The organism is Proteus sp. HMSC14B05 (assembly GCF_001808035.1).
Classification (GTDB): Bacteria; Pseudomonadota; Gammaproteobacteria; order Enterobacterales; family Enterobacteriaceae; genus Proteus; species Proteus mirabilis.
In genome coordinates this window covers 44727-102397 of sequence record NZ_KV791979.1, presented here as the reverse complement: position 1 = coordinate 102397, position 57671 = coordinate 44727, and the positions used below count along the sequence as shown (strand labels likewise).

Here is a 57671-nt window from a genome sequence, read left to right as displayed (position 1 = left end):
AAAGAAATAATGGGCATTAAAAAAGCAAAAAGCCCGCATAAAGCGGGCTTTTCTAAATTTGGCTCCTCCAACTGGACTCGAACCAGTGACATACGGATTAACAGTCCGCCGTTCTACCGACTGAACTATGGAGGAAGCGTGTTCTCGTGAGAACGAGGCGAATAATAGCTATCCTCTTTTCCCTTGTAAAGCAAAAAAACAAAAAAAATGTTTGTTTGCTCAAGAGTGCACCGTTTTGTTGTTTTTTTGATAAAAAAGTATAAAAAATAAATAGTTATATATAGATATCGCTGATGAGCATGAAAGGCTAGTAGGGACTAGTTTATTTAGAAAAGCAAAAAGCCCGCATAAAGCGGGCTCTTTTAAATTTGGCTCCTCCAACTGGACTCGAACCAGTGACATACGGATTAACAGTCCGCCGTTCTACCGACTGAACTATGGAGGAATTGTGTTCTCTTGAGAACGAGGCGCATAATAGCGATGATATATCAGGGTGTCAACGTTAAAAAATAGATTAATTAACTGTTTGATTGGTTTATGGACAATATGGCTAAAAAATGGTTAAGGTTCTCCGTGTTGTGTGCAATAACACGGAGAATTTCTCATAGTATTAGACTTGGGGTGATAATTTTTCTGACGAAATCGGTTTGGTGATGGGATCGAATGCGATTAAATACACGTCATAAAAGTGTATCTCTTGTTTTGTGCGTATAATGTCATTGATGTCTTCTTTTATTTGCGCTGGGATAGCCGGGTGCTGGCGTATCTCATTAATCGCTTCATCAGATAATTTTTCAAAAGTATACCATTCACCGTTATAGCAAACTCTAAGGTCAAGAACGCCGATATCATCAAACTTATAAATAGGTTTGATATCAAATAGCAGTATTCCTGCCATCACAATAAACATCAAAGTGAAAAGAGTCAGCGAAATGACCCCAAAGTAAGGAGAGTAAATAAGCAAAGCGGCCAGTAATAAATATGACAACACCATACTGACGCAAAGCCAAATATGATTTTTTAAAAATTGGCTATTAAAGTGTGGTTTGCCATCACGCTTTTCTGCGGCATTAATACGTGCTAAATCACGCTCTAAAATGTCTTTTAATACATTCATTGTAAATACCTTAAAAGATGAATGTTGCAAATTTGTTTCTTAAGAATAGATTATCATGGAGACAGGATCAGCAGATAGAACAGTTTTTTTAAATTCGACGCTTAACTGTTATTGTTAGTCTCTTAAGACTATTCCTACTTGCTGTTAATAATTGCTATAAAATATCAAATAAATTTTATACACAGTGACAAAAATAGAGGCGAATTTGTATTTTTTATGTGCAATTTGCATTTTTTTAATCTTTCAATGCATAAAACTATTGCTATTAACCCTGTCTCATGCGTTAATGAGTAAGGCCTAAATACAGACCTGATTTATGATTGACATTCTAAGTTAATGAGTTTTAAACAGCATCGCTTTTTGACCGTTTTCTTCATGTGTGCCCATAAGTTATAGGTAGTTCAGGCCAGTAGATGCCGAGAAGGCAACGTTTTATTGATATATAGGAAAGTCACATGTCTGACAAAATGAAAGGTCAAGTTAAGTGGTTCAACGAGTCTAAAGGCTTTGGTTTTATTACTCCAGCAGACGGAAGCAAAGACGTATTCGTTCACTTTTCTGCCATTCAAGGTAACGGTTTCAAAACTCTGGCTGAAGGTCAGAACGTAGAATTCACAATTGAAAACGGTGCAAAAGGTCCAGCAGCTGCTAACGTAACAGCTCTGTAATAAAAGCCTTTTAAAAATTTTCTTCAAGCCTGTCACCTTCTGGTGGCAGGCTTTTTCTTTATGGGTAAAATAAAAAGAAGATAATGAGAATTTTTATCAGGAGTAAAAATGAACGTTAATGATCATGTTGTAGTAAAAACGGATGGCTGTGAAGATCGTCAAGGAACCATTTTACTGATTGAAGAATTTAATGAAGGCATTATGTACTTGGTTTCACTGCCTGAATATCCGAATGGTATTTGGTTTTTTAATGAAAAAGAAGGTGGTGAAGGCACTTTTGTTCGACCAGTACAACAAAAATGATTGGTTTAGGAAGCGTTCATTTACATTGTGCAATGGCCTATTTATACTACCAGCCAAATTTTGACGAAGAGAAAACAGATGGATACGCAAAGTAGTAAATTAATGCAAAAAATAAATTGGTAAGCCGTTTTCTCCGCTAAAACTGCTTACCTACCGGTGGGCAGTGCACTTCTTGAACCTCGTTTTACATAGAATCGCACTAACCTTGAGATGCTCTTATTACTAAGAGGTGATTTTATGTGCTATGTTTTTTTCTCCTTGTTTCCTCCTCCTAGATTGCTGTAGCCAAAGATCCGTTGTTGTATTACTTCATTAGCCGTATAACGGCGTGTTTTTTTAGCCATTGTTTATGGAGGAAATTAAAATGGCTATGACTCCTTATATCTTAAATTTGGTTGTTGCAATGTGTCTTGGTGCTTTGATTGGTGCCGAAAGACAATGGCGTCAAAGAATGGCAGGACTTCGCACCAATGCTTTAGTGGCGACCGGTGCTGCGGTATTTATCTTAAGCTCCATTGAAACTTCACCCGATAGCCCAGGACGGATTGCTGCACAAGTGGTTTCTGGTATTGGTTTTTTAGGCGCAGGGGTGATTATGCGCGAAGGAATGAATATTCGAGGTCTTAATACCGCGGCGACACTTTGGTGCTCTGCGGGCATTGGTGTGTTATGTGGACTTGGACTCTATCCACTTGCTACCGTAGCGACATTGCTTATTCTTTGTGCCAATATTCTATTACGGGAAGCGGCTCAACGAATAAATGCCCAACCGCAATATCAAGCGACAGATATTGAACAACGCTATTCTATTCGTATTGTTTGTGATACCCACGATGAAGTTTTGGTAAGAACACTTATTTTGCAAGCCATAAACGGTTTACACGTGAGATTGCAATCATTAAGTAGCGCAGATACACCAATGCCTAGTCAATTAGAAGTTTGTGCTGAAGTGTTGGCTACCCCAGCTGAGCAAAAAGAGATAGAAGCCATTGTTTGCAGGATAAGTTTAGAAAAAAGTGTCAGTGCAATTAATTGGAAAATTGCTTCTGAGCATCCTGCTTAATACTTTATGGATATAAAATATAATACTTTGTGAGTATAAATAGAGGTTATCCCCACAGCAATAGAGCTTGTTAATGTGTTTTATAAGAATAGTGGGGATAATATCAACAAAAGTAGAATATAAAACAATAACTGAAAACGAGGGAATTTAGCTTATTTTAAACGCTATTTAATACAGTTTAGCATTATAAATAATAGAAAATTAACTAAGTATTAATACTGGTGGTTAAAGGTAACCTATTTCATATGTGTAATTATTCATTGTGAAACTATGTTTATAGCTGAATAAGATCGATAACATGTATCATCAATCTTTGTTTAGATGAAAGAATAAAGTTATCTATAATAAAAAACCATTTATCAATGGAAACTTATTTTAAATCAAAAAACGCATTTTAAAATTATGTTAAGCCGAGTAGGCGGGTAGGCTTTCCTACTAAAAACCCATTTGATGAGTCTATTAATTGTCCTAGCACACAAAATCGTTACTAAAGGGCTTAAGACAAGATGCATTTACTTACATGCCTCTATTGAAAACTTTGGTGTCGTACATATCACTCGATGATATTCTCAAACAATTTCAATATATTCGATGAATTATTTATCATTATTCTTTATTTGACGATCGTTAACCTACTGCTTTTTGAGAAATATTTTTGATAAAAGTGCACTTAAAGCAAGTCAGGGGAGGAGAAAAGTTGTGTAGATGACACAGCAGGGGGCTACAGTAAAGCTGATGAATGGGGGGAAGTGTTGATTGTTGATACATATCATTAGGATATAAATTCTTTTTTGTAAACAAGCTGTAGGGGAAATGCTACCAATAAGTAATCTTATTATACTGGTTGAAAAAACATACTAATCTATTTATTGTATAAAATATCTATTTCAATATTACATTATTTATATCTTTATCAAGAAGATGAGTCTGACTTATAGAAGAAAAAAATCATCGAATAACGAAATAAATGCACCATTGTAATTTCTATTAGAAATAATTAGAGGCTTATTTTTCGTATTATATCATGATACAAAAATGATTAAAAAGATTAAGTAAAAGTACGGGGAAAAGAAAATACTAAAGGTTAGCGAGAATCAAAAAGAACATGGTCGATAAAAGGCTAATCGACTTCTAAACTATTGCTCATGTTATTGGGCGTTGTTACGTAAATAATTATAGTTGATGGTGACAGAAAGATGGCTAACAATATTTTTATCTTATTTGTTACATAAAAATGAGATCGTTGAGTAATGAGTTGCGTAACTGAGGTTATTTGTTTTTATGATAAAAAATAGTGATAAATAACTATTTTGAATAAATTTGTTATATCAATCTACTTATTGTGTGTTGTCTGTCAAAAAGTTATTTCCTACCAATTCTACTCTTTATTTGAGTAATGTTGATGATAATCAATATCACAATAAATAAAAATGATAAAAATAAGTTTGCTTTTTTGTTTAAAAAAGCAGTCTTTTTATCAATACCTTTCTTAGAAGAACCCATCTTCTCTTTTGTTAAGCATTGATATTAGCTGATTAGCGCTAAGAAATGGCTAAGGCTACTCTTCTCAAACCATCGGAAAACATGCTTAAAAAAAAGACAAATAAAAATAAAAAACGTATTATTTTTGGTCGTAAATTAAGCTATCTTATCTGTCATATATAAAAAAAGTAACATTTGCTATTTTACAGTTTATTAATGATGATGATTGAGTAGGCAATAAGAGGTTATTTTGATCAAAAATAGTTGTTAATATTGACATTGGATAAATGATTTATACAAATGTTAATATTTAGGTGGTGAGCGTTAAAGCAGGATAGGGATTGATCAAATTGCAAATGAGTAAGTTGGAATTTCCATTCTAAATTTTCTATGTCTCAATCATTTTGAAAGAAGAGATCGGTAAAACTTTTTTGCTGAAAATGAAATAGTTATTTCATTTGTAGCCTATTTTTATCAGAATAACGGATAAGAAATAAAAAAATCACACTGATTATTTATAATAAATTAATTATTTATTATTTTAATAAAATCAATCTGTTTTTTTTACTTATTGATACTATGTTATTTAAATAATAGCCTGTTTTTTTTATTTATATGTGTTTTTATTTTTTTATATAAATGTAATGGCTGAAATATAAAAAATAAATTATTTTTGTTTATATTAAGTATAAGTCAAATATTATATATTTTTTTTATCGAATTTAATTGGGTAAATAAAGTTATTATTATTACTTTATATTTTTAAATGAGGTTTTTTCTCCTATGGATTTATATTTGTTTTTCTAAAAAAACTTGGTAAGTAATTTGACTGTTACGTAAAAACCATAAATAAATCTTACCTGTATTGTCATGTTTTTTTATATTGATTAATCTTTGTTCAGTGAAACACGTATGAAGAGTTATATAGCTTTATTATTTTACACTTTTAGTTATTGATTAGTAATTTTTAATTATTTATTAATAAAACTTTTATGTGATAGAAATAAATATTCAATAATTTATAAGGTAAGATGCATAACTAGGAATTTAATTTTGTATAACTTATCCTGCTAATGTAAGAGTGTTATGTTTTATCTTTATGAATTTTAAGTGTAATTTTTTTTATTTAATTAATTTATAAAATTAGATAACTCAAATTAATTATGATTGGTTGTTTTTTATGCCAATTGTAAATAAAAAGTGATCATTTATGGTGTTTTCGGTAAATGACTAAAAAAACTATATCTATAGAAATATTTATTAAACACAAGTGCTTTGTTCAGACAAAGATGAGGAGGAGCTATGGCAATATATGTTACTGTGATCGAAAAAAACTTCAATTTTAGATTTGTCAATTTTTTATGCTGTATTTTTAGGTTTATAAGTTTAATAGATCGTATAAAATAAAAAATTATCATTAATATTTTAATTTGGGTAGATTCGCTTATTAATTCTCAGCAAGTTTTATTACTAATATTACTTGAATAGTTAATGAACTAATTCCATAATAATGATTATCTTTTTGTGATGTAACTCACATAGTATTTAAATTAGACTACTTTATCCGTTGAATAACTTAATCATTAAGGAGTAAAGTTATCTCGTTAGGATTATTCTTAACGTGATATATTGGCGAGCATTTAAAATCCTTTTTAATTTAAATGTTTTTCTCGCTACTTTTTGAAATGATCGTAATCAAGTAATACAAGGTAGTGTTACTACGAGTCATATTCATAAAATGGGGCCTGGAAATTCAATATACATTTATATTAATTTCCTCGGGATCTTACTTTAAACAAGATCCTCTTTGTTCAATATAATCGGACGGGATGTAAAGAGATGAGTACGGTTGAATTGCTTAAGCATATTTATGACATAAATTTATCGTATTTGCTTTTGGCGCAGAGGTTAATTAACCAAGAAAAGGCTTCCGCAATGTTTAGACTGGGTATCAGCGATTCTATGGCTGATGCACTAAAAGAGCTAACATTGCCTCAATTGGTTAAGTTGGCTGAAACAAACCAACTAATCTGTAATTTCCGGTTTGAAGACAGCGAAACAATAGAACAACTCACTAAAGAATCCAGAGTGGATGATTTGCAACAAATTCATACTGGTATCCTTCTTTCTTCTAACTTGTTCCGTCAACTATCGGAACATGATACCTCTGCTACAAAGAAACGGGCATAACAATGAGTGAGAAAAGTATCGTCCGAGAGGCGAAAGATATTCGTCTAGCAATGGAATTAATCACCTTAGGTGCTCGCTTACAAATGCTTGAAAGCGAAACGCAATTAAGTCGAGGGCGTTTAATTAAATTATACAAAGAATTAAGAGGAAGCCCTCCTCCTAAAGGTATGCTACCTTTTTCAACAGATTGGTTTATGACATGGGAACAAAATATCCATTCTTCAATGTTTTATAATGCTTACCGCTTTTTATTAAAAAGCGGGGGGAGTGTAGGTGTTGAAGCTGTTGTAAAAGCCTATCGTTTATATTTAGAACAATGTCCACCTGTTAAAGATCAAGAACCTATTTTAGCACTAACACGAGCATGGACATTAGTTCGTTTTGTTGAAAGTGGTATGTTACAACTTTCTGTATGTACCAAATGTAATGGTTCATTTATTACACACGCACATCAGCCTGCAAGTAATTATGTTTGTAGTCTTTGTCAGCCTCCATCTCGGGCAATAAAAAAACGTAAACTTTCCGCCAATCCTGCCGATATTAACTTACAACTGTTGGATGGTCTTGAACAGTTTGCAATGTGATTCGAGATTGAAAGTTAAATATCAGGTTATAGATTAAAGACTCTATAACCTGAGTTGTTTCCTCTTCCCCTCCTATCTCCTTGCGGTTATGTTCGCCATTCTCTCTATAACGAAATTAGCTAAAGGGATATCGCGTGTTAGTACTCTTAGGATATATCGTGGTGATTTGTGCTGTCCTCGGAGGGTTTACCCTCGTAGGTGGACATCTAGGCGCATTATATCAACCCGCTGAATTTTTAATTATTTTTGGTGCCGGTATCGGTGCTTTTGTTGTAGGTAATAATGGTCGTGCGATCGTATCAACGGTAAAAATCCTACCGAAATTACTTCGTAACACTAACTACAATAAAGCGATGTATATGGATCTAATGGCATTAATGTTTCGTTTGCTGTCTAAAGCGCGCCAAAACGGCATGTTGGCATTAGAGAGAGATATTGAAAATCCACAACAAAGTGACATTTTTTCCCAATACCCTCGCATTATGAAAGACGTTTATATGCTCAGTTTTATTACTGATTATATGCGTTTGATGGTGACGGGGAATATGAATCCTTATGAAATTGAAGCACTAATGGACGAAGAAATTGCCACTTTTGAAGAAGAAAGTGAAGTACCTGCGGCGGGGCTCTCTACGATGGGCGATTCATTACCCGCATTTGGTATTGTGGCCGCGGTTATGGGGGTGGTTAATGCGCTAGGTGCTGCCGATAGACCTGCTGGGGAAATGGGGGCACTTATTGGTCACGCAATGGTAGGTACTTTCTTAGGTATTTTATTAGCTTATGGCTTTGTTTCACCATTAGCCTCTCGTATCAGACAACGCTCTAGTCAACAAATGAAAATGATGGAGTGCATCAAGACCACCCTGTTATCTAGCATGAATGGATATGCACCACAGATAGCGGTTGAGTTTGGTCGTAAGACCCTCTTTCTGGCAGACAGACCTTCATTTATTGAATTGGAAGAACATGTACGTCAGGTACGGACACCGATGCAGGCAAATCCTGATGCAATGAAAGAAGAGTAATTATGAAAAGTAATTCACAGATAATCAGAGTTAAAAAGCGAGGGAAAAAACAGCACAACGCACAACATGGTGCGTGGAAGATAGCTTACGCTGACTTTATGACTGCCATGATGGCTTTCTTTCTGGTGATGTGGTTACTTTCTATCGCTAGTCCTCAAGAGTTAACTCGTGTTGCTGAATATTTTCGCACACCTCTAAAAGTTGCCATTGAAAAAGGCCGCGTTAGTGGAGACGTGACAAACCCGATACCAGGGGGAGGACGTGATCCTGTGTATAACGAAGGTGATGTACTGCCAAAAGGTGTCGAAGATAAACAGCTCAATGAAAAACAGCAATTCCGTAAACTGAAAGAGAATTTAGAGCAAGTTATTTTACAAGATCCTCGCTTAAAAGATTTAAAACCTCATTTATTAATTGACATGATGGACGAAGGCTTACGTATCCAAATTATAGATAAAGAAAGCCGGCCAATGTTTAAAGTTGGCAGTGCCACTGTTGAACCTTATATGAAAGATATTTTAACTGCGATAGCGCCAATACTAAATGACTCGCCTTATAAAATCAGTTTATCAGGTCATACCGATGATATTCCTTATGCGAGTGGTGCACTCAAATACAGTAACTGGGAGTTATCAACGGATCGAGCCAATGCATCTCGTCGAGAACTTATTGGTGCAGGGCTTGCAGAATGGAAAGTACTACGGGTTGTAGGTATGGCATCAACTGTTCACTTAGTAAAAGAGGATGGTTTTGCTCCGGCGAATAGAAGGATCAGTATATTAGTTTTAACTAAGCAGGAAGAAAAGAAAATCGTACATGAAAATGAGCGGGTTGCACCAGCAATAAAAGAGGCATCAGAAATTAAACCTCTGCTTTCAGGGCAAGAAACCCCACAAGAAAACGGAGAAAATACACAGACGAATTCGTCTGTGTCTTCTTCTACATCTAAGCTTCCCGAATCAAAAAAGGAAAATGTTGAAACAGGAGTTTCTGGGGAAAGTTTGCCATCACAATCGACAAATATTACGACAAAACAGGAAACAACTCCTTAGTTTGTATGTAATCGCGTAAAGGTGAATGAGTAACGATGGATATTACCGAGTTTTATCAAACATTTTTTGATGAAGCAGATGAGTTGTTAGCTGATATGGAACAGCATTTACTGTTACTTGATCCGCAAAATCCAGATCAAGAGCAGTTAAATGCTATTTTTCGTAGTGCGCACTCCATAAAAGGAGGAGCCGCAACATTTGGCTTCGTTAAACTTCAGCAGACCACTCATGTGCTGGAAAACTTGCTCGATAGTGCAAGACGCCATGAAATGGTACTTACCGATGACATTATTAACCTGTTTCTGGAAGCGAAAGATATTATGCAACAGCAATTGGATGCACATAAAAACTCACAAGAGCCAGACGAGGAAACATTTAACTATATTTGTGAGAAGTTGCGTCAGTTAGCTCTAGAAGTCAAAGAGGAACAATCAACTCAATTAGGTGAGGGGAATGACTCAGTATCTTTAGCTGAAAGTAATGCCCCAACGGAGAACATCACTCCTGTTTCTGCAGTACATCATACTGACGATGAGCTTAGTAAAGAAAATCAACCACTAGCAACGGCTAATACACCAAATACTGACGGTCTTTATCAGCATCATATTATTTTATCTGATTTAAAAGAAACCGATATTGATTTAATGCTAGATGAATTAAAGCATCTGGGTGAAGTCAGTCAGGTTGAAAAACAGCACCATGGGTTGGAAGCGGTATTAAAAACCACAGCAACTCAAGAAGATATCAGTGCGGTATTATGTTTTGTGATTGAACCAGAACAGATTTCCTTTGCTAACGTTGCTGCTACTGAGGAAAAGGTAAAGTCTACAGATAAAACGCAAGAGCAAGCCGAACACTCACCCTCATCTGTGACAGAAAGTATCCAGCCTGCTGCTCAAACAGAGCAGCCAGCTACGATAGAAAAAAACGTTGCTGAGTTGAATAAAAATAGTCAAGCAGATGAAGTGACTAAAGTTGCCACAACCTTGCCACCAACTGCGACACCAGCGCCTGCGCGAAAACCTGTTGTTGCTCAGGCCAAAACGGAATCAACCAGTATTCGCGTTGCGGTTGAAAAGGTGGACCAACTGATTAACTTGGTCGGGGAATTGGTGATCACTCAGTCTATGTTAGCGCAACATAGTGACACGCTTGAGCCATCTATTCATAGTGATCTACTCAGTTGTATTGCACAGCTACAGCGTAACTCTCGTGATCTGCAAGAGTCAGTGATGTCTATCCGTATGATGCCGATGGAATATGTTTTTAGTCGTTTTCCGCGGGTCGTTCGTGATTTAGCTGGCAAAATGCATAAAAAAGTTGAGTTAAATATGATTGGTAGTTCAACTGAACTTGATAAAAGTTTAATTGAGAAAATCATCGATCCTTTAACTCACTTAGTCCGTAATAGTCTTGATCATGGTATTGAAATGCCTGCCGATCGCATTGCCGCGGGCAAACCAGAGGCGGGTCAATTAACGCTTTCAGCAGAGCATCAAGGTGGCAATATTTGTATTGAAGTGACAGATGATGGTGCTGGATTAAATCGTGAGCGTATTTTGAAAAAGGCGATATCATCGGGCTTAGCTGTTTCTGAAAATATGAGCAATGAAGAAGTTGCGATGTTGATATTTGCGCCAGGTTTCTCTACCGCTGAGGTTGTCACCGATGTTTCTGGACGTGGTGTGGGTATGGATGTTGTAAAACGAAATATCCAAGAAATGGGTGGGCAAATTCAAATTAGTTTTGAAGTTGGAAAAGGCACACGCATTCGCATCTTGCTGCCACTCACATTGGCCATTTTAGATGGCATGTCAGTAAAAGTGAATGATGAAGTATTTATTTTACCATTAGGAACAGTGGTTAGCTCATTACAACCTGAAGAGGAAGATATTTATCCTTTAGCAGGAGATGAAAAATTATTGCAAGTAAGAGGTGAATATTTACCGCTTATTGAATTACACCGTACTTTTAATATTGAAGGTGCGCAAACCGATATTACTCAAGCGATTGCGGTTATCGTACAAAGTGCAGGGCGCCGTTATGCTTTATTGGTCGATAAGTTAGTTGGTCAACATCAAGTGGTTGTTAAAAATATAGAAAGCAATTACCGAAAAGTACCGGGTATTTCTGCTGCCACAATCATGGGCGATGGTAGTGTTGCTTTAATTCTTGATGTTCCAGAATTACAACGTTTAAGTCATTCTCAAATGACAGAAAAGAAAAAGAATACAACTGCGCATACAGTTATTTAATAGTGAGGATAAAATAAGATTATGGCTGCGGAACATTTCGAGAAATTATCCGGTGAAACTGTTGGACAAGGATTTCTAATTTTTACGTTGGGCAACGAAGAATATGGCATTGATATTCTAAAAGTACAAGAAATTCGGGGCTATGACCAAGTCACTCGTATTGCGAATGCACCTAGTTTTATTAAAGGTGTGACCAATTTACGGGGGGTTATTGTACCTATCGTTGATCTACGAATTAAGTTTTCACAAGAAAATGTTACCTATAATGACAACACAGTGGTGATCGTGGTTAATTTACTCAACCGTATTGTCGGCATTGTTGTTGATGGTGTTTCTGATGTATTAACCTTAAAACCTGAACAAATCTGTCCTGCTCCTGAATTTGCGGTAACAATGTCAACAGAATATTTAACAGGATTGGGTACTTTAGATGAAAGAATGTTAATTCTGGTTGATATTGAAAAATTACTCAATAGCGAAGAAATGGAATTAGTTGATAGCGCAACAATTATGGCTAAATAAAGTTTAGCCTATTAATCTTATTCTTTAATACTGTTCCGGCTATCTTGCCGGAATAGTTTTTTCAATTATTTGTTATTTCTTGGGGCTTTAATATTAATTAAGTGAAATTAAATCAGAAAGAGTACTTTTAATTTTAGTTAAGTTATTTTTTTTAAATGTATTAACTAAAAAATGAATGTGCATTATGCCTAGCAGGTTTTTAAAATGAGAATTTAAAATATAACTTATTGATATTTAATTTATTTATTGTAAATAGAAAATAGTATCTATATAGGATAAAACCTATAAAGTTTCTCTTAAGTCTGCCGATAACTTGGTCATACCATCTATTATAAAAAGGGAAACTCATGTTTAGCCGAATGAAAATAGTGACTGGGTTGTTATCCATTCTTCTGTTGTTTGGTGTTTTGCAGTTTATCTCCGGGGGTGTTTTTTACTCAAATCTCAGTGAAACAAGACAAGATCTGGATAAAACTCTCACAATACAAAAACAGCGTGAACGTTTAGATGAAAGCTGGGCAAACTTATTGCAAGCGCGTAACAATATCAATCGTGCAGCTATAAGCTATCTGTTACAGGATAAAGATCTGAATGTTGATAGCTCGTTGTCTGTAGAATATTTAACTGGTCTGGCACGTAAAAATATGTCTCGGGCCGATGATAAATTTAAAGAGTTTGAACAGCATATAAATGCTTATCAAATTCATTCAGAAGAAGAAATACGCAATTTAAAAGGGCGTTTTATTGAGTATTTTTCTGCATTAAATCAGTTAGAAATTTTACTGCAAGATAAAAACTTAAAAGATTTTTTCGAACAACCAACGACTTCTTATCAAGATGGTTTTTATAAAGAGTATCTTGCTTATGTTATGCGTAATGAGAAGTTTAATAATCAATTAAATAGTGCATTAGAAGCTTCTCATCAGCGTTCTATTATCACGATGGTGATATTAGCCATTATTGTTGTTACAGCACTCATCATTTGTTGGTTTGCACTACGCAATGCATTAATTCGACCACTTAATTCATTGTTATTAAATATTAAAGCATTTTCTGAAGGGGATCTACGTCCCGATATCGAGGTGCATGGACGTAATGAAATGAGCTTATTAGCAAGTGGCTTAAAGCACATGCAACAAGAGCTTATACATACTGTTCGTGGTGTTTATCAAAGTACTGAGAATATCTATAACAGCACCAGTGAAATTGCCGCAGGTAATAATGATTTATCCTCACGTACTGAGGAGCAAGTTGCTTCATTAGAAGAGACTGCTGCGAGTATGGAGCAGTTAACGGCGACAGTAAAACAAAATGCTGATAACGCACGCCAAGCAAGTAACCTTGCCAATGATGCCTCAGATATTGCCCGCCAAGGTGGAAAAGTTGTGGCTAATGTGGTGCAAACGATGCACGACATAGCCGGAAGTTCTCAAAAAATCACCGATATTACAGCAGTGATTGATGGTATCGCATTTCAAACCAATATTTTGGCGTTGAATGCGGCTGTTGAAGCTGCGAGAGCCGGTGAGCATGGTCGCGGATTTGCGGTAGTTGCCGGCGAAGTCCGTAATCTTGCACAGAGAAGTGCAGAAGCTGCTAAAGAAATAAAAACGTTGATTGAAGACTCTGTTAGTCGCACTGAAACCGGATCGGTATTAGTTGAAAGTGCAGGGGAAACCATGACTCGTATTGTCGAATCTGTGACACGTGTTACCGATATTATGGGGGAAATTGCCTCGGCATCGGATGAACAAAGTCGAGGAATTTCACAAGTGGGTCTTGCGGTTTCTGAAATGGATCGTGTTACTCAGCAAAATGCCTCTTTAGTAGAACAATCTGCCGCCGCTGCTGCGGGTCTTGAAGATCAAGCAGTTGCATTAACCCGCTTAGTTTCCATCTTCAAATTACCGGGTCAGGAAGAAAAAGCATTAGAGAAAAAGGAATTGGATGCACCCCCTGTAGTACAAGCCGCTGCTCCACTTATAAAACCAGGAACCTCAGAAAAGAAAAAGAGCAGCAGTGTTGAAGATCCCGCTAACTGGGAAACTTTCTAACAACAACAAGTGGCTGACAAGCGGTAGTGATTTGCTACCGCTTATAACGAGGTGAAGGCATGTTTAGGTTTCGTAAATTAAAGATATCCACCAGTCTCTATTTATTACTGATGATGTTTTGTGTGATGCAAGTTATTTCCAGTGGGATCTCTCTGGGAATTATTCATTTAAACAACAATCAGATCACTCGAATTGATTTAGATACTGCTAAGCGAGATGAATTAGGATTAAGTTGGGTATCTTTAGTACAAGCACGTAATGCAATAAACCGCGTTGCGATAGGAATGAAAACTGAACAGTCAACAGATTATATCCAATCTATTGAATCAATCGCATTATCACGTTTGGAAACAGCAAATACTCATTTTCAAAATTTCCTTACAGATATTAATCAAGAGGTTATTCCACAAGAAGAAAAAGAGATTTTTAATACCGTAAAAAATGATTATCACGTTCTTTATAGTGCACTAATTGAATTACATGGCATGTTAAAAAAAGGCGATTTTCAAGGGTTTTTAGATCAACCAACGGAACGCTATCAAACTGCAATGGAAAATTCATTTAATACCTATATGAATTACGTTCAACACGAAGTGGCTGATTCGATTGAACAAGGACATCATTTTTATACCATCGCTATTTTAATGTTTATTGGCGCAATCACCATGGTAATTGTGGTGTCAATCGCCTCTCATCGCTGGTTAAGTTTTAATATTATTAAACCTTTCGCAAGTTTAAGCCGTTACTTTAATGATGTCGCAACAGGCAAATTAAATCGTGAAATTCTGGTTTTTACTGATGACGAAATAGGTGACATTTTTAGACGGTTACGTGAGATGCGTGGCGAGTTGGCGCGCTCTATTCGTATTGTTCGTGATAACAGTCAGGCGATGTATTCGGGTATTCAAGAAATTTCCAAAGGTAATACCGATTTATCCTCGCGCACAGAACAACAAGCTGCTTCTTTGGAAGAGACGGCTGCGAGTATGGAGCAATTAACGGCGACAGTTAAACAAAATGCGGATAACGCGTTACAAGCGAGTAAGTTGGCGGAATCTGCATCTGAAACTGCACTACGAGGCGGTGAAATTACTCACAGTGTGGTCGAAATGATGGATGCTATTACTCAAAGTTCTCAAAAGATAGGCGCTATTATTAGTGTCATTGATGGTATTGCCTTTCAAACCAATATCTTAGCGCTTAATGCTGCGGTAGAAGCGGCGCGAGCGGGTGAACAAGGACGCGGTTTCTCAGTTGTTGCAGGAGAGGTGCGTAATCTTGCTCAGCGTAGTGCTGAAGCGGCTAAAGAAATTAAAACACTTATTGACGAGTCTGTGTCTCGAGTCTCTCAGGGATCTCGATTAGTAAATGATGCGGGGCAAACGATGGAGGAGCTTGTCACATCTGTAAATAAAGTCACTGAGTTAATGGCCGAAATTGCCTCGGCTTCAGACGAACAAAGTAGAGGTATTCACCAAGTTGCTGATGCTGTTAGTCAGATGGATCAGGTGACACAACAAAACGCTGCTTTGGTGGAGCAATCAGCATCTGCTGCCACAGCATTAGAAGATCAGGCTAACAACCTGGTTAATGCTGTATCGGCATTCGAATTGCCTGACACGGATGAAGACGGATCTTCTCACTCCTTAGAAGGTAATGGGTTGAAGAAAGCAGATAAAAAATCATTTTTTAAAAAGACCCATTAAAAAATAATGAAACGTAATGTTACTGAAGAATTGCCAGATATCGCTGCTCAACCGTTAGATTTTTTTTCTGAACGGTTTATGTTGTCCGATGATCAGTTTCAATCAATCTGCCAATTAATTTATCAAAAAGCAGGTATTGTGCTGACTAACAACAAACGGGAAATGGTTTATAACCGTCTCACGAGGAGGTTACGTGAATTACGGATGAATAACTTTGGTGACTATCTTGCGTTTCTAAAAAGTGATGTATGCAACCCTGAATGGCAAGAGTTTATTAATGCGTTAACCACAAACTTAACTGCATTTTTTAGGGAAGCACATCACTTTCCTATTTTGGCTAAACACGCCAAAAACAGGGCAGGAGGAGTTTACCGAGTATGGTGTGCTGCCGCATCTACTGGAGAAGAGCCTTATTCAATAGCGATGACTTTGCGCGATGTTTTTGGGGATAACCCCTATAAAACAAAAATTATTGCCAGCGATATCGACACTAATGTGTTGGAAAAAGCCCGTAAAGGTGTTTATCGACTGGAAGAGTTAAAAACGTTAAACGAAGAATATTTGAAAAAATATTTTCTCAAAGGTGTTGGTGATTTTGCCGGATACGTGAAAATTAGACCACAAGTAAGTGAAATGGTCACTTTTCAGTATTTGAATTTACTCGACAAGCAGTGGAAATTAGAAGGGCCATTTGATGCGATTTTTTGTCGTAATGTCATGATTTATTTTGATAAAACGACACAGCAAAGCTTACTTCATCGATTTATACCATTGCTTAAACCCGATGGAATGTTGTTTGTAGGGCATTCTGAAAATGTGAGCCAACTAAGCAAGGATTTTTACTTGCAGGGGCATACGGTTTACGGGCTGACACCAGCAAGGAGAGGTTATGAATAAAATAACGGTACTCTGTGTTGATGATTCGGCGTTAATGCGCCAGATCATGCGAGAAATAATTAATAGTCACCATGATATGGAGGTCGTTGATTGTGCGCCAGATCCGATAGTCGCTCGTGACTTAATAAAAAAGTTTAATCCACAGGTATTGACGTTAGATGTTGAAATGCCACGCATGGATGGTATTGATTTTTTGGAAAAATTAATGCGCTTACGCCCTATGCCAGTGGTGATGGTTTCATCACTCACAGCCAAAGGTTCAGAAGTGACATTAAAAGCATTAGAACTGGGGGCGGTTGATTTTGTCACTAAACCTCAGTTAGGTCTACGTGAAGGAATGTTGGCCTACAGTGAACTTATTGCAGAAAAAATCCGAGCAGCGGCTCAGGCAAGAATTAGTCGTCATGAAACGAAAACATTACCGTCTAAGTCGTTATCATTTACTCCCATGATTTCGAGTGAAAAGTTAATCGCTGTTGGTGCTTCAACAGGGGGCACGGAGGCCATTCGTCATTTTTTAGAGCCATTACCTATTACCAGCCCTGCAGTATTAATAACCCAACATATGCCGGCGGGGTTTACTCATTCATTTGCAGAGCGGTTAAACCGTTTATGCCAAATCAGTGTGAAAGAAGCTGAAGATGGAGAACGGGTTTTACCTGGACACGCCTACATCGCACCGGGTGATTATCATATGGAGCTTCGTCGTAATGGTGCTAATTACCAGATCCATATAAATAAAGATCCTGCGGTAAATCGGCATCGACCTTCTGTTGATGTGCTATTTAATTCGGTTGCTAAATATGCGGGACGTAATGCTATTGGTGTCATTTTAACAGGGATGGGCAGTGATGGTGCTACAGGTTTATTAGCAATGCGTCGTGCAGGTAGCTACACATTTGCACAAGATGAAGCAAGTTGCGTCGTCTTTGGGATGCCTCGTTCCGCGGTCGAATTGGGAGCCGTAGATGAGGTAAAAAGTATAAGCTCAATGAGTAAAGCCGTGCTGATGAAAATCAGCACAACACAATCATTGCGTATCTGATTAAGTTCAGTTTAAACAGCAACACAGTAATTTGCCAATATATTTTGAAGGAGTTTTCAATGGCAAGTAAGGATCTGAGATTTTTAGTGGTTGATGATTTTTCAACAATGCGCCGCATCGTTCGTAATTTACTAAAGGAGTTAGGATTTATGAACGTAGAAGAAGCAGAAGATGGTGCTGACGCGTTAGCCAAGTTACAGAGTTCGGCATATGATTTTGTTATCACCGATTGGAATATGCCCAATATGGATGGGTTAGAGTTGCTGAAGAATATTCGTAGTGACGCAGGGCTTGCAACGCTTCCCGTTCTGATGGTGACCGCCGAAGCGAAAAAAGAAAATATTATTGCTGCTGCGCAATCAGGAGCAAGTGGATATGTTGTTAAACCTTTTACTGCAGCCATTCTTGAAGAAAAACTCAATAAAATTTTTGAAAAACTGGGCATCTAAGGAGTCGCAATGAGTGGGGATCCAATTATGCCGAAAGATAATGTCGAAATAACGTCAGATATTATCAGTCGGATCGGACAATTGACGCGTATGTTACGCGACAGTTTGCGAGAATTAGGATTGGATAAAGCAATAGCAGAAGCAGCAGAAGCCATTCCTGATGCAAGGGAAAGATTGGACTATGTTGCTCAAATGACCGCTCAGGCAGCTGAGCGTACATTAAATTGTGTGGAAGCTGCGCAACCAAAACAGGATGAGTTAAGTAGTCATGCAACTAAGTTAACTGAACGCTGGGATCAATGGTTTGAGCATCCAGAAGATCTCAAAGATGTACGCTCTCTTGTAACGGATACCCGCAATTATTTGCGGGATATCCCTGAAAGTGCGGCTTTTACAAATAGCCAATTACTTGAAATTATGATGGCGCAAGATTTCCAAGATTTAACAGGCCAAGTGATTAAACGTATGATGAGTGTGGTTCAAGAAATTGAAAAACAACTTGTTATGGTATTAATGGAAAATCTGCCACCAGAGCAACTTGAAAAATCCAATGCGAAAAAAGAGAGTGATTCATTATTAAATGGCCCACAAGTCAATAAAAACAATGCTGGTGTGATTAAGAATCAAGATCAGGTTGATGATTTACTGGAAAGTTTAGGTTTCTAATCTATTGGTGAGTTTAGGGCGATAAGGACATAACTGGCTTGCAGGAGGCATTCGCTCTATCTCTGCTCTTTGAGGATGTTCTATTTTATGGATAAAAAACAACCAAAAAACAGGTTAATAGCGCAGGCTATTGAAGAAAATGTAAGCCGCTTTATCTAAGCGGCTTTTGTTTGATGGTGAGAAATACACGCTTTTACCTTATATTCGCCACAGAATTATTCTTGCGATAAACCCTCCATATTTGCACCAAATAAATATGTTGTTTCAAAGGTGATGTGTAAGTAGCACACTTTTTTGCTGTTTATACCTTCATAGCCCAAAAAGCCCCGTAAATTTGCGATTGTTCAACCCATCAATTTCTTCTGAATTTGTCATGCTAAGAGACATTTCATTCAGGCTTTAATCTAATTATCTAAATCGGACAGACTGTGGCTGAAGATAGCGATCTCGAAAAGACAGAAGAACCCACACCCCATAAACGGGAAAAAGCGAAAAAGGATGGGCAAATTGTTCGTTCCAAAGAGCTTTCGTCCGTATTAATGATTTTAGGGGGCGTCAGTCTACTGTGGATGAGTGGGCGTTTTATCACTCGTGAGCTTTATGCCATGCTAACGGAAGGTTTTACTTTTAATCACCACATAATCGGCAACGAGAATTTATTGATCCCCCGTTTTGCCAGTTTAATGAAACAGGCTGTATTTGCGTTATCGCCAGTGTTTCTAGGCCTGGTCTTAGTGGCAATTGGTGGTTCAGCCGTATTGGGGGGGATTAATTTTAGTAGCAAATCTATCAAGTTTGATCCGAAAAAATGGAACCCTATTTCTGGCTTAAAACGTATTTTTTCAATGAATGCGTTAGCTGAATTATTTAAAGCGATTTTAAAATCACTCTTTGTCGGCTTAGCCGCAACGGTTTTCTTATGGCACAACTGGAACGATATTCTTCATTTGATCACGCTTCCTCCTTTAAGTGCTTTAGCTAATGCGATGCAACTGCTTATTTTTGCGGTCTATATTGCGGTTTTTATGCTTATCCCGATGGTGGCATTCGATATTATTTTTCAAATTCGTAGCCATTTGAAAAAGTTACGCATGACACGCCAAGAAATTAAAGATGAATTTAAACAACAAGAGGGTGATCCGCAATTAAAGGCGCGTATTCGCCAACAACAACACGAGATGTCGCGTCGACGAATGATGGCAGATGTGCCAAAAGCAGATGTCATTGTCACTAACCCAACGCATTACGCGGTTGCTTTGCAATATAACGACAAAATGGTTGCCCCGAAAGTACTTGCTAAAGGGGCGGGCGCCATTGCCTTAAAAATTAAAGAAATTGGTGCTGAACATCGAATTCCGCTTCTAGAAGCGCCGCCGCTTGCTAGGGCGTTATATCGTCACAGTGAGATAGGACAGGCTATTCCTGCAACACTCTATGCCGCTGTTGCAGAAGTTTTAGCTTGGGTCTATCAACTGAGACGATGGAAAACCGAAGGTGGTTTAAAACCTAAACAACCTATGAACTTGCCAGTGCCTCCCGCACTGGACTTTGCTGGAGAAGATAATCGTCATGGCTAATTTGGCCTCATTACTCCGCTTGCCGGGAAATTGGAAAAGTTCTCAGTGGCAGATACTGGCAGGGCCAGTACTTATTTTGCTTATACTGTCAATGATGGTACTGCCATTGCCACCTTTTCTATTGGACTTATTGTTTACCTTTAACATTGCCCTTTCTATCATGGTGCTATTAGTGGCCATGTTTACTAGGCGCACATTGGACTTTGCTGCCTTTCCTACAATACTTCTGTTCACTACATTGTTACGCTTATCGCTTAACGTTGCATCAACACGTATTATCTTGATGGAAGGACATACAGGTTCAGCGGCTGCAGGGCGTGTTGTTGAAGCTTTTGGTCATTTCCTCGTAGGTGGCAATTTTGCTATCGGTATCGTTGTCTTTATCATTCTTATTCTGATTAACTTTATGGTTATCACCAAAGGTGCAGGGCGTATTGCTGAAGTAGGCGCACGCTTTGTATTAGATGGGATGCCGGGTAAGCAGATGGCTATCGATGCTGATTTAAATGCTGGGATCATCAACGAAGAAGAAGCTAAAAAACGTCGTAAAGAAGTCTCGCTTGAGTCTGACTTTTATGGATCTATGGATGGTGCAAGTAAATTCGTCCGAGGGGATGCGATTGCCGGCTTAATGATCTTGGTAATAAACGTCGTTGGTGGTTTAGTGGTCGGTGTTGCACAACATAATATGGCACTTAACGATGCGGCAAGCACTTATACCTTATTAACCATCGGTGATGGGCTGGTGGCACAAATACCAGCACTGATTATATCAACAGCGGCGGGTGTTATTGTTACTCGCGTTGCAACCGATGAAGACGTCGGTCAACAAATGGTGACGCAACTCTTTGATAACCCTCGTGTACTGATGCTAACTGCGGGTGTTTTAGGATTGCTGGGGTTAGTACCAGGTATGCCAAACTTTGTTTTCCTCTTCTTTACGGCAGCATTAGCAGGATTAGGATGGTATATCTTAAAACGCCATAGCAGTCCTCAAATGCAACAACAAAAAGAGTTGGAACAAGTTGAAAAACAAAATCGGGTTGTTGAAGCCTCTTGGGAAGATGTGCAATTAGAAGATCCGCTGTCAATGGAAGTGGGTTATCGTCTTATTCCCATGGTCGACAATCGCCAAAATGGTGAATTGTTAGGTCGAATTAGTGGTATTCGCAAAAAGTTTGCACAAGAAATGGGGTATTTACCTCCTGTTGTACATATTCGCGATAATATGGAAGTAAAACCTTCCTCCTACCGCATTTTAATGAAAGGGGTAGAAATCGGCCATGGCGAAGCTCATCCTGGGCGTTGGTTGGCCATAAACCCCGGTAATGCAGTCGGAACGCTAGAAGGTGATAACACTCAAGAGCCGGCATTTGGTTTACCAGCAGTATGGATTGATGACAGTTTAAGAGAGCAAGCACAAGTACAAGGCTATACGGTTGTGGCGGCAAGTACAGTGATTGCAACACATTTTAATCATGTACTTAACCAATACGCATCAGAGTTATTTGGTCGCCAAGAAGCGCAAATGCTATTTGATAGGGTAAGCAAAGAACTACCGAAAATGACGGAAAATATGATCCCCGATATGCTGTCATTAACGGTGTTACATAAAGTATTGCAAAACCTGTTGGCTGAGCAAGTGCCTATTCGCGATATGAGAACCATATTAGAAGCACTTGCAGAGCATGCACCTGAGCAAAAAGATCCGGCAGAATTAACGGCGGTAGTTCGTGTGGCATTACGCAGGGCGATAACACAACACTGGTTTGGTGATAAAGAAGAGATACAAGTTATCGGATTAGATGCGGGACTAGAGCGTCTATTATTACAAGCGATGCAAAGCGGGGGGGGATTAGAGCCTGGCCTTGCTGAAAACATTGAACAACAAGCCTTAGATGCGGTACGCCGTCAAGAGATGTCAGGGGGCGTGCCAGTACTCTTGGTTAACCATGCACTACGTTCGCTGTTATCACGCTTTTTACGCCGTAGCTTGCCACAGTTAGCGGTATTATCAAATATGGAAATTAGCGAAGGTCGTCATATTCGTATGACATCAATGATTGGTGGGCAAAATAATTAATCATTAACCATTGATAAAAGTCTACTAAAACCACTAAATCATCATTTAGTGGTTTTTTTTAGTTTAAACAAGAAGAATATAAGTAATTGTTCTATATATAGAATATGTTTTAAATAAAAGCAATATTAAACATGGATATGGTGAGATTTATTTTGATAAAGAGGCTTATAGAATAACAGAAAGAAAATTAAATATTAATAGCTTGTTTGGTAATAGGGCTGTTTATATATCTTATTATTAATATTTAAAGATATTATTTGTATTTTTTAATATAAATACTTAATCGTTAATATATTATTTATATGTTTTTTAAATGCTTTGTCTATATGTTTTTTATATGGATTTTTTTTAAAATTAATTGTTCCTTGTGCTAATTATGATAATCAGTTTTAAAACCAAAGGAAATGTCCATGAAAAAAAACGCTCTATTTACTGTCTCACTGTTATCTGTATTTATTTCATTATCTTGTTATGCTCATCAAGATGTTATTTTACATTCTGATTCATTATCAGATGCAAAAGTATCTATTAATGATGACACAGGGAAAACACAAATTGAAGTGATAAATACTAATCAAAATGGTACCGCCCATATCTATTATGATCGTCTTGATGTTGGTGATTTTGGTTTATCATTAAAAAATAATGCTGAAGCAGAATTAATTATTAATGAGGTTGTTTCTAAAGAGTTTTCAACTCTAAGAGGTGAGCTTGAGTTACAAGGAAAAAAGGCAACAGTAGTTATAGCTAATCCTAATGGAATTTTTTGTCATGATTGTTCTTTCTCTGGAATTGATGATGTTAAGTTAATTACTGGAAGCAGTACAGGGAAATTTTCTAAGACATTCACTATAGCTGGTATAGATTCGAGTGTTGTTTTTGATATGAGAAATAAATTAGATAAAAATGAACATATGCATATTCATCGCAATTATAAAGATATTTCATCTGGAATAATAAATATTATCTCTAATGATATAGACTTGATTAAAGGTGATTTAAATGCTGAATATATTCGTTTTGATATGGGGTTAAGTGAGTTTAATCTTGGAGCTAAAAATGATTATAATAAATACAGCCATTTTTTGTTAAGGACAGAGGCAGGAATAAATAGTCGATATTTAATAATAAAAACAAAAAAGGGTGACATTTATAATTATGGTAATATAAATACTTTGTCACTAAATCATGAGTCTTATAACTTGATTAACATAGGAAACATAAATATAAATCAAGATGATAATTTATATAGAACAGTTTATGATGGGACGAAACAATCAAAAGTAATGGTTTATAATTATTCTTCTTATCTTAATAATTCATCATTTAATGTTAAAAATAGTATTCTATTTATGAAAGCGGATACGTTGCTTTTAGATAGAACATTTAATATTGATGATAGTTATTTATATGGAAGAGTAGGAACCCTAGGAACCATAGGAATAGGTAATATATCATTGTCGTATAATAGTGTTTTTCATATTGTCGCTGAGGATAGTATATCTCTTGGTGGTAAAATCCAGGGGGATGGTCGTATTATATTACAATTAAATGATGATAAAGTTGATATTGAAGGTAAAAACTTGTTAATAGGAACAGAGGGATTAAAATTAGAGGGGGGAACAAAATATAAATTAGGTAGATCAACTATTATAGATTATACTGAATACAAATAAGGCTATTTTAATTATTACTATCGATTTAAATCCTAACGCTAATTCAATATTTATCTGAAGGTTGTTACATATAAATCAATATATTAAATAAAATACTCCCTGTATTATATTGAGATAATACAGGGACTATTCTTTAATTATAAAAGAAAATTATATTTGTATTTTTCGCCCAGCTAATATTGAACGCTGTGCTTGTCCATCTGCACCATAAAGTGTTGGGCTATGATTTTTCTGTAGAAAATGTAGCGTTTCACTATTGCGAGTAATATGTTGCTCTAACAATAAGCCATTGTGTTGATTAAGATGTTTTAACTCTTCCGTTAGATCAACCAGTTGTCCCCATAAATCAGCTAAAAAAGGCTGTCCTTGATAGGGTCTATCAATACCAACTTGTTTACTGAGTATTTGACGTTTTTGATCGGTATGACCTAGGGCTGTTAATACAAAATTCTTCTGTTCAGTTAGTTCATGCAGCTTATTGATATCAATACTTCCTGCACATAATAACTGTTGCTCAGCACGTAAAATACCCGCAATGGTATTGAGCTGTGATAACTGAAGATCTAAGGTCTGGCGGAGTTCTTCCATCATAATCTTTAATATTATTTAGTTATGCTTTCAGCAGCTTCTCGGAAAAGTGCTTCCGCAATTTTGCTGCTATCCATTGTTAATGTTCCATCGGCAATCGCTGCTTTTAAACGGGCAACTTTCTCGACATTGATGTCTTGATTGCTAGGTTGAACTAATTTTTTCTGTGCTTCACTTAGTTTCACAGAAGTATCACCCGCCATTGCTTTTGTTTGCGTATTACCGGTTTTTCGTGCTTCTTGGGCACCTTCATTAAGGTTACGCTGAGAAATGGCCGTGATTGGGATAAGTGGATTTGTGCGTTCAATACTCATAGGAAAATCCTTTGTTAGGCATCAATTAATTGTCAGATGAAGCCATTGTAAACAACCTATGTGTTTTCGCCTATCATCTTGTAGCTTTATATCGGCAGTGTAGATATAAACTTTAATGTTATCTTACTCGTCATACTTCAAGCTGTAGCGTTGTTGGCGTCACTCATTCGCACTAGTCATATACTTATGTATGCTCTTAGCAACTCATTCGCTTGCCGCCTAGCTACAACTTGAATTATTTAGAGTATTTTTTCGTCATACTTCAAGCTGTAGCGTACTCATTAGCACTAGTCTACAAGCAGCGTTTTTATTCAACTTATAGTGCAAGAGAGTTTACCTTGTCTTGCTATCATTAAAACGGTTAACAAGTCATTTAATATAGGCTTATTCTGCTTATCGTTACCTTTAATTGTTATCATTAATGTATTACAAGGGGATACGCACAGAGCCATTTTCCAGCGCTTCACCAGTAATAATTTGCCCTGATTTGACCCGTATACGAATACTTTCATTGGCAACGGCATTGTTAATCGCTTTTCCTTCATAACGGATTTGAAAGTGATCACCTTGTGCAAAAACCGTTACAGTCTGCCCCGCTAAAATGGCCCAAGGGCGACGAACCATAGTTGATGTTATTGGTTTTTCGGTCGCAATATGGCGCATAGCAATGGCATTTTTAATAAAAACAGCATCTCTTAACACGTCATAAGGTAGCTTTTCTAAATCTCCTTTTATGATCTTAATCGAAGATTTTGTTATTACATCATCACGATTAATCTCTTTTTTAGCGACTAAATATTGTCCATAAACACTCACATCTACTTGTATAAAACGACGTTGATTATCGCACTGAATGGGGATAGAAAGACGTCCCCAGTTGCGAGAGCCTGCATGCTGTAGGATTTCTTGTTGTTGGCAATGTGGCCATTTATCCTCTGGGGTTAAAACGGTTACGGTGACTTTATCGTCTTTGTGGTGGCGCGTTTGGAAAAATTGCTGTAGCGCTTCGGGTAGGGGATTGGCTATACCGCTATTTACTATAAAGAAAAAAGAAATAACACCGATAAACGTTCTAACAGACATAGTTTGTATCACCTTATAAAGTTTATGCTAATGGTGTGGTTAAACTTATTTAGCCAAAATAGTGTACATCCTCTTCACATACCTTAAACGCATAAATAGCAATTCAATTTACCCCTATTCCTCCAATCATCTTTTTTTTGAGCGTTTATTCTGTTAACTGAAATTGTTTTATCAGCTGAGGTGAGTGGTTTAGCCACCAAGGATAGAAGATGCTCGATAAATTAGAAAATACGTTTCATTTTCAACAAGAAGCGCTTTCACTACGTAATAAACGCCAAGAAATTTTGGCGGCAAATATTGCCAATGCTGATACGCCAGGCTTCCAAGCTCGGGATATTGATTTCGCAGCTGAGTTGAAAAAAACCATGGAAAACGGGCGTACTGGTAGTCATGGATTGCAACTAACAATGACATCAGAACGGCATATTCCTATTAAGCCGGGTTATCGCTTAGAGGCTGATTTGCTTTATCGGGTTCCTCATCAAACATCGATGGATGGTAACACGGTCGATATGGATATGGAACGGAGTAATTTTGCCGATAATAGCGTTAAATATCAGGCAGATGTGACATTTATTAACTCTCAAGTTAAAAGCATGATGGCTGTATTGCAACAAGGATAAAGAGTATGTCTTTATTTAGTATTTTCGATATTTCAGGTTCTGCACTTTCAGCACAATCACAACGTTTAAACGTCAGTGCAAGTAATATGGCCAACGTAGATAGCGTTGTGGGGCCTGATGGTGAACCTTACCGTGCAAAACAAGTGGTTTTTCAAGTGAATGCGCCTGCGGGTCAAGATATTGGTGGTGTTCATGTTACGCAAGTAGTGGATGATCCGACCCCCTTTCGTATGGAATATCAGCCAGGAAATCCATTTGCAGATGAAAAAGGCTATGTGCGTAAGCCTAATGTCGATGTAGTCGGTGAAATGATCAACACCATTTCGGCGTCAAGAAGTTATCAGGCTAACGTTGAAGTGATGAATACAGCGAAATCGCTGATGCAAAAAACGTTAATGATAGGTCAATAGGGAGAATAAATTGTGGGTATTTCTGCCTCAATGAATGAACCTACTGATAATACCATTATCGGGGAAGCGCCTTCATCCTACCACACTAAAAAAGGGGGGAGTGATGATATTAAAGGTAATTTCCTGACGTTGCTTATCACGCAGATGCAAAACCAAGATCCCACCAATCCAATGCAGAATAATGAGTTAACGTCACAGTTAGCACAGATTTCTACGGTTGAAGGGATAGAGACGCTAAATAAAACAGTCAATACCATTGTTGGGCAAATTGACCAAAGTCAGGCATTACGTGCGACCTCATTGGTTAATCATATGGTGATGATTGCCGGTAATGAAATCAGCGTTGATAAGATTAATAATGGTGAAAACGCTGGATCTGATACAGATAAAGATACAGATAAAGATACAACACCTGATACTAAATTAGGTAAGTTACGTGCATCTACTGATGCGACAGATAATGAAAATATCTTCTCCAGCGCTTTTGGTTTTGAATCCTTTAGTCCAATAGATACGCTTACAGTCAATATTACTGATAGTAGTGGGGCTAAAGTTCGCACGATCGAAATGAATTCAAAAATTCTGCCGGATGTTTATCACTTCTTTTGGGATTGCACTGATGATGATGGTAATAAAGTTCCTACTGGAAAATATCAATTTACAGTAAATGCCACATTTAATGATGCTCAAGTTCCAGTAAAAACACTTAAAAGTGCGATAGTCAATTCCGTTTCTATGAAAGAGGGAAAACCTCATCTTGATGTTGGCCTCGGTGTCATCGTTTCATTGGACGAAATTCGTAAAGTTTTTTAATCAACATTAATTCAATAATGGAGGGCGCATGTCCTTTTCTCAAGCAGTCAGTGGTTTAAATGCAGCAGCCGCTAATTTAGATACTATTGGTAATAATATCTCAAACTCTGCAACCTACGGTTTTAAGGGGGCAACAGTCTCTTTTGCCGATGTTTTTGCCGGCTCTGGTGCAGGGCTTGGTGTAAAAGTATCAGGCATTAGCCAAAACTTTAAAGATGGTAGTATCACTACTACTAACCGCCCAACCGATGTGGCGATTTCTGGTGGTGGTTTCTTCCGTATTGAAGATAGTAACGGTGGCGTTTTCTATTCACGTAATGGTGAATTTGGCAAAGATAAAAACGGCTATCTCACTAATATGCAAGGCATGCGTATTACAGGTTATCCAGTACAAAACGTAGACGGTAAAAATGTAGTACAAAAAGGGGCAACACCAACGCCTATCATTATTCCTACCGATATGATGAATGCAAGTGCAACCGATAAAATGGATATGACGGTTAACTTGAATTCAGCTGAAGAGGCTATCGATCAAACAACACATAAATTTGATCCCAAAGATAACGATTCTTATAACTTTAGTACTAACGTGACAACCTACGATAGCTTAGGTAATGAACATAACCTGAACTTATTCTTTGTTAAAACCAAAGATAACGAATGGAGTGTTTATGCTCAAGACACCACAACAGGTGAGCCAGCACAAGATCTGGGTAAATTAGTTTATAAGGATAACGGGGTATTAGATGAAACAGCACCTAAGCTGAAAAACTTTACTACCGTTGCTTATAAAGGTTCACAACCCATGGATATGGAAATGAACTTTAGTGGTAGTACGCAGCAAAAAGTCGCTGAATCAAGTGTCTCTAAACTCGCGCAAAATGGTTACCAAGCAGGGGAATTTACCAATTTCCGTATTGAGCCAGATGGTTCCATTATGGCGACCTACTCAAACCAACAAAGCCAAGTGGTTGGTCAAATCGCATTAGCTAACTTTGCCAATCCTGGTGGCTTAAGTTCACAAGGTGACAATATGTGGTCTGAAACCAATGGTTCAGGCTCACCCATTGTTGGTGTGGCAGGCTCTGGCGTATTCGGTAAATTAACCAACAATGCCTTAGAAGCCTCTAACGTAGATATGAGCCAAGAGTTAGTTAACATGATTGTTGCTCAACGTAACTATCAATCTAATGCGCAGACTATCAAAACTCAGGATCAGATCCTGCAAACACTAGTTAGCATGCGCTAATAACGCAGGAAATCATCTGTTATGGATCATGTGATTTATACCGCGATGGGCGGTGCCAGACACTCAATGGAAAACCAAGCTGTCGTGGCGAACAATTTAGCAAATGCATCAACACCAGGGTTTAAAGCGCAACTTAGTGCGATGCGAGCCGTACCTATCAATGGCGAAACCTTACCGACGCGTACACTTACCGTCGAGTCAACGCCCGGTAGTGATCAGCGTCAGGGAACGATGAATTACACCGGCAGACCGATGGACGTTGCTTTAAGTGATAATGGCTATTTGGCTGTTCAACTTGAAGATGGTACGCAAGCGTATACCCGAAACGGCAATATTGAGCGTAACGCTGATGGCATGTTGATGGTACAAGGGCGTCTTTTGATGGGCGATAATGGCGCAATTGAAGTGCCACCACAAGCGGAAATTAGCATTGCTAATAACGGCATTGTCACAGCTCATGTCCCTACCGATCCACCAAAAATGCTAGGGCAAATTGGTCGCCTAAAAATGGTGAAGCCAGAACAAAATGATTTGGTACGAGGCGATGATGGTCTATTTCACCTATCACCTCAAGGTACAGCACGAGTGGGTGAAACGTTACCTGCGGACGATAACGTCAAAGTCCTTGCTGGTGTATTAGAAGGTAGCAACGTCAATCCTGCTGAAGCCATGGTCGATATGATTGCCAATGCCCGCCGTTTCGAAATGCAAATGAAGGTGATCCACAGTGCAGATGATAATGCGCAACGCGCTAACCAATTGCTATCAATGAGTTAAATAGTGTAAGGGGAAAACCATGATCCGTTCTTTATGGATTGCTAAAACAGGGTTGGATGCACAACAAACTAACATGGATGTGATTTCCAACAACCTCGCAAACGTCAGCACAAATGGTTTTAAACGCCAGCGTGCGGTTTTTGAGGATTTACTCTATCAAACTATTCGTCAACCGGGAGCGATGACATCCGAGCAGACGAATGCGCCTTCTGGTTTACAAATTGGTACTGGTGTTCGCCCAGTGGCGACAGAACGTTTACATAGCCAAGGTAATTTAGCCCAAACTAATGGTACGCGTGATGTTGCTATCAAAGGGCAAGGTTTTTTCCATGTTCAATTACCTGATGGTACGGATGCTTATACTCGTGATGGCTCTTTTCAAATGGACCAAAATGGGCAATTAGTGACCTCCAGTGGCTTTCAAATCGTCCCAGCGATTATTTTGCCAGAAACCGCTAAAAAGGTGATGGTAGGTCGTGATGGTATTGTCAGTGTGGAGATTGAAGGATCGCCTGCACCTCAACAAGTAGGACAATTAACCCTCACCACATTTATTAATGATAGCGGGTTAGAAAGTGTTGGGGAAAATCTGTACTTAGAAACAGCCAGCTCCGGAGCACCCACTGAAAATGCGCCGGGTATTAACGGTGCAGGCTTGTTATATCAGGGATATGTTGAAACCTCTAACGTTAATGTCGCGGAAGAATTGGTCAATATGATCCAAACTCAGCGTGCTTATGAAATTAATAGTAAAGCGATTTCAACTTCTGATCAGATGTTACAGAAACTCACGCAACTCTAATTTCGTTGATTCATTAGCCTGACAGAATTTCTGTCAGGCGTATTACTAAAAGAGTATCGAAGATGGATACAAAGGTCATTACTGACAATTCTGGGGCAAGCAAGCTTAGTGTCAGATGGCGTCGTCATCAACGTTTAGGTACCGCCCTGTTGGTACTGACACTAGCAGGGTGCGCTCAGATACCGAAAAAACCATTGGTTGAAGGACACACCACGGCAATACCTACTGCGCCTACCACACCAGCACCTAATGGCTCTATTTTTCAGGCTACTCAGCCGGTTTATTTTGGTTATCAGCCATTATTTGAAGATAGGCGACCGCGAAATATTGGCGATACATTGACTATCACCTTGCAAGAAAATGTCAGTGCCAGTAAAAACTCGTCGGCGAATGCCAGTCGCAATGGTAAAGCCGGTTTCCTTGCTTCTATTACACCAAGGTTCTTAGAAGGATTATTAGGGAATAGCCGTACTGATATGGGCATGGAAGGAAACAGTGAGTTCGGTGGTAAAGGTGGTGCTAATGCGAATAACACCTTTAAAGGCACTATTACGGTAACGGTTGATCAGTTATTGGCAAATGGCAATCTACACGTTGTGGGTGAAAAACAAATTGCGATAAACCAAGGCACTGAATTTATTCGATTTTCAGGCGTTGTGAATCCGCGCACTATCAGTGGCTCAAACACGGTCAATTCAACCCAAGTTGCTGATGCGCGTATTGAATATATCGGAGACGGTTATATTAATGAAGCGCAATCCATGGGATGGCTACAACGTTTCTTCTTAAATGTATCACCTTTTTAACGAGTAGGATCTAGATGAAAAAATTAGCGATTAGCCTTTTCTTTATCGTGATGACATGTGTCGGCTTTTCTGCCCATGCCGAACGGATCAGAGATCTTACTTCGGTTGAAGGGGTAAGAGAAAATGCGCTGATTGGTTATGGTTTGGTTGTCGGCCTCGATGGTACGGGTGACCAAACCATGCAAACACCTTTTACCACGCAAAGTCTAAATAACATGCTCTCACAATTGGGGATCACCGTACCTGCGGGCACTAATATGCAGTTAAAAAACGTCGCAGCAGTAATGGTGACAGCAAAACTACCTCCTTTTGGACGTACTGGACAATCTATCGATGTGGTTGTTTCTTCATTAGGTAATGCCAAAAGCTTACGAGGTGGTACGTTACTGATGACCCCACTTAAAGGGGTAGATAGTCAGGTTTATGCGGTAGCCCAAGGGAATATTATTGTCGGTGGCTCTGGTGCTTCTGCGGGGGGCAGCAGCGTAAAAGTCAATCAATTAGCGGGTGGACGTATTAGTAACGGTGCCATTATTGAGCGTGAGTTACCTTCTCAGTTTGGTCAAACGGGATTATTAAACTTACAGCTTAACGAAGAAAACTTCACGCTAGTACAAAGTATTGCTGATGCGATTAATAAACTACGAGGGGTAGGAACGGCTCTTCCTCTTGATGCCCGTACGGTGCAATTACGTGTACCTCTTGGTAAAAGTGAACAAGTTCGTTTCTTAGCTGATGTGCAAAACCTTGAGGTAAAACGAGTTATTGCTGATGCTAAAGTGATTATCAATGCAAGAACAGGTTCCGTTGTAATGAACCGTGATGTGGTATTAGGTAGTTGTGCCATCGCACAAGGCAACTTATCTGTTACGGTAGATAGCCAAGTGAATGTGAGTCAACCGAATACCCCCTTTGCAGGTGGTAGTACAGTTGTGTCACGTAATACGAGTGTTAATGTCAATGAAAAGGGTGGTTCATTACAAAAAGTCAACGCCAGTGCTAGCCTCAATGAAGTGATCCGTTCACTCAATGCGCTAGGTGCGACCCCAACAGATCTCATGTCGATATTACAAGCGATGGAAAGTGCGGGTTGTTTACGGGCGAGATTGGAGATTATCTGATGAAAGAGTTATCTCTGCTTTCTTCAATGCCGAATATTTCAACGCCGGCATATGATAGTAACGCATTGAATAAACTTAAATATCAGGTTGGACAAAATGCCGATCAGCAAGGACTGCGCCAAGTGGCGCAGCAACTTGAGGGGGTTTTTGTGCAAATGATGTTAAAAAGTATGCGTGAAGCTATTCCACAAGAGAGTATGTTCAATTCAGAAAGCACTAAAATGTACACCTCTCTTTATGATCAGCAAATTGCTCAAGATTTATCCAAAAAAGGCTTGGGGTTTGCTGACATGATTGAAAAACAACTGTCAGCTAAAGTAACGATGGAACCGAGCGAACTGGCCGGTAAAACGCCGATGCCATTAGACAGCAGTGATATTTTTCAATCAATGCCAACACAAGCATTAGGCCAGCTCTATCGTGCGATGCAACCGTTACAAAATGCAGTTGAAAGTACGGTAGGCAAGTTAAAAGGATTGTCTGAAAGTAGCGCTTCTTTTGCCGCTAAATTGTTAGGGCCTGCTAAACAAGCGACACAAGGTACAGGTATTCATCATCTTTTAGTTGTAGCACAAGCGGCACTAGAATCTGGCTGGGGTAAACGAGAAATTTTAACGGGTGATGGAAAACCGAGCTACAACCTGTTTGGTATTAAAGCGGGGCGTTATTGGAAAGGGCCTGTTACCAATATTATGACAACGGAAGTGATTGACGGTAAATCGATCAAGATGCGTGATAATTTCCGTGTCTACGGCTCTTATGTGGAGGCTATCCAAGATTATCTAAGATTGCTTACGGAAAGCCCGCGCTATGCCAAAGTACCGCAAGCCAAAACACCAGAACAGGCTGCTTATCATATTCAAGAAGCCGGTTATGCAACCGATCCGGGGTATGCCAAAAAACTTGTTTCTATTATAGGGCAATTAAAGGGACAGGGTGAGCAAGTTGCGAAAACTTATACCCATGATTTAAGTGAACTCTTTTAACTATTCTCCCCTCAAGTTTAGAGGGGAATAACCGATAACAAATAGCAGAGCATCCATATCAATTGCCTAGTTATGCTCCGAACATACAGGAGATGACTAAACGTAAAAGGATAGACAAATGTCCAACAATTTAATTAATACAGCGATGAGCGGGCTTAATGCAGCACAAGCTGCGATGAGCACAATTAGTAATAATATCGCTAACCAAAAAGTAAATTGGTATAACCGTCAAATGACCGTATTTAATGAAAACGGTGGCACGATGACCAGTAATGGTTATATTGGAAATGGTGTTAATGTGAGTCGTATTCATCGCGAATATAATGAGTTCCTTGCGGGGCAAATGAATCGTGCGGTAACAAAACAGAGTGCTTTAAATAGCTATAACAAAAATATCTCGCAAATAAATAATTTATTAGCGGATAAAGGCAATGATGTTTCCAGTGCAATTGATGACTTCTTTACCAGCTTACCTAATGTAACGAACAATGCGGAAGATAACCCAGCTCGTACCACCATACTGGGTAAAGCGGAAGCAATGGTGAATATGTTTAACAAAGCGGATCAATCATTACGCGATCTCGAAAAAGACATTAATAGCCAAGTCACTAATACCACTAAGAATATTAATGAATATTCCAAGCAGATAGCTAAATTAAATCAAGAAATTAGCCGCTCACAAGGTTTTAATGGTGCCGAGCCTAATGATCTGCTCGACCAACGCGACCGCTTAATTCAAGAGCTAAATACGCTAGTTGATGTACAAGTGACCCAACAAGATGGCGGGTTTGTTAATGTCAGCTTTGCCAATGGTCTTCCTCTTGTTGCGGGGACGCGCTCTTATGAAGTCTCTGCTATTCCTTCCAGTAAAAACAGTGAACGCCTTGTTGTTGGTTATAGCAACGGTATTGATGAAGTCCGTGAAGTTGATGCTAAACGTATTAATGGCGGTGAATTAGGTGGCGCTTACCGTAGCCGTAATGAAGTATTAGATGCCAGCCGAAATCAATTAAACCAATTAGCTTTAGTGTTGGGCGATCAATTTAATAAACAACATGAGCAAGGTTTTGATTTAAACGGCGATAAAGGTGATAAGTTCTTCAACCTAGGTGGGGCACATACCATGCCTAATGGTAAGAACAAAGGTGATGCGACTTTCGATGTCAAATACACTGACACAAGAGAAGTTAAAGCTGCGGATTATACGGTTAAGTATGAAGGTGGTAAATGGAATGTCACTGTAGAGCCGGGGAATCGTAAATTTACAGCAACACCTAATACAACAACGGGTGAATTAGAATTCGAAGGAATGAGCATCAAAGTCAATGGAGCTGCACAAGAGGGCGATTCTATCGTTGTTCAATCTGTAGGCAACGTGATTGCAGGAATGAGTGTTGCAATCAGCGATCCAAGCAAAATAGCTGCCGCGGGTACAAAAGACTCTGGACCTAGTGATAATGAGAACATGAAAAAATTGTTCGAATTACCCGATGAAAAACTTATCGATGGTAAAGCAACAATTGCTGGTGGTTATGGCTCACTAATAAGTATGGTGGGTAATAAAGTGAATACTGCGCAAGTTGATTATGATGCGCAAAATGCGATCACCAGCAGTATTTTAACACAGCAACAATCGGTTTCAGGGGTCAACTTGGGTGAAGAATACGGCGAAATGTATCGTATCCAAGAGTATTACATGGCAAATGCAAAAGTTATTCAAACTGCAAATACCATGTTTGATGCGATTATGCAGGTCTTATAAACCCTCTTTGATTAAGGAATAAATCGTGCGTTTAAGTTCAAATCAAATTTACACTCAGCGAGTGGATAATATTACTAGCTCGCAAAGTAGATGGATGACAGAAGGGAATAAAATTTCCAGTGGTCGACGTGTTGAAAAACCTTCTGATGATCCGATGGCGGCCTCACAAGCGGTAATGGTTAAGCAATCTGAAGCGCGTAATCAGCAATATGCGACAGCACGTGGATTTGCTAAAAACAGCATGTCATTGCAAATGAGCCTTTCAAGCCAAATGGTCAATATCACCACAAAAATTCAAGAAACATTAGTGGCTGCCGGTAATGATGGCGCATTAAGTGATGAAGATCGTGCCTCTCTTGCGGAACAATTAAGTGGTTTAAAAGATCAGTTAGTGGGGATTGGCAATACGAAAGATGGTGTTGGACGTTATGTTTTTGCTGGTTTCCAAACAGATAAACCACCTTTTGTTGCTGACAAAACGGGTAAAATCACCTACCAAGGTGGAGACAAGCAAATTACTCAAAAAGTTGATAGTAATATTGAAATGGTATCCAACTTTACAGGGATAGAAACGTTACAATCATCGGGAGGAAAAGGCACAGAGCCAGATATTTTTAATGCCTTAGATGAAGCCATCAGTGCACTACGTGAACCTCTAGTTGGAAAACCACAAGCTGATCGTGATGCTGCATTAGATAAGATTAATACGGCTAACCGTGTTAATCGCGCCACATTAAATAATATTTCTAGTGTGGAAGCTAAATTAGGTTTACAGCTTCAAGAACTTGATAATTTAGATGATTTAGGTGCAGATACCTCATTAAGAAATGCTAAACGCTTAAGTGAGTTACGTGACTTAGATTGGACACAAGCAATTTCAGATTATTATCAAGAAGAGTCGGTATTACAGGCATCTTATAAAGTCTTTAATGACATGAAAGAGATGTCGATGTTTAAGATGTATCGTTAATTTAGTCACAATAGTAAATAGCATCTTATTCTATAAAATAAGCGATTATCCCCCGATATTTATCAGGGGATTTTTTTATCTGTAACGAATGAAGTCAGTACAAGGTTTATGCATGACTTTAGTCGCAGTAGCAGTAAGTGCCCGTGCTGATCCTTTAGCACGAATATTAAGTTATCTAGCTGACTTTATTCATCACTGGTTTATAGCAAATGATATATTAATTGTGGAATAAACAAAACAAGTGACAAAAAGCAGATTAAATTTAATTAGCCAATGGAAAAATAGATAACACAATCTCAATCATCAGGTTTTTCAAGAAACTAATTGCTGCAATATTAAGGTAATACGATTGAATGTATCGCTAAAGACGCGCTCAGTAAACACAGGTAATGCTGGCATAATCAGTGATAACGCCAACATACCGATCGTGAGGGTAAGAGGGAAACCGACCACAAAAACAGAAAGCTGTGGTGTCATACGGTTTAAAATACCTAATGAAAGGTTGAGTACTAATAGTAGAGTGATTAATGGCATGGCTAACATCATCCCGTTAATAAATATAGTGCCACCACTTTGTACTAAAGTAAGGATACCCAATGAATTAAAGGTCTGATTTCCAATAGGAACAACATAGAAAGTATCTGCTAATACTGATAACAGCCATAAATGCCCATCAAACACCATAAAAAGCAACATGGTTAACATGTTAAAGATACGAGCAAGAATAGGCATATTCGGGCCACCTGAAGGATCGACGAAAGTCGCAAATGACAGCCCCATCTGTAAACCAATCACTTCTCCTGCATGACGTACAGAAGCAAAAGCTAACTGCATAGATAAGCCTAAAATTGTGCCAATTAAAATTTGTTGGATCAGTACCCAAAAAGCCATGATAGAAAAGAGAGGTACTTGACTTTGCGGTAGCCCTGGTGCAATTAACGCCGTGGTTAAAAAGGCGAGTCCAATACGAAATTTTTTAGGTGTCTGTTTTTCACTAAACAAAGGCGCGGTACTAAAGAGTGCCAAAATACGCACAAATGGCCAGAAAAAATCACTGATGTAGCCATTAAGTATTTCACTGGTCAAGGTTATCATTGTTATTAGCCAATCATTCCTGGAATGCCAGTAAATAAGTTATGCATATAGTCTAATAACAAACTGAGCATCCACGGGCCTGCGACTAAAATAGCCGCTAATACAGCAAGGATCTTAGGAATAAACGACAGTGTCATTTCGTTTATTTGTGTTGCTGCTTGCAGCATGCTTATTACTAAACCGGTAACCAGTGCAGACAATAATAGAGGTCCAGCAAGGGATAAGGCAATTTTCATCGCTTCCGTTCCTAATGCTAAAACAGATTCAGGCGTCATAAAGAACCTCTTTGCTAGTTAAAAAAGCTTTGAGCCAATGAGCCAAGTATTAACTGCCAGCCATCGACTAATACAAATAACATGAGTTTAAAAGGCAGTGAAACGGTGGCGGGTGGCACCATCATCATACCGAGTGCCATCAAGACGCTGGCAACGACTAAGTCTATGATGAGAAAAGGGATAAAAATCATAAAACCAATTTGAAAAGCGGTTTTTAGCTCACTGGTAATATAAGCAGGTACTAAAATTCGCATAGGTACGCTATCGCGTGTTTCAAATGCGGGGGCATCAGCAAGACGAGCAAAAAGTGCAAGATCGGTTTCGCGCGTTTGTTGCATCATAAACTGGCGCAGTGGTTGTGAGCCATTATCGAGTGCTTGTTCAAAAGTGATTTTATCTTCACTAAAAGGGAGATAAGCATCTTGATAAATTTTATCAAACACCGGTGCCATAATAAAAAATGTCATAAATAGCGCAAGACCCAGTACCACTTGGTTAGGGGGAGCAGAAGGTGTACCTAACGCATTACGCAATAAACCCAGCACAATGATAATCCGAGTAAAACTCGTCATCATCAGTAATACGGCGGGAATAAAACCTAGGGCTGTGATAAAAATCAGTGTTTGTACTGGCAATGACCAGCTTTGGCCACCTCCCGGTAATGGGTGTGAAATAACACTGGGGAATTGAGCAAACGCATGGCTTGGCAATAGTGACAAAATAAGGACACTAGCGAAGAGAGGCCAGCGCTTTAATGCGTTAAAATAAGAGACACACTGATGCATTATGAGTTGCCTTTATCTCGCTTTAGCGTTTTTTGTAATAATTGAATAAATAACGGTGAAGAAGGTGGTATAGGCGCTTCCTGCGAGGCATGATTAGGAATGGGTAAGGTGTGTAACAGATTAATCTGCGATGCCGTAACCCCTAATACAAGCCATTCCTGCTCGATTTCAACAACGACAACACGCTCTTTGGTACCTAATGAACAGCTCGCTTTAACCGTGAGTTGTGCTTGATTAGCTTTAAATGTACCGCGAGCAAAGCCAAAACGGCGGAAAAGCCACATTGCAACAATGATCAGTACAATAATACCCGCAAGCGCGGTGCTGACTTGCACAAGGCTTTGTCCAACGGGTAAAGGTTGCGCCGGTGTTTGGATAGTTTGCGTTGTGGCGGGTGCGGCAGTATTAACCGCACCTTGGCTGGAAAAGGAAGGGATCTGTTCCATAGATCAACGACTCAGACGGCGCATACGTTCTGAAGGAGTGATGATATCGGTAATGCGAATACCATATTTATCAGAAACGACCACGACTTCTCCTTGGGCGATTAAGTAGCCATTGATAAGAATATCAAGGGGTTCACCCGCAAGCCCATCTAATGACACTACAGAGCCTTGTGATAGGCTTAGGAGTTTTTTAATCGTCATTTTGGTACGCCCTAACTCTACTGTCAATTTGACAGGAATATCCATAATCAAATTGATATCAGATAGATGATTAAGCGTATCATCTTCAGGTAACAGATGTTCGAATACGTCGGAACTATTATCTTGGCTTTTGCCAGTTTGCTGTTCCATTGCATCAGCCCACATATCCTCAGCCGATTGTGAATTATCAGTTGGGCGATTTTCATCACTCATTGGTTTGTTCCTCATCCAGAGCGTTTAAAACAGGGTTAATTAAATGTTCAACACGAAGGGCGTATTGCCCATGGACTGTACCGTATTGACTTGTTAATACCGGCACACCATCAACATGTGCAATCAATCTTTCTGGTTTATCAATAGGGAGCACATCCCCTTTTTTCAGGGTAAGGACTTTTGATAAACGCAGCGGAATGTCAGTAAAGTTAGCAACCAACTCAAGCTCTGAGTGCTTAACTTGGTTTACTAAACTGTCTAACCAAACGCTATCTTCTTGGCGAAGGTTTTCAATTGGTGGATTGATTAGCCGTTCACGTAGCGGTTCAATCATGGCAAAAGGAATACAGATACTAAATTCCCCTACCATAGAGCCAATTTCTACTTGAAAAGGTGTCGTCACCACAATGTCATTTGGTGATGAGGTGATATTGGTAAATTTTACCTGCATCTCAGAACGAACATATTCAACTTGAATTTTGAAGATGGAGTCCCAAGCATCACGATAGGCATCAAGTGCCAGTTTTAACATTTTGTTGATAATACGCTGCTCTGTATTGGTGAACTCGCGTCCTTCAACGGGAATTGGAAAACGCCCATCGCCACCAAACAGGTTATCAACCGCGATATAAACCAGATTCGGCTCAAAGGTAAATAACGCTGTGCCGCGTAACGGTTTTAAATGCACCAAATTTAGATTAGTTGGTACAGGTAGGTTACGGGCAAAGTCATGATAAGGATGAATTTTTATGCCACCAACCGTGATATCAGGGCTTCGGCGAAGCATATTAAACAGCCCCATACGGAATTGACGCGCAAAACGTTCGTTAATAATTTCTAACGACTGTAACCGTTCTCGAACGACACGACGTTGCGTGTTCGGGTCATAAGGCTGAATATCCGGTTCATTCGGATCCTTCGCTATCGCAGGTTCCCTGTTCGCGCTTTTTTGGGCGTCGTCACCTGATGTGTCATCATTCAGCAGAGCATCTATCTCTGCCTGTGAAAGGATATTATCGCTCATAATGATTATCGCAGAATAAACGTGGTAAACAGTACATCGGAGAGGATCTGTTCAGATTCACCCGGTACAAGAGTCGGTCTCAGCGTTTCTTTTATTTCTGTCATGAGTTGTTGTTTCCCCGCATCTGTTGCAATTTTATTAGCGTGTTGACGAGAAAGAAGTAGTAGCAAGCGACTACGAACTTCGGGTAAATAATCATGTAAGCGCTTACGTGTATTCTCATCATGTAAGCGTAACGTGATCCCTATGTAGAGTACGCGATCTAAATGTTCTTCTTCATCAATCAGATTGATGGTAAAAGGCTCTAATGACATAAAAACGGGGGCCGGTATAACTTTTTGCTGACTAGTGCCCGTAGTACCTGATTTAGCATGCTTCAATGCCCACCAACTATATCCACCGAATGCCGCTGCAATAATGGCGATCACCAATAATAGGATGATCAGAATTAAGCTATAGCTTTTACGTTCATTGCTGTAATTAGACATGGACAGTTAAATTCCTGTTTTGTAGTGGATACGTGTTCACTTTTGTGGACTTCCATATCCATCTAAATCAACCTTAATTATCCCGCTATTTCTGTTTTTTAATGGCAGAAACAGATAGGGAAAAAACCATTAACTCTTACGTTTATTGACATAGTGTGTCCTCCCAATACATTTGTATTAGGCAAAAATATCGACACCACCACGAGCAGAGGCTAACTCTTGAGGCGTAAGGGTTATCTTTTGTGCCGTTTCTGAGGCTAATTGCATAGAATTACCCTCGCTTCTTTGATGATTATCGGCACCATTTCCACTAAATTGAGAGGAATCTGACATATTTTGTTGTTGCCAACCGTCATGACTGTCGCTAGACACTTGACTTTGTGTGAGTTGTATCCCATTTTCAGAGAGCGCTTGACGCAAATGATGCAGGGAATTTTCTAACACAGTACGCACTTGTCCATTTTGAGAGGCAAGATGTAATTGAGCCTGTCCATCTTCAATTTTCATGCGAATATGTAATGAACCCAACTCCTCGGGATGTAAACGTAGCTCAGCTTTTTGTAAACCATTACGACTAAACATCACAATTTGTTGATTGAGTTGCTGTTGCCATTCCGGTGTGCCTATTTGTGCATTTAACATCGGGGTAGGCATCGAAGGAAAGTGCATTTGCGCTTGCATCATTGATGACGGTTGTGCATGACTTGCTACTGATGAAGAGGCAAACACCGAAGAGGTCGATAAACTATTGTGTAGATCGCGTTCAGCAATACGGTTATTACCGATTATTTGGTTTGCCAGATTATCGGCTAATTTTGTATTGGCTGATGCTTTGTCATCGGCTAACAATCCATCCGCTTTTTCTGCCACGGAAGATAACAGTGAAGCGTTATCAACTTTCTTTGCTGAATGCCCATTCGTTAAATGGCGAGCTTCATGTGTTGCAAGTTGGGTTAATGACGCTGTTTCAGGGCGTAATTGAGCAAGTAATGATTTGTCATCTGCATTAGCTTGCGTATTGAATTGTTGCCATTTATCGACAAGATCACGCTCAGCACGGGCATTTTCTGCCATAAGGTGAGATAACTCGTTTCCATTCCCAGCATGCTTTAACGAGGTTCCCAATAAATGTGGCTGATGAGCTTGGTTGGCTGAAAGCGATGTAGATTTTAACCCTGTAAGCCCGGCAAGTTGTACTGGAAGCTCTGCCGCTAATTCTTCTGCGGACATTAATGAAGAGGCCGTTTTATTTTCAAGAATTGAGCTAAATTGCTCATTATCAGGTAACGAGAGAGCAAGATGGGTATTTTTCGTTGCTGGCGCCTCTAATGCCACATATTCAGTGACAATAGTATTAATATCGTCATCATTTTGTTGGTCTTTATTTTTTTCAGTGTGATTGTGCGCCTTATTCTCTTTTGAGGAATGGCCTGAAATAGAGGCGTTTTTTTTATCACTGGGTGTATTCTGAGGTTGAGTACTCAGAAGTTGTGCAAATGTCGACGCATTATCACCGGGTTGACTTGTTGTAGCGGATGTCGTTCCCGGAGAGGTTGCTGTGACATCCATGGTCAGAAGCGTTATCTCCATCAAGTTGTTCTCCGTAAAGTACTACGCTGTGCGTACTCATCCATTTGTTTCTGCTCAATACGATCAAGTTGTCGCTTACGGCTATCTTCAGCGCGTTGCTCCAATGTCTCAAACGCATTGAGTCGTTGCTGTTTTTCTCGCCAATGTTCCGTTGCAAGGTCGAGTTGCGCTTGCCAATGACGAAGTTGCTGTTTATGTTGCTCGATAGTTAATTCAAGTGTTTTGAGAAATTGTTGATAGTTTTGCCATGATGCTGATGACATGCCTCCCACATTTAACGTCTGGTTGAGACGAACACGGTATTCATCCTGATACCCGATCAACATATTGAGTTGCTGTTCCATCTGTTGATGACTCTGGCGGACTTGGGCTAGTTGGACAGCGGCTTGTTCTGCCGCTGTCTGTGCCAGTTCCCTCAGTGTCACTAAAGGTGACTGCTCCCGCATTGGAACCCTCTTTATTTTTCCTGATTATGTTCAGAATGAATCTAGTGTGATCAGTTGATTAAGTTGTTCACAAGCATGTTGATAGCTACATTGCTCTTGAATATCTTGTTGTAAGAATTTTGCTAATGATGGATAAAGGGCAATCGCCTTATCCAGCATAGGATCACTGCCTGTGGCATAAGCCCCTACATTAATTAAGTCGCGATTGCGCTGATAACTGGATAATAGCTGCTTAAATACTTGTACTCGGCGATAATGTGTTTTATCAATCAGTGAGGTCATCGCACGGCTAATGGACGCTTCAATATCAATAGCAGGGTAGTGACCCGATTCCGCCAGTGAACGCGAAAGCACGATATGGCCATCCAAAATAGCACGGGCAGAATCAGCGATTGGATCTTGCTGATCGTCACCTTCGGTTAACACGGTATAGAAAGCAGTAATGGAGCCACCACCATCAACGCCATTACCGGCACGCTCAACAAGTGCGGGTAATTTTGCAAATACAGAAGGGGGATAACCTTTTGTCGCCGGCGGTTCACCAACGGCTAAGGCAATTTCACGCTGCGCCATGCTATAGCGAGTTAACGAATCCATAATTAATAAAACATGTTTACCGCGATCACGAAAATCTTCGGCAATACGGGTTGCATAAGAAGCACCTTGCATTCGTAAGAGTGGTGAAACATCAGCAGGTGCTGCTACTACCACCGAGCGTGCTAATCCTTCTTTACCTAGGATATTCTCAATAAAGTCTTTAACTTCACGACCACGTTCACCAATAAGCCCCACGACAATGACGTCGGCTTGAGTAAAACGCGCCATCATACCTAATAGAACACTTTTCCCGACACCCGAGCCGGCAAAGAGTCCCATACGTTGGCCACGACCGACCGTAAGCAGTGCATTGATGGCACGTACACCCACATCAAGTACATCTGTAATGGGGGTACGTTGTAATGGGTTGATAGGTGGTGTAATCAGTGGCGCACGATAACTGGTATCTGGCGGCGGTAAACCATCTAGGGGATCTCCTGAGCCATCAAGTACGCGGCCTAATAGAGCATCTCCGAGGGGCAATTGTCGGCCTTCGCCTTCACGACCGGGGATCGATTGAGCGTAGACTCGAGCACCTGGGGTTAATCCTTCCACTTCTTGTAGTGGCATGAGTAACATTTGGCTACCGTTAAATCCGACGACTTCACTTTCAACTTCTTCAACCGTTTTACCAATGGTACGTTCTATTAAGCAGGTAGAACCAAGGGGCATCACTAGCCCCTTAGCTTCCATGACTAAGCCTGTAGCACGGGTTAAGCGACCATATTGGCGAATGCGCGGAATTTTATTTAAACGAGATTCTGCATCAGCGAGTTTTTCTAACCAACGCCCCAATCTTGCGGTCATTACAACGCCTCCGGTGCAGCAAGACGACACAATTCATGCCAACGTGTCGCAATTGTGGAATCAAGATCACCATCATTGGTTACAACACGGCAGCCCCCTACATGGATACTATTATCAGCCACCACTTTCCAACCGTGGGCGGTAAGAGAATCGCCTAATTCCTTTTCAATCAGAGGGATATGTTTAGGGTTAATCCGTAGCTGTGGATCCCCTGCAAACATCTGCTCTTGTTGCAACATCAGTGTAATTTGAGCAAGTAATGCAGAGCCATCACAGACCGCAGGTTGTCCAAGTACTTCTTTGGCCGCTGTGAGTGCTATCTGCATTAATCGTGAGGCAATAACACTATCTAAACCATTTAATGAATGCCTAAATTCAGCTAATAAGCCTTGCCATTCATTAATAAAAGGTTCTTGTTTAGCAATGCCTTGACGGATACCTTCTTCGATACCCGATTGTAATCCTGCCTGATAGCCTTCCTGATAACCCTGGTTTTTCCCTGCCTCAAAGCCTTCAGCATGGCCCAGTTTTTGAGCCTTTTCTTTCATGTTATCAAGCATATTAATTTGCTCGAGGACCTTCTGTTGCTGAACGACTTCTTTTTCTTGATTTTCGTCTTCCTTCTCGTCTAATTCCGTGTCTTCCTTGACTTTTAATTCCCAGTCAATAAGTTCTTTTGGAACCCAAGGCTTCCAGTTTGTATCAGTATTTTTATCAGACATAGGTATCGTCTCCTCCATGAAGAACAACTTCACCGCTCTCAGCTAAGCGACGTACAATAAGCAGAATTGCTTTTTGCTCAGCTTCCACTTGAGACATGCGAACAGGTCCACGAGACGCCAAGTCATCACGCATAATTTCAGCAGCACGCTGCGACATATTGTTGAGGAAATGATCGCGTAGTTCTTGATCGCAACCTTTTAATGCCACAACCAAGGATTCGGATTCCACTTCCTGTAGAATGCGCTGAATTGAACGGTTGTCGATATCGATAAGGTTTTCGAACAGGAACATTTCGTCGATAATTTTCTGTGCCAATTCGCCGTCGTAGTCGCGTACTGCGGTGATAACATTTTCTTCTTGCTGACTTTTCATCAAGTTGATAATTTCAGCTGCAGTACGAACACCACCCATTTTGCTACGTTTGAGATTTTGACCATCAAGTAAATTGTTCAGTACTTCCGTTAATTCAGCTAAGGCTGATGGCTGAACACCACCGAATGTTGCGATACGTAACATAACGTCATTACGTAATTTTTCATCAAACAGAGCAAGAATATCAGCAGCTTGACCACGTTTTAAGTGAACTAAAATGGTGGCGATAATCTGTGGATGTTCATCACGGATAATATCGGCAGCCATTTGTGGCTCCATAAAGTTAAGTGTCTCAATACCTGTTGTGGTTTCACGGGTTTCTGAGATCTCATCGAGCAGATTATTAGCACGCTCTTCACCTAAGGCTTTAACAAGTACAGAGCGTAAATAATCATTAGCATTCACATTTAATGCTGCATACTGAACAGCATCTTCTTCGAAGCTTGCCATCACATCAATGAGTTGTTGATTGGAGATCTGACGCATAGAAGACATCGCAATACTCAGTTGTTGCACTTCACGTGTCGTTAGATGTTTAAATACTTCTGCTGCGCGATCTTCACCCAATGTCAGTAACATAACGGCGCTTTTTTCGGTTCCAGTTAAGTCATTACTCATTGTTCTTTACTCATCCATTGACGAATTACCATGGCTACAACACGAGGATCTTTTTCTGCCATCTCTCGAATGCGTTGGCTTTGTAATTCGGCACTAACACGTTGACGTGCTTGTTTACGTCTTGATTCTTCATCTAATTCGGCTTCGTTGACATCATCTGTCACTTCAAGCTTGGTTTTCAAAATCGCTTTTTGTGCGGCGACTTCTGCTTCACGGCGTTTTTCAAGTTGAGGTTTCACTAATTTACGCCATAAGATCCACGCGATGATAACAAGCAATAACCAGCGGCCTAAATCTAATGCTTTAGCCAATATTTGTGGATTTTCCCACATAGGAACGCTAATCACTGGCTCTTCGGTATCGTTAAATTGAGAATTAACCACACTTAAAGAGTCACCGCGCTCTTGGGAATAACCCATCGCTTCACGTACTAAACTTTCAATTTGTTGAAGCTGTTCATCGGTTAACGGAACTTGTTTATTTTCGACAATAGGCTCTTCACCTTCTGTTGCTTTTTTCTTGTCTTCTACGGTTTTGTAATTGACGATTACCGCAACAGAAAGGCGCTCAATATTGCCAACAGGTCGTTTAACATGACGAATACGACGATCTACTTCATAGTTGGTTGTTTCATCTAAACGGCTATTGCTGTTTGGATTACGTGTCATTGAACGATTAGCATTGGTTGATGTTGCTTTCTCATCAGCCGCCGTGTCTTTGGCTTTTTCAATCGGCGCTTGCGGTGGTGCAACAGGTTGATTAGATAACGCACCGGGCACACCGCCAGCTAACATGCCTCCATTTTGCTCACTTTGGCTCACTTGTTTTGAGCGTACTGCAGCTTGGTTAGGGGGCTGATTAGGCTTGTACTCTTCAGCGGTTTCTTCTGTATGAGAAAAATCAACTTGAGCGGTGACCTGCGCATGAACATTACCACGCCCAACAATAGGGCCTAATAGTGTTTCAATACGTTGCTGGTAGCGACTTTCCAACTCTTGGACATATTTGAGTTGAATAGAATTAAGATCACGACCTAAAGCATCGGGCTGTGTTAATAACTTACCGCTTTGATCAACAATGGTCACATTACTATCGGGCATACCTGCAACACTACTTGCTACAATATGTACGATGGCATTAATTTGACCTTCGTCCAAGGCTCTACCTTGCAGCAGACCTACTGTTACAGAAGCAGAAGGTGATTTTTGCTCACGAACAAAAAGAGAGGGTTTAGGTAATGCTAAATGAACACGAGCATTTTGCACTGGACCTAAGGTTTCGATGGTACGAGCAAGCTCCCCTTCAAGTGCACGTTGATAGTTAATCTGTTCACTGAACTGGCTGATCCCAAACTTTTCTTTATCAAGTAGTTCAAAACCGGCAGCTCCACCTTTTGGAAGCCCCGCTTGTGCGAGTTTCAGGCGTAATTCATGAACCTGATTGTCAGGTACCATAATCGCAGAACCATTTTGTGATAGGCGATAGGGTACATTCATTTGTGTTAACTGTGTGACAATTTCGCCACCATCTTTATCGCTAAGATTACTATAAAGCACTTTATAATCAGGGCTTTGTAGCCATAAAAAAGCAGCAACAAAAATGGCAATCGCCGCCGATCCCGCAATAATAAGCGGAATTTTCGGATCGGCTTTTATCCGGTTAATAATGGCGTTAAAACCTTTTTTCTGGTTCACAACGTCGGTTTTTTCGGCATTCATAGACAATCCTTGCCTTGTAGTTCGGGATGAATACTAAAAGCGTGGCGTAACAAAACAGACTCCCCTTACGCAAATAAATAAACCTACTCTCAGGTGTCTCATTATTGGCCTTTTGCGTTTCATTTAATGGCGTAATTAGCCTTTAACTTTTGCGTTAATTACTCGCTTTGGAATGAAGCCCCTGTGTTAGGGTATTACTCGGTAAGCGTGTTGGTTCACCTACTTACTATGACATTGATTCAAAAATTGAATTAGATGATTAACGCAGAGGTTTATATGTCAATTCCAGCTATTGAAAGTGTTCTGGATAAAATGCAAATTCAAACTTTACAAGCATCCAATATTGCCAAACCCCAGCCAGTACAGGCAGGATTTGCAACTCAGTTGGTTCAAGCAGTAGGTAAAATTAACGAAACTCGTATTAATGCAACCAACAAAGTACAAGCATTTACGTTAGGTACGCCCGGCGTTGAATTAAATGATGTGATGGTGGATATGCAAAAATCCAGTATTTCATTACAAATGGGCGTACAAGTGCGTAATAAGCTGGTCGCCGCTTATCAAGAGATTATGTCAATGCAGGTGTGATAAAGTTAACTCATTGAGATAAAAGAATATTATCTTTGTTGTGGCTCGATGGGGACATATAGGGGATAGGATCATTCAATGTTTGGCTTAATAGCAATATTGGGTTTTGCTCGTATTTATGCATCTAAGCATCATAATATCCTGTACCATTTTTGCTGATGGGTCCCCCATCTGTTGATGAAGTGATGATATTACCTCTGAATGGGGGACCAATTTACTTATGCTACTACAGGCACAGAAGGTGAAAGAGGAACCCAGACAAAAAGAAGAGGAAGAAAATAAAGGCATCAATAGCGCAGCAGAAATTGATAATTGATTAATTATATAAATTAGGCCTCTTTATTTTTTAACGTAAAAGATAATCACAATATAAAGGTTAATTATAATGTGATTATCAATATGTTAAAATTAGACCCCAAAGTTAAAAGTGAGAACAACCTCTCCGACAAAATCTAATCCATCAGCAATATCTATTCCTTTTTTACTTAGTGCATCTTTGGATAAAATAAAAGTACGACTTGTCTTTCCTTGACTGAAATTCGCTTGGAAAATTTCACCTGAAATGAGAGACAGAGAGTTTTTATTAATATCTGATTGTTGTTCTGAGGTCCAACCATTGGTAGGGCCTTTGTATAGGACGTTATTAAATTTATTCCCCGTAATAGCAACATCATTTGCTCGTGAAATATACGCAGGCTTACCATCGACAGTAATATTTGTCCATATAAAAAAAGCTGCACCAACAGCGGCTTCAGGATTTGCTTTATCAACTAAATGAAATTGTCCTGTCGTATCATTAGCTAATTCCGCACTGTCATAAGTATCAGATGCAACAAAGGTTAAATATGTTTTAGCATCACATTCAACCGTAACGGTATTTTTACCTGTAGCTAAAGGATACTCGTAGTTTTTCGATTGAGGGATAAGTGTTGGGCTTATGACTCCGTAATCAAAAATAACATCACTTTGTGTCGCCCCATGAACAGTACAAGTTGGTGGCTTAATATCACCATTGATTTTTAAGTTAGCAGCAGGAGTTTTAGCCAATACTGGCGTTGATATTATACTCAGCATAGCAAGACTGAGTAATATTTTTTTCATATCATTATTCCTTTATTCTTTTTTAGAGGATAAATAACAAAACAATATTATATAATACACCTTTTATTCATTTATTTAATGTTAAATAAATATGTTTTTTAATATATCTAATTTAGACTTTCTTAAAGTGAGTTTATTTTACTATCTAATGTTCACTAAAAGAGGTAATTAAAAATAGTGTTTTAATCCTGATAGGTAAATGTGGATTTTATATTAATTAAACAAGATTTTTAATTAGATACTCTTATTTAGATTGTTTTATATTTTTATATAAATATAATTAAATTAATCAACTTTAAAACACTCATTTTTAATAAAATCCTTTCCGTCATTTTCGTATTCACAAGACAACATTTCCTATGTAAGCTGTACTAACTAACAACGCACTGAGTGACACAAACGATGCGCAGAATGTTGCAGCAAAAAATCATCCAAGTATGTGATATAAAAATAGCGCAAAAGGGAGAAGGGGTAGGCCTCTCTTTTTATGCTTTTTTTGCTAATAAAAATGATGATCCTGAATTATTAATGGAAGCGGCAACTTGGTGGATAATGACGCATAAATTAGATCATTTTGAAAAAGCCACAAAAATTAAGAAAATGATACAAACTGAAATGGAAGCTAATCGCTAGATCTGTACGCTGTTATCATTTTTATCAACCTGATACGAAAAAACTGAAAATTATTGATTATTATCACATTAACGTTAGTCATAAACCGTTATGGTAATTTTATGATTAATAACGTAAACGGTGATGATATGGAATATTGGTTTATTGCGTATAAAGTGCGTTCCAGAAATGGTGATACCTACGCCGGGCATAAAATAGTAGAAACTGAGAGTGGGATCACACCCCATATTGCGTTAGAAAAAGCATGTCAGGAAGTTGCACAAGGGGCTCAAGCTGATATTCCTGCGGTGAGAGTTGTGGCATTTAATCGTTTATAAGCGTATCAATTGATAAAAATCTCGTTAAGATCATTAGCGAGATTTTTTTGTTTTTATCTCAACTTCAACGGTAAGAAGAAAAATAAACACTTCGTTAATGATTTATTTTTAACCACTCTCTTCACTATCCCAATTCACTATCACAATAAATCATAAATCTATTAAGATTTAGTCTCTTAACTTCGTGAAATATTCGATATTATTTTTATAATCAAAATAATTTTTTCGCTAAAAAAGCAGATAATGAATAGCATTAGTTTAATTAAGATGGCTATACAGCAATTAATATACGACTTAACTTAAATAGTTATTAATTATGTGATCTGAACTGTGATAATGACTTTTTTATATTTGAATAAAAAAAGTGTCGTCGTTAAAGTTTACTTGAGCTAAGGAATAGCTCGATACAAGGAAATAGAGATCATATTTTGATTTTTTAGTAAAACATACAAGGAATTTTTAATTATGACAGTATTAACCGTTTATTTATGTGGTACCGGCGCTTCATCTTTTGATAATAATAATCATAATAATCCTGTTTATTGGCAAGGTGAGCTTGTTTCCACCTTGGCGCATAATAATCTAGATCGCGAATTTGCTCAGTGGTTTATTGTAGATGGCCCAGGTAGCGGTAATTTGCAAGAAGATGATTTATGGGTTGAAAGCCCTAATTATTCAGATATAAAAGGCGCTTTATTTGGCAGTGGATGGGAAGAAAATGTTGAACATGCACTGTGCTTAATGAAAGGCAACTTTGACTGGCAACGTGAAAAGTTAACAGAACAACAATATAATCAACTGAAAAAAGCGGGTATTCCCATTGAAGATGTTGAAGTGACCGGCTCTTTTTTATGGCGTAAATATAATTATGGTGACCGCTATGTCACTCAACAACAACTTCAGCAACAAATTATTCGTACCTTTCGCAAAGATGGCATCATTCCCACCCAAGTGAATTTAATTGGTTGGAGCCGTGGTGGCATCACCTGTCATATGCTTGCCAATGCCATGTTAAAAGATCCCCTATTAAAAGATATTCCAGTCAATATTTTTGCTATTGACCCAGTTCCAGGGCCACTTAATTTCCAACCAGAAAAGGTGACACTAGGTAGCAATGTTAAGGAATATGTCGGATTTTATGCCATTGATGAACGCTCAAAAGGATTTGCTTGCGTTATTCCAACAGTGACTGCTGAGACGAAAATGCATATTTTCCCGCTTTCTGGACGCCATGCGACCTTAGTAGGCAATGCTGCGATTGATGGTAGTGAAGGTAAAAATGCACTATTTTCACCGGGGTTAATTGTGCGACATTTTGCAGAAAGATGTTTAACACGTTGGGGATGTCAATTAGCGAACAAGCTAGAATTAACTGATAAGGAGATATTTGAGCATCATACTGATATTAAAAATGATGAGGATAAATATATTGCTATGCGCCGTAAAACTTATTCCATATATGAAAGTAGCGGTGATGATGAACGTAAAGTTTCATTAGGTAAAGAGGGTAAAGCATTCTCTGATATATATGGGGCACAATATGAGCCTTCGATGGCATTAACCGCAGACTATTTTGCAGATCCTCAACTCTACGATGTGATCAAATAAATCAATCAATTATTATCTATTTGAAACAGTAAGTTTATCGCCTGCCATGTGTAGGCGATTTTTATTTATCGGTGATGATATCAGTAAATGGAGAACAAATAGATGGGGAAGAGTAGGTGATGATAGCGATAGTCTAATGATATAGTTTAATAAATTGAGTTTTTATCATGTTATTTTTATATCATATCGTTTAATTGCTACAACGTTACCGATAACAAATAATATCGTATAGCAAGATATAACTCGGTAAATAAAGACGCCATTAGCTAATAAAACCGCTTTTGGCGCAGAGGAAAGTTATTTTAGATTGAGATCAGGATAATAACTATGCTCTGAAAACTGACCATAGCTATTTTGTACCCTCTGCTCTTGTTCAGTCTGTCTTATTAAAACAGCGAGCTTATCTAATCTTGCTCGTAATAAATTTCGCGTCTCATTTTCATTTTCGAGTATTTTCTTTAACATATTGGTGAGCTGCTGTTGTATTATCAGCTCACCCTCAGTGGGTTTTATCATCTTAGTGATAATTTCTACACTTTTTAAATAATCCATTTCCATTTCTATCAGCTGATCCCACTGCTGATTTTTGGCAAGCGTTAACATTTGCTCACTTAATTTCAAAACCTGCTCGTAAGCTGCCATTATATCCATATTTGCTGTCCACGCTTTTTAATAAGAATTAATCTGTGTGCCAATTTGTTGCCAAGCATCAGAAATTTCAGTTAATAACTTGATGACTTCATGAATTTTTTCTGGATTATTTTTTAAATTGGCATCGAGTAGTTGAGTGATCATATAGTCGTAAAGTAATGCTAAATTTTCAGCAAGCTCTTCCCCTTTTTCTTTATCCAGCCCCTGTTTTAAGCCGTTGCCAATAATGTTAATGGCTTTAGAAATATTTTCTCCTTTACCGGCGATATTTCCTTGTTCCATTAATATTAATGCACGGCGAAGGGCGCTTAGCGCCCCATTAAATAGGATTTGGATCAGCTGGTAAGGTGAAGCATTTAAAATCTCACTTTCAACATCAATTTGAGCATACATTTTACTGGCTGATTGTTGATACATAATATCCTAATATCCTACTTAAAAATTAACGTAATAAACGTTCAATTGATGCACTTGAGTTAGTCATGGAGTTGACCATTTTATCTAATAATTGAAACTGTTTTTTATAACGTTCCATCGTCGCTTCAATAGTACGTTTGGTATTTTTAATTTGGTTATCTAACGATTTTTTACGTTTTTTAACACCATCAGTGGCAATATCAAGGGTGCCGTCGTTGGATTGCAGTGTTTTTTTCAGGTAATTATAGGTTTGAGTACCAAATCCTGTTTCTTTACCATCACCCATAAAAAACTCTTTGACGTTAGCGGGTTTTTCTTTTAATGCTTTATCGAGTTTTTTATCATCAACTTCTAATGTGCCATCTACTTTAAATTTAATGCCCATTTTATTAAGGGTATCAATCTCAGATGAAGATTGAGAACGAGTGATAAAGCTTTTTAGCTCAGACATAATCATCCGGCTAGTGGTATCACCTAATAACACACCATTGTCTTTAGAGGCATCTTCACCTTTTTCAACTTGGGTGTACTTGGTGAAATCTTTATAGGTTTTATTTAATTCATTATAAGCGTCTGTCCAGGCTTTTATGGCCTTTTTCATTGGCTCAATATCACGCGCAACCGTAATAATTTCAGGTTTATCTACGCCATCTTTATTATCATTGGTTTTTTTCTTAAGATTTAACGTGATCCCTTCAGGCGCATCTTTAATTTCATTAGTTTGACGTTCAATTTCAATCCCATTAATCGTTAACTTTGCATTATTTGCCTTAACGATCTCTGTCATTGCACCACTGTTTGTTTTAGTGGAGTAGCTAATAAAATCGTTAAGCTTACTATCACCTTCAACAGTGATTTCCATTTGAGAATCTGTACCTTCTTTACGAGAAGTCAGAACTAAATGGTTAACGCCATCTTGAGCTTTTACAATAGTGGCAGAAACGTTGCCTTCTTTTTTATTGATAGCATCACGTAATTCAATAATAGAAGTTTGGCTGTCTGTTAACTCTATTTTTAAAGGCTCTTTTTCACCTTTTTGGGTGATCACTAAAGTCCGTGTTTTGCCTTCACCTAATGTTTCACCAATAGGATCTTTGATATCACTGACGGCTTTTGATTTCAGTGTTTGAGCATGGGCAAGCTCTGTTACAGAGACCGTATAATTACCAATGCTTGCTTTACCATCAGTGGTTACTTTAAAGGCATCAAACTCATCATCAACTTTGGTGGCGACGATTTTATCGAATTTTTTTAATTCTTCAGATGCTTTCTGTAATTTATCTAATTGGCTACGAATTTTTCCATATGCAGTAATTTGTGCATCGTAGCTTTTCATCTGTTTGTCTAAAGGTTCAAGGCGCTTATTTTCTGCTGCTTCTAATTGCATTAATGTCTCGCCAAGTGGCAGCTTTGAGCCTATTCCTAGTGCACTAATACCAGCCATACTGGTCTCCTTTCTGTGTTCGTAAAATAATCCCTACACAGCGTTATCGGAAGAATTGGCGAAAAGTTTACGTCTATTTACTATTTTTGATGAGGGAAACAGACCGCCATATAGAAGCCTTTTATTGTCATTGAATACTAAAGTCGAATTTTGCATAAGAAAAAAGGTTTATGACGGGAATTGATAAAAATAATATAAAAAAATAATAAATTAATTTCTTTATATATCATTTAGTTAATGACGATTCTATAAAAAATCACAGAAAAATTTGTTGGAAAAGTTAAAGGTTGTATCTGGGGTGCCGATAAACTTGTTGCCGGTGATTGACACCGTAAATGAATAGGCAAACTTTTATTTTATCGACTTGATTTTAAAGGAATCTAGCTATGGCACAAGTCATTAATACCAACTATCTATCCCTGGTAACTCAAAACAACCTGAACAAATCTCAGGGAACTTTAGGAAGTGCAATCGAGCGTCTGTCTTCTGGTCTACGTATCAACAGTGCAAAAGACGATGCAGCGGGTCAAGCAATTGCTAACCGTTTCACTTCAAACGTAAATGGTTTAACTCAAGCTTCACGTAATGCGAACGATGGTATCTCTATCGCTCAAACAACTGAAGGTGCATTGAACGAAATCAACAATAACTTACAACGTATCCGTGAGTTAACTGTTCAAGCGAAAAACGGTACTAACTCTAATTCAGATATCACTTCTATCCAAAACGAAGTGAAAGAACGTTTAGACGAAATCAACCGTATTTCTGAACAAACTCAGTTTAACGGCGTTAAAGTACTGAGCGGTGAGAAATCAGAAATGGTTATCCAAGTTGGTACTAACGATAATGAAACTATCAAATTTAACTTAGATAAAGTTGATAACGATACATTAGGTGTTGCTAGCGATAAACTGTTCACTGAAGCTACCGTTTCTAAAGGTGAGAAGAAAGCAAGTGCTGATGATGCTGTTATTGCTGATTTAGGTGTTGCTGGTGGTACTACTCTAAAAGCTGGTTTAACAGTTAAAAAATACGAAGAAGATGGCAAAGTTGTTGATGGTAAATTCGTTGCAACTGAAGGTGGTAAAAGCTACTTAGTTTCTGCTTCAGATTTTGAAGCTGATGGTACTACTGCTACACAAATCAACTTAAAAGCAGGTTCAGCTGTTGCTGGTAACGAATTTACTGCTGCTGCAGGTAAAGACGTTAAAACTTTAAACGTTAAAGATGACGCTTTAGCAACTTTAGACAAAGCTATCAACACCATTGATGAAAGCCGTTCTAAATTAGGTGCGATTCAAAACCGTTTTGAATCTACTATCAACAACCTAAACAACACTGTTAACAACTTATCTGCTTCACGTAGCCGTATCTTAGATGCTGACTATGCAACAGAAGTTTCTAACATGAGCCGTGGTCAAATCTTGCAACAAGCGGGTACTTCAGTACTTGCTCAAGCAAACCAAGTACCACAAACTGTTCTGTCTCTGTTACGTTAATTCGTACCCTGACACAAAAGATACCTTTCTATATCAAAGGCCCTCATCTGAGGGTCTTTTTTGTCATTCTATTTTATATTTAAACTCACTCTGTTTTAGTTTATTTTTTTCTCTCCATCTATTTTTGTTTTTTCTGCTAGTCATTATCTCTTATAAATTAATTAATTGGCTTTTTTTACTATTTTCGCGACGCGAAAACACATAAATACCTTCGATTTAATGACGATAGTGTTTAGGCAACGTTATTACAGGAGTGTAATAACAAACCTATTAATTAAAAATTTTCAAATAAAATTGAAGGAATATTGTATGGCACAAGTTATTAATACTAATTATCTGTCTTTAGTCACTCAAAATAATCTAAATCGTTCACAAAGCGCACTTGGTAATGCAATTGAACGTTTATCTTCAGGTATGCGTATTAACAGCGCGAAAGACGATGCGGCAGGTCAAGCTATTGCTAACCGTTTCACTTCAAATATTAACGGCTTAACTCAAGCATCTCGTAATGCGAATGATGGTATTTCAGTGTCTCAAACCACTGAAGGTGCATTGAACGAAATCAACAATAACTTACAACGTATTCGTGAATTAACCGTTCAAGCGAAAAACGGGACTAACTCTAACTCAGATATCAACTCTATCCAAAACGAAGTTAATCAACGTTTAGATGAAATCAATCGTGTTTCAGAACAAACTCAGTTTAACGGTGTAAAAGTGTTGAGTGGTGAAAAGTCAAAAATGACCATTCAAGTGGGTACTAATGACAATGAAGTGATTGAATTCAATTTAGATAAAATTGATAACGACACATTAGGTGTTGCTAGTGATAAACTGTTTGATGCTAAAACAGAGAAAAAAGGGGTTACAGCAGCAGGTGATGCAATCGATGCGAAAGATATCGGTGTTTCAGGTGGTGCAAAATATGCGACTGGTATTTCAGTAAAAGAGTATAAAGTAGATGGTAAGGTTTCTGCTAGTAAAGTTGTCTTAAATGATGGTAGCGACGAGTACGTAGTAAGCAAATCAGACTTTACATTAAAATCAGGTACTACTACTGGTGAAGTTGAGTTTACTGGTAGTAAAACCACTAAATTTACTGCAGATGCAGGTAAAGATGTTAAAGTTTTAAATGTTAAGGATAACGCTTTAGCAACTTTAGATAACGCAATTAGTAAGGTTGATGAAAGCCGCTCTAAATTAGGTGCAATTCAAAACCGTTTCCAATCTACTATCAATAACTTAAACAACACTGTTAATAACTTATCTGCTTCACGTAGCCGTATCTTAGATG

At 38.6% G+C, this 57671-nt stretch carries 56 protein-coding genes and 2 tRNA genes; 35 read left to right on the top strand and 23 right to left on the bottom strand.

The features are described from left to right. Positions 1–59: 59 nt before the first annotated feature. The 3 genes from HMPREF3129_RS04650 to HMPREF3129_RS04640 all read right to left on the bottom strand — a co-directional run bounded on the left by HMPREF3129_RS04650 (position 60) and on the right by HMPREF3129_RS04640 (position 1117). Positions 60–135, bottom strand: a tRNA-Asn gene (locus HMPREF3129_RS04650). A gap of 234 nt (positions 136–369) precedes the next feature. Next, positions 370–445 (bottom strand) — tRNA-Asn (locus HMPREF3129_RS04645). A gap of 165 nt (positions 446–610) precedes the next feature. After that, positions 611–1117 (bottom strand): YlaC family protein, encoded by a 507-nt coding sequence (locus HMPREF3129_RS04640; RefSeq protein ID WP_004243574.1) that lies wholly within the window; start codon positions 1115–1117, stop codon positions 611–613. Positions 1118–1572: 455 nt separating this feature from the next. On the opposite strand from HMPREF3129_RS04640, the gene cspE reads away from it, so the two are divergent. From cspE to HMPREF3129_RS04550, 18 genes are all read left to right on the top strand, one after another. Further along, positions 1573–1785 (top strand): transcription antiterminator/RNA stability regulator CspE, encoded by a 213-nt coding sequence (gene cspE / locus HMPREF3129_RS04635; RefSeq protein ID WP_004243573.1) that lies wholly within the window; start codon positions 1573–1575, stop codon positions 1783–1785. A gap of 108 nt (positions 1786–1893) precedes the next feature. Beyond that, complete coding sequence (dsrB, locus tag HMPREF3129_RS04630) at positions 1894–2088, top strand: protein DsrB (protein ID WP_004243572.1); 195 nt, start codon at positions 1894–1896, stop codon at positions 2086–2088. A gap of 364 nt (positions 2089–2452) precedes the next feature. Continuing rightward, positions 2453–3151, top strand: coding sequence for an MgtC family protein (locus HMPREF3129_RS04625; RefSeq protein ID WP_004248352.1), 699 nt, complete (start codon positions 2453–2455; stop codon positions 3149–3151). A 3321-nt stretch (positions 3152–6472) separates the two neighbouring features. Then, on the top strand, positions 6473–6823 hold the full coding sequence (gene flhD / locus HMPREF3129_RS04620) for a flagellar transcriptional regulator FlhD (protein ID WP_004243568.1): 351 nt from the start codon (positions 6473–6475) through the stop codon (positions 6821–6823). Positions 6824–6825: 2 nt separating this feature from the next. Next, positions 6826–7407, top strand: coding sequence for a flagellar transcriptional regulator FlhC (gene flhC, locus HMPREF3129_RS04615; protein WP_004243567.1), 582 nt, complete (start codon positions 6826–6828; stop codon positions 7405–7407). A gap of 134 nt (positions 7408–7541) precedes the next feature. After that, the gene (gene motA / locus HMPREF3129_RS04610) at positions 7542–8435 is read left to right on the top strand and encodes a flagellar motor stator protein MotA (protein ID WP_004243566.1); all 894 of its coding nucleotides are present in this window, start codon (positions 7542–7544) and stop codon (positions 8433–8435) included. Positions 8436–8437: 2 nt separating this feature from the next. Then, on the top strand, positions 8438–9487 hold the full coding sequence (gene motB, locus HMPREF3129_RS04605) for a flagellar motor protein MotB (protein ID WP_004243565.1): 1050 nt from the start codon (positions 8438–8440) through the stop codon (positions 9485–9487). A 35-nt stretch (positions 9488–9522) separates the two neighbouring features. After that, the gene (gene cheA / locus HMPREF3129_RS04600; protein WP_004248350.1) at positions 9523–11742 is read left to right on the top strand and encodes a chemotaxis protein CheA; all 2220 of its coding nucleotides are present in this window, start codon (positions 9523–9525) and stop codon (positions 11740–11742) included. A gap of 21 nt (positions 11743–11763) precedes the next feature. Then, entirely contained in the window at positions 11764–12264 is a 501-nt protein-coding gene (cheW, locus tag HMPREF3129_RS04595; protein WP_004243558.1) for a chemotaxis protein CheW, read from the top strand. Positions 12265–12611: 347 nt separating this feature from the next. Then, entirely contained in the window at positions 12612–14318 is a 1707-nt protein-coding gene (locus HMPREF3129_RS04590) for a methyl-accepting chemotaxis protein (protein WP_012368063.1), read from the top strand. Between the two features lie 59 nt (positions 14319–14377). Further along, a complete protein-coding gene (locus HMPREF3129_RS04585; RefSeq protein WP_004248349.1) occupies positions 14378–16024 on the top strand; it encodes a methyl-accepting chemotaxis protein in 1647 nt (548 codons plus the stop codon). A 6-nt stretch (positions 16025–16030) separates the two neighbouring features. Beyond that, entirely contained in the window at positions 16031–16921 is an 891-nt protein-coding gene (cheR, locus tag HMPREF3129_RS04580; protein ID WP_004243555.1) for a protein-glutamate O-methyltransferase CheR, read from the top strand. Then, the gene (locus tag HMPREF3129_RS04575; protein ID WP_004243552.1) at positions 16914–17966 is read left to right on the top strand and encodes a protein-glutamate methylesterase/protein-glutamine glutaminase; all 1053 of its coding nucleotides are present in this window, start codon (positions 16914–16916) and stop codon (positions 17964–17966) included. The genes cheR and HMPREF3129_RS04575 overlap by 8 nt, the downstream gene beginning before the upstream one ends. 59 nt (positions 17967–18025) lie before the next feature. After that, positions 18026–18415: a chemotaxis response regulator CheY gene (gene cheY / locus HMPREF3129_RS04570; protein WP_004243551.1), complete on the top strand. Its 390-nt coding sequence runs from the start codon at positions 18026–18028 to the stop codon at positions 18413–18415. A gap of 9 nt (positions 18416–18424) precedes the next feature. Beyond that, positions 18425–19081 carry a protein phosphatase CheZ gene (gene cheZ / locus HMPREF3129_RS04565; RefSeq protein ID WP_004250768.1) on the top strand — a complete coding sequence of 219 codons (657 nt, stop codon included), beginning with the start codon at positions 18425–18427 and terminating at the stop codon, positions 19079–19081. 428 nt (positions 19082–19509) lie between these two features. Then, positions 19510–20658 carry a flagellar biosynthesis protein FlhB gene (gene flhB, locus HMPREF3129_RS04560; protein WP_004243547.1) on the top strand — a complete coding sequence of 383 codons (1149 nt, stop codon included), beginning with the start codon at positions 19510–19512 and terminating at the stop codon, positions 20656–20658. Further along, positions 20651–22741 (top strand): flagellar biosynthesis protein FlhA, encoded by a 2091-nt coding sequence (gene flhA, locus HMPREF3129_RS04555; protein ID WP_036918562.1) that lies wholly within the window; start codon positions 20651–20653, stop codon positions 22739–22741. The genes flhB and flhA overlap by 8 nt, the downstream gene beginning before the upstream one ends. A 410-nt stretch (positions 22742–23151) precedes the next feature. Next, positions 23152–24417 carry a two-partner secretion domain-containing protein gene (locus tag HMPREF3129_RS04550; protein ID WP_036918559.1) on the top strand — a complete coding sequence of 422 codons (1266 nt, stop codon included), beginning with the start codon at positions 23152–23154 and terminating at the stop codon, positions 24415–24417. Positions 24418–24567: 150 nt separating this feature from the next. On the opposite strand, the gene HMPREF3129_RS04545 is transcribed toward HMPREF3129_RS04550, so the two are convergent. From HMPREF3129_RS04545 to flgA, 3 genes are all read right to left on the bottom strand, one after another. Then, the gene (locus HMPREF3129_RS04545; protein WP_223805438.1) at positions 24568–25005 is read right to left on the bottom strand and encodes a flagella synthesis protein FlgN; all 438 of its coding nucleotides are present in this window, start codon (positions 25003–25005) and stop codon (positions 24568–24570) included. Positions 25006–25019: 14 nt separating this feature from the next. Then, the gene (gene flgM, locus HMPREF3129_RS04540) at positions 25020–25319 is read right to left on the bottom strand and encodes a flagellar biosynthesis anti-sigma factor FlgM (RefSeq protein ID WP_004248342.1); all 300 of its coding nucleotides are present in this window, start codon (positions 25317–25319) and stop codon (positions 25020–25022) included. A 426-nt stretch (positions 25320–25745) separates the two neighbouring features. Then, positions 25746–26402: a flagellar basal body P-ring formation chaperone FlgA gene (flgA, locus tag HMPREF3129_RS04535; protein ID WP_004243539.1), complete on the bottom strand. Its 657-nt coding sequence runs from the start codon at positions 26400–26402 to the stop codon at positions 25746–25748. Between the two features lie 209 nt (positions 26403–26611). On the opposite strand from flgA, the gene flgB reads away from it, so the two are divergent. From flgB to flgL, 11 genes are all read left to right on the top strand, one after another. After that, positions 26612–27025 carry a flagellar basal body rod protein FlgB gene (gene flgB / locus HMPREF3129_RS04530; RefSeq protein ID WP_004243538.1) on the top strand — a complete coding sequence of 138 codons (414 nt, stop codon included), beginning with the start codon at positions 26612–26614 and terminating at the stop codon, positions 27023–27025. Between the two features lie 5 nt (positions 27026–27030). Continuing rightward, a complete protein-coding gene (gene flgC / locus HMPREF3129_RS04525) occupies positions 27031–27435 on the top strand; it encodes a flagellar basal body rod protein FlgC (RefSeq protein WP_004243537.1) in 405 nt (134 codons plus the stop codon). Between the two features lie 12 nt (positions 27436–27447). Continuing rightward, entirely contained in the window at positions 27448–28248 is an 801-nt protein-coding gene (locus tag HMPREF3129_RS04520) for a flagellar hook assembly protein FlgD (RefSeq protein ID WP_036918557.1), read from the top strand. A gap of 28 nt (positions 28249–28276) precedes the next feature. Beyond that, on the top strand, positions 28277–29497 hold the full coding sequence (flgE, locus tag HMPREF3129_RS04515) for a flagellar hook protein FlgE (protein WP_004243535.1): 1221 nt from the start codon (positions 28277–28279) through the stop codon (positions 29495–29497). A gap of 21 nt (positions 29498–29518) precedes the next feature. Beyond that, complete coding sequence (locus tag HMPREF3129_RS04510; protein ID WP_004243534.1) at positions 29519–30274, top strand: flagellar basal body rod protein FlgF; 756 nt, start codon at positions 29519–29521, stop codon at positions 30272–30274. A 19-nt stretch (positions 30275–30293) separates the two neighbouring features. Further along, the gene (gene flgG, locus HMPREF3129_RS04505; RefSeq protein WP_004243533.1) at positions 30294–31076 is read left to right on the top strand and encodes a flagellar basal-body rod protein FlgG; all 783 of its coding nucleotides are present in this window, start codon (positions 30294–30296) and stop codon (positions 31074–31076) included. Between the two features lie 62 nt (positions 31077–31138). After that, entirely contained in the window at positions 31139–31882 is a 744-nt protein-coding gene (locus tag HMPREF3129_RS04500) for a flagellar basal body L-ring protein FlgH (RefSeq protein WP_004243532.1), read from the top strand. 14 nt (positions 31883–31896) lie between these two features. Beyond that, positions 31897–33003: a flagellar basal body P-ring protein FlgI gene (locus HMPREF3129_RS04495; protein ID WP_070486838.1), complete on the top strand. Its 1107-nt coding sequence runs from the start codon at positions 31897–31899 to the stop codon at positions 33001–33003. Then, positions 33003–33989, top strand: coding sequence for a flagellar assembly peptidoglycan hydrolase FlgJ (gene flgJ, locus HMPREF3129_RS04490; protein WP_004243530.1), 987 nt, complete (start codon positions 33003–33005; stop codon positions 33987–33989). Before HMPREF3129_RS04495 ends, flgJ begins: the two co-directional genes overlap by 1 nt. Before the next feature lie 118 nt (positions 33990–34107). Next, positions 34108–35751, top strand: coding sequence for a flagellar hook-associated protein FlgK (gene flgK / locus HMPREF3129_RS04485; RefSeq protein ID WP_070486835.1), 1644 nt, complete (start codon positions 34108–34110; stop codon positions 35749–35751). A 25-nt stretch (positions 35752–35776) separates the two neighbouring features. After that, positions 35777–36721 (top strand): flagellar hook-associated protein FlgL, encoded by a 945-nt coding sequence (gene flgL / locus HMPREF3129_RS04480; protein ID WP_004243527.1) that lies wholly within the window; start codon positions 35777–35779, stop codon positions 36719–36721. A 312-nt stretch (positions 36722–37033) separates the two neighbouring features. On the opposite strand, the gene fliR is transcribed toward flgL, so the two are convergent. The 13 genes from fliR to fliF all read right to left on the bottom strand — a co-directional run bounded on the left by fliR (position 37034) and on the right by fliF (position 48119). Further along, the gene (fliR, locus tag HMPREF3129_RS04475; protein WP_004243525.1) at positions 37034–37816 is read right to left on the bottom strand and encodes a flagellar biosynthetic protein FliR; all 783 of its coding nucleotides are present in this window, start codon (positions 37814–37816) and stop codon (positions 37034–37036) included. Between the two features lie 5 nt (positions 37817–37821). After that, entirely contained in the window at positions 37822–38091 is a 270-nt protein-coding gene (gene fliQ, locus HMPREF3129_RS04470; RefSeq protein WP_004243524.1) for a flagellar biosynthesis protein FliQ, read from the bottom strand. Between the two features lie 14 nt (positions 38092–38105). Further along, complete coding sequence (fliP, locus tag HMPREF3129_RS04465) at positions 38106–38876, bottom strand: flagellar type III secretion system pore protein FliP (protein WP_004248331.1); 771 nt, start codon at positions 38874–38876, stop codon at positions 38106–38108. Continuing rightward, positions 38876–39322 carry a flagellar biosynthetic protein FliO gene (gene fliO / locus HMPREF3129_RS04460; protein ID WP_004243522.1) on the bottom strand — a complete coding sequence of 149 codons (447 nt, stop codon included), beginning with the start codon at positions 39320–39322 and terminating at the stop codon, positions 38876–38878. Before fliO ends, fliP begins: the two co-directional genes overlap by 1 nt. 3 nt (positions 39323–39325) lie before the next feature. Further along, a complete protein-coding gene (gene fliN / locus HMPREF3129_RS04455) occupies positions 39326–39736 on the bottom strand; it encodes a flagellar motor switch protein FliN (protein ID WP_004243521.1) in 411 nt (136 codons plus the stop codon). Then, complete coding sequence (fliM, locus tag HMPREF3129_RS04450; RefSeq protein WP_004243520.1) at positions 39729–40760, bottom strand: flagellar motor switch protein FliM; 1032 nt, start codon at positions 40758–40760, stop codon at positions 39729–39731. Before fliM ends, fliN begins: the two co-directional genes overlap by 8 nt. A 5-nt stretch (positions 40761–40765) precedes the next feature. Then, entirely contained in the window at positions 40766–41248 is a 483-nt protein-coding gene (gene fliL, locus HMPREF3129_RS04445; protein WP_004243519.1) for a flagellar basal body-associated protein FliL, read from the bottom strand. Between the two features lie 177 nt (positions 41249–41425). Beyond that, on the bottom strand, positions 41426–42838 hold the full coding sequence (locus tag HMPREF3129_RS04440; protein WP_070486833.1) for a flagellar hook-length control protein FliK: 1413 nt from the start codon (positions 42836–42838) through the stop codon (positions 41426–41428). Continuing rightward, positions 42838–43284, bottom strand: a complete 447-nt coding sequence (gene fliJ / locus HMPREF3129_RS04435; RefSeq protein WP_004243513.1) for a flagellar export protein FliJ — start codon at positions 43282–43284, stop codon at positions 42838–42840. The genes HMPREF3129_RS04440 and fliJ overlap by 1 nt, the downstream gene beginning before the upstream one ends. A gap of 30 nt (positions 43285–43314) precedes the next feature. Continuing rightward, positions 43315–44688, bottom strand: coding sequence for a flagellar protein export ATPase FliI (gene fliI, locus HMPREF3129_RS04430; RefSeq protein WP_004248329.1), 1374 nt, complete (start codon positions 44686–44688; stop codon positions 43315–43317). Next, the gene (gene fliH / locus HMPREF3129_RS04425) at positions 44688–45410 is read right to left on the bottom strand and encodes a flagellar assembly protein FliH (protein ID WP_070486830.1); all 723 of its coding nucleotides are present in this window, start codon (positions 45408–45410) and stop codon (positions 44688–44690) included. Before fliH ends, fliI begins: the two co-directional genes overlap by 1 nt. Continuing rightward, a complete protein-coding gene (fliG, locus tag HMPREF3129_RS04420) occupies positions 45403–46401 on the bottom strand; it encodes a flagellar motor switch protein FliG (protein ID WP_004243510.1) in 999 nt (332 codons plus the stop codon). The genes fliH and fliG overlap by 8 nt, the downstream gene beginning before the upstream one ends. Then, positions 46398–48119: a flagellar basal-body MS-ring/collar protein FliF gene (fliF, locus tag HMPREF3129_RS04415; RefSeq protein ID WP_004243509.1), complete on the bottom strand. Its 1722-nt coding sequence runs from the start codon at positions 48117–48119 to the stop codon at positions 46398–46400. The genes fliG and fliF overlap by 4 nt, the downstream gene beginning before the upstream one ends. 276 nt (positions 48120–48395) lie before the next feature. On the opposite strand from fliF, the gene fliE reads away from it, so the two are divergent. Next, on the top strand, positions 48396–48707 hold the full coding sequence (gene fliE / locus HMPREF3129_RS04410) for a flagellar hook-basal body complex protein FliE (RefSeq protein WP_036918546.1): 312 nt from the start codon (positions 48396–48398) through the stop codon (positions 48705–48707). A 408-nt stretch (positions 48708–49115) separates the two neighbouring features. On the opposite strand, the gene HMPREF3129_RS04405 is transcribed toward fliE, so the two are convergent. Further along, positions 49116–49808: a fimbrial protein gene (locus tag HMPREF3129_RS04405; protein ID WP_036918543.1), complete on the bottom strand. Its 693-nt coding sequence runs from the start codon at positions 49806–49808 to the stop codon at positions 49116–49118. 402 nt (positions 49809–50210) lie between these two features. Here HMPREF3129_RS04405 and HMPREF3129_RS04400 point away from each other — a divergent pair, with 402 nt between their 5' ends. The 3 genes from HMPREF3129_RS04400 (at position 50211) to HMPREF3129_RS04390 (ending at position 52366) form a co-directional block, all read left to right on the top strand. Next, complete coding sequence (locus HMPREF3129_RS04400; protein WP_036918541.1) at positions 50211–50441, top strand: DUF6500 family protein; 231 nt, start codon at positions 50211–50213, stop codon at positions 50439–50441. 101 nt (positions 50442–50542) lie between these two features. Beyond that, complete coding sequence (locus tag HMPREF3129_RS04395; RefSeq protein WP_004243502.1) at positions 50543–50758, top strand: hypothetical protein; 216 nt, start codon at positions 50543–50545, stop codon at positions 50756–50758. A gap of 465 nt (positions 50759–51223) precedes the next feature. Further along, on the top strand, positions 51224–52366 hold the full coding sequence (locus HMPREF3129_RS04390) for a hypothetical protein (RefSeq protein WP_036918539.1): 1143 nt from the start codon (positions 51224–51226) through the stop codon (positions 52364–52366). Between the two features lie 297 nt (positions 52367–52663). Here the strand turns inward: HMPREF3129_RS04390 and fliT are convergent, their stop codons facing one another. The 3 genes from fliT to fliD are packed head-to-tail and all read right to left on the bottom strand — an operon-like array spanning position 52664 to position 54878. After that, positions 52664–53017 (bottom strand): flagellar protein FliT, encoded by a 354-nt coding sequence (gene fliT / locus HMPREF3129_RS04385; protein WP_004243500.1) that lies wholly within the window; start codon positions 53015–53017, stop codon positions 52664–52666. A gap of 18 nt (positions 53018–53035) precedes the next feature. Continuing rightward, positions 53036–53434, bottom strand: a complete 399-nt coding sequence (gene fliS, locus HMPREF3129_RS04380; protein ID WP_004243499.1) for a flagellar export chaperone FliS — start codon at positions 53432–53434, stop codon at positions 53036–53038. Positions 53435–53459: 25 nt separating this feature from the next. Then, positions 53460–54878, bottom strand: coding sequence for a flagellar filament capping protein FliD (gene fliD / locus HMPREF3129_RS04375; RefSeq protein WP_036918536.1), 1419 nt, complete (start codon positions 54876–54878; stop codon positions 53460–53462). Between the two features lie 386 nt (positions 54879–55264). Here fliD and HMPREF3129_RS04370 point away from each other — a divergent pair, with 386 nt between their 5' ends. Beyond that, entirely contained in the window at positions 55265–56377 is a 1113-nt protein-coding gene (locus HMPREF3129_RS04370; protein ID WP_004248322.1) for a FliC/FljB family flagellin, read from the top strand. A 309-nt stretch (positions 56378–56686) separates the two neighbouring features. Further along, positions 56687–57671, top strand: a 985-nt coding sequence (locus HMPREF3129_RS04365) for a FliC/FljB family flagellin (protein ID WP_254668233.1), incomplete at its 3' end; no start/stop codon positions are given.

Excerpts from the sequence above, each read along its gene's own strand:
- flgB (WP_004243538.1), top strand. The coding sequence starts at position 26,612 with ATGCTCGATAAATTAGAAAATACGTTTCATTTTCAACAAGAAGCGCTT.
- HMPREF3129_RS04550 (WP_036918559.1), top strand. The coding sequence starts at position 23,152 with ATGAAAAAAAACGCTCTATTTACTGTCTCACTGTTATCTGTATTTATT.
- motB (WP_004243565.1), top strand. The coding sequence starts at position 8,438 with ATGAAAAGTAATTCACAGATAATCAGAGTTAAAAAGCGAGGGAAAAAA.
- HMPREF3129_RS04575 (WP_004243552.1), top strand. The coding sequence starts at position 16,914 with ATGAATAAAATAACGGTACTCTGTGTTGATGATTCGGCGTTAATGCGC.
- HMPREF3129_RS04370 (WP_004248322.1), top strand. The coding sequence starts at position 55,265 with ATGGCACAAGTCATTAATACCAACTATCTATCCCTGGTAACTCAAAAC.
- HMPREF3129_RS04510 (WP_004243534.1), top strand. The coding sequence starts at position 29,519 with ATGGATCATGTGATTTATACCGCGATGGGCGGTGCCAGACACTCAATG.
- cheZ (WP_004250768.1), top strand. The coding sequence starts at position 18,425 with ATGAGTGGGGATCCAATTATGCCGAAAGATAATGTCGAAATAACGTCA.
- fliE (WP_036918546.1), top strand. The coding sequence starts at position 48,396 with ATGTCAATTCCAGCTATTGAAAGTGTTCTGGATAAAATGCAAATTCAA.
- fliH (WP_070486830.1), bottom strand. The coding sequence starts at position 45,410 with ATGTCTGATAAAAATACTGATACAAACTGGAAGCCTTGGGTTCCAAAA.
- flhC (WP_004243567.1), top strand. The coding sequence starts at position 6,826 with ATGAGTGAGAAAAGTATCGTCCGAGAGGCGAAAGATATTCGTCTAGCA.
- fliG (WP_004243510.1), bottom strand. The coding sequence starts at position 46,401 with ATGAGTAATGACTTAACTGGAACCGAAAAAAGCGCCGTTATGTTACTG.
- fliI (WP_004248329.1), bottom strand. The coding sequence starts at position 44,688 with ATGACCGCAAGATTGGGGCGTTGGTTAGAAAAACTCGCTGATGCAGAA.
- fliF (WP_004243509.1), bottom strand. The coding sequence starts at position 48,119 with ATGAATGCCGAAAAAACCGACGTTGTGAACCAGAAAAAAGGTTTTAAC.
- flgA (WP_004243539.1), bottom strand. The coding sequence starts at position 26,402 with ATGTCTGTTAGAACGTTTATCGGTGTTATTTCTTTTTTCTTTATAGTA.
- flgM (WP_004248342.1), bottom strand. The coding sequence starts at position 25,319 with ATGAGTATTGAACGCACAAATCCACTTATCCCAATCACGGCCATTTCT.
- HMPREF3129_RS04500 (WP_004243532.1), top strand. The coding sequence starts at position 31,139 with ATGGATACAAAGGTCATTACTGACAATTCTGGGGCAAGCAAGCTTAGT.
- flgG (WP_004243533.1), top strand. The coding sequence starts at position 30,294 with ATGATCCGTTCTTTATGGATTGCTAAAACAGGGTTGGATGCACAACAA.
- fliN (WP_004243521.1), bottom strand. The coding sequence starts at position 39,736 with ATGAGTGATGAAAATCGCCCAACTGATAATTCACAATCGGCTGAGGAT.
- flgK (WP_070486835.1), top strand. The coding sequence starts at position 34,108 with ATGTCCAACAATTTAATTAATACAGCGATGAGCGGGCTTAATGCAGCA.
- HMPREF3129_RS04405 (WP_036918543.1), bottom strand. The coding sequence starts at position 49,808 with ATGAAAAAAATATTACTCAGTCTTGCTATGCTGAGTATAATATCAACG.
- fliM (WP_004243520.1), bottom strand. The coding sequence starts at position 40,760 with ATGAGCGATAATATCCTTTCACAGGCAGAGATAGATGCTCTGCTGAAT.
- HMPREF3129_RS04640 (WP_004243574.1), bottom strand. The coding sequence starts at position 1,117 with ATGAATGTATTAAAAGACATTTTAGAGCGTGATTTAGCACGTATTAAT.
- cheW (WP_004243558.1), top strand. The coding sequence starts at position 11,764 with ATGGCTGCGGAACATTTCGAGAAATTATCCGGTGAAACTGTTGGACAA.
- cheA (WP_004248350.1), top strand. The coding sequence starts at position 9,523 with ATGGATATTACCGAGTTTTATCAAACATTTTTTGATGAAGCAGATGAG.
- fliP (WP_004248331.1), bottom strand. The coding sequence starts at position 38,876 with ATGCATCAGTGTGTCTCTTATTTTAACGCATTAAAGCGCTGGCCTCTC.
- HMPREF3129_RS04590 (WP_012368063.1), top strand. The coding sequence starts at position 12,612 with ATGTTTAGCCGAATGAAAATAGTGACTGGGTTGTTATCCATTCTTCTG.
- fliL (WP_004243519.1), bottom strand. The coding sequence starts at position 41,248 with ATGTCTAATTACAGCAATGAACGTAAAAGCTATAGCTTAATTCTGATC.
- dsrB (WP_004243572.1), top strand. The coding sequence starts at position 1,894 with ATGAACGTTAATGATCATGTTGTAGTAAAAACGGATGGCTGTGAAGAT.
- HMPREF3129_RS04495 (WP_070486838.1), top strand. The coding sequence starts at position 31,897 with ATGAAAAAATTAGCGATTAGCCTTTTCTTTATCGTGATGACATGTGTC.
- flhA (WP_036918562.1), top strand. The coding sequence starts at position 20,651 with ATGGCTAATTTGGCCTCATTACTCCGCTTGCCGGGAAATTGGAAAAGT.
- HMPREF3129_RS04585 (WP_004248349.1), top strand. The coding sequence starts at position 14,378 with ATGTTTAGGTTTCGTAAATTAAAGATATCCACCAGTCTCTATTTATTA.
- flgC (WP_004243537.1), top strand. The coding sequence starts at position 27,031 with ATGTCTTTATTTAGTATTTTCGATATTTCAGGTTCTGCACTTTCAGCA.
- flgJ (WP_004243530.1), top strand. The coding sequence starts at position 33,003 with ATGAAAGAGTTATCTCTGCTTTCTTCAATGCCGAATATTTCAACGCCG.
- fliT (WP_004243500.1), bottom strand. The coding sequence starts at position 53,017 with ATGGATATAATGGCAGCTTACGAGCAGGTTTTGAAATTAAGTGAGCAA.
- HMPREF3129_RS04625 (WP_004248352.1), top strand. The coding sequence starts at position 2,453 with ATGGCTATGACTCCTTATATCTTAAATTTGGTTGTTGCAATGTGTCTT.
- cheY (WP_004243551.1), top strand. The coding sequence starts at position 18,026 with ATGGCAAGTAAGGATCTGAGATTTTTAGTGGTTGATGATTTTTCAACA.
- cspE (WP_004243573.1), top strand. The coding sequence starts at position 1,573 with ATGTCTGACAAAATGAAAGGTCAAGTTAAGTGGTTCAACGAGTCTAAA.
- fliO (WP_004243522.1), bottom strand. The coding sequence starts at position 39,322 with ATGGAACAGATCCCTTCCTTTTCCAGCCAAGGTGCGGTTAATACTGCC.
- HMPREF3129_RS04395 (WP_004243502.1), top strand. The coding sequence starts at position 50,543 with ATGATTAATAACGTAAACGGTGATGATATGGAATATTGGTTTATTGCG.
- fliJ (WP_004243513.1), bottom strand. The coding sequence starts at position 43,284 with ATGCGGGAGCAGTCACCTTTAGTGACACTGAGGGAACTGGCACAGACA.
- HMPREF3129_RS04545 (WP_223805438.1), bottom strand. The coding sequence starts at position 25,005 with ATGGAAGAACTCCGCCAGACCTTAGATCTTCAGTTATCACAGCTCAAT.
- HMPREF3129_RS04400 (WP_036918541.1), top strand. The coding sequence starts at position 50,211 with ATGCGCAGAATGTTGCAGCAAAAAATCATCCAAGTATGTGATATAAAA.
- cheR (WP_004243555.1), top strand. The coding sequence starts at position 16,031 with ATGAAACGTAATGTTACTGAAGAATTGCCAGATATCGCTGCTCAACCG.
- fliR (WP_004243525.1), bottom strand. The coding sequence starts at position 37,816 with ATGATAACCTTGACCAGTGAAATACTTAATGGCTACATCAGTGATTTT.
- HMPREF3129_RS04390 (WP_036918539.1), top strand. The coding sequence starts at position 51,224 with ATGACAGTATTAACCGTTTATTTATGTGGTACCGGCGCTTCATCTTTT.
- fliS (WP_004243499.1), bottom strand. The coding sequence starts at position 53,434 with ATGTATCAACAATCAGCCAGTAAAATGTATGCTCAAATTGATGTTGAA.
- fliQ (WP_004243524.1), bottom strand. The coding sequence starts at position 38,091 with ATGACGCCTGAATCTGTTTTAGCATTAGGAACGGAAGCGATGAAAATT.
- HMPREF3129_RS04440 (WP_070486833.1), bottom strand. The coding sequence starts at position 42,838 with ATGGAGATAACGCTTCTGACCATGGATGTCACAGCAACCTCTCCGGGA.
- flgE (WP_004243535.1), top strand. The coding sequence starts at position 28,277 with ATGTCCTTTTCTCAAGCAGTCAGTGGTTTAAATGCAGCAGCCGCTAAT.
- fliD (WP_036918536.1), bottom strand. The coding sequence starts at position 54,878 with ATGGCTGGTATTAGTGCACTAGGAATAGGCTCAAAGCTGCCACTTGGC.
- flhD (WP_004243568.1), top strand. The coding sequence starts at position 6,473 with ATGAGTACGGTTGAATTGCTTAAGCATATTTATGACATAAATTTATCG.